This is a genomic window from Amycolatopsis sp. PSD-21, assembly GCF_055561455.1.
Genome location: NZ_CM145712.1, coordinates 2,364,933 through 2,422,603, shown reverse-complemented (window position 1 = coordinate 2,422,603; position 57,671 = coordinate 2,364,933). Strand labels below are relative to the sequence as shown.

The 57,671-nt window shown below is 69.8% G+C and carries 49 protein-coding genes (2 of these 49 cut by a window edge); 17 read left to right on the top strand and 32 right to left on the bottom strand.

Annotated features, from left to right (window positions below; all coding sequences use genetic code 11):
- From ACZ1DY_RS11745 to nadD, 7 genes are all read right to left on the bottom strand, one after another.
- Positions 1-1,808 carry the 5' portion of a ComEC/Rec2 family competence protein gene (locus ACZ1DY_RS11745; protein ID WP_465484344.1) on the bottom strand. It extends 598 nt beyond the left edge of the window, so 1,808 of the gene's 2,406 nt are visible here — the first part of the coding sequence; the start codon lies at positions 1,806-1,808; its stop codon lies off the left edge, out of view.
- A complete protein-coding gene (locus tag ACZ1DY_RS11740) occupies positions 1,805-2,527 on the bottom strand; it encodes a ComEA family DNA-binding protein (RefSeq protein WP_465484343.1) in 723 nt (240 codons plus the stop codon). The genes ACZ1DY_RS11745 and ACZ1DY_RS11740 overlap by 4 nt, the downstream gene beginning before the upstream one ends.
- Before the next feature lie 145 nt (positions 2,528-2,672).
- Positions 2,673-3,518, bottom strand: coding sequence for a DegV family protein (locus tag ACZ1DY_RS11735; RefSeq protein WP_192745832.1), 846 nt, complete (start codon positions 3,516-3,518; stop codon positions 2,673-2,675).
- A 10-nt stretch (positions 3,519-3,528) separates the two neighbouring features.
- Positions 3,529-4,254, bottom strand: a complete 726-nt coding sequence (gene octT / locus ACZ1DY_RS11730; RefSeq protein ID WP_465484342.1) for a diglucosylglycerate octanoyltransferase — start codon at positions 4,252-4,254, stop codon at positions 3,529-3,531.
- Positions 4,255-4,256: 2 nt separating this feature from the next.
- Positions 4,257-4,871, bottom strand: coding sequence for a histidine phosphatase family protein (locus tag ACZ1DY_RS11725; RefSeq protein ID WP_465484341.1), 615 nt, complete (start codon positions 4,869-4,871; stop codon positions 4,257-4,259).
- Positions 4,868-5,272 carry a ribosome silencing factor gene (gene rsfS, locus ACZ1DY_RS11720; RefSeq protein ID WP_016332398.1) on the bottom strand — a complete coding sequence of 135 codons (405 nt, stop codon included), beginning with the start codon at positions 5,270-5,272 and terminating at the stop codon, positions 4,868-4,870. Before rsfS ends, ACZ1DY_RS11725 begins: the two co-directional genes overlap by 4 nt.
- A 54-nt stretch (positions 5,273-5,326) precedes the next feature.
- Positions 5,327-5,926, bottom strand: coding sequence for a nicotinate-nucleotide adenylyltransferase (gene nadD / locus ACZ1DY_RS11715; RefSeq protein WP_091597568.1), 600 nt, complete (start codon positions 5,924-5,926; stop codon positions 5,327-5,329).
- 161 nt (positions 5,927-6,087) lie between these two features.
- Between nadD and ACZ1DY_RS11710 the strand changes: the two genes are divergently transcribed.
- From ACZ1DY_RS11710 to argS, 3 genes are all read left to right on the top strand, one after another.
- Positions 6,088-8,193, top strand: a complete 2,106-nt coding sequence (locus ACZ1DY_RS11710) for a RecQ family ATP-dependent DNA helicase (protein ID WP_465484340.1) — start codon at positions 6,088-6,090, stop codon at positions 8,191-8,193.
- Positions 8,194-8,284: 91 nt separating this feature from the next.
- Positions 8,285-9,571, top strand: coding sequence for an MFS transporter (locus ACZ1DY_RS11705; RefSeq protein ID WP_465484339.1), 1,287 nt, complete (start codon positions 8,285-8,287; stop codon positions 9,569-9,571).
- 72 nt (positions 9,572-9,643) lie between these two features.
- Positions 9,644-11,368, top strand: coding sequence for an arginine--tRNA ligase (argS, locus tag ACZ1DY_RS11700; RefSeq protein WP_465484338.1), 1,725 nt, complete (start codon positions 9,644-9,646; stop codon positions 11,366-11,368).
- Here the strand turns inward: argS and ACZ1DY_RS11695 are convergent.
- Entirely contained in the window at positions 11,363-12,637 is a 1,275-nt protein-coding gene (locus tag ACZ1DY_RS11695) for an FAD-dependent oxidoreductase (protein WP_465484337.1), read from the bottom strand. The two genes, argS and ACZ1DY_RS11695, sit on opposite strands and share 6 nt — an antisense overlap.
- Before the next feature lie 92 nt (positions 12,638-12,729).
- Between ACZ1DY_RS11695 and ACZ1DY_RS11690 the strand changes: the two genes are divergently transcribed.
- Positions 12,730-13,365 (top strand): TetR/AcrR family transcriptional regulator, encoded by a 636-nt coding sequence (locus ACZ1DY_RS11690; protein ID WP_465484336.1) that lies wholly within the window; start codon positions 12,730-12,732, stop codon positions 13,363-13,365.
- A 200-nt stretch (positions 13,366-13,565) separates the two neighbouring features.
- Here the strand turns inward: ACZ1DY_RS11690 and proB are convergent, their stop codons facing one another.
- The 5 genes from proB to ACZ1DY_RS11665 all read right to left on the bottom strand — a co-directional run bounded on the left by proB (position 13,566) and on the right by ACZ1DY_RS11665 (position 20,113).
- Entirely contained in the window at positions 13,566-14,675 is a 1,110-nt protein-coding gene (proB, locus tag ACZ1DY_RS11685; RefSeq protein ID WP_340685496.1) for a glutamate 5-kinase, read from the bottom strand.
- On the bottom strand, positions 14,672-16,135 hold the full coding sequence (gene obgE, locus ACZ1DY_RS11680; protein ID WP_465484335.1) for a GTPase ObgE: 1,464 nt from the start codon (positions 16,133-16,135) through the stop codon (positions 14,672-14,674). The genes proB and obgE overlap by 4 nt, the downstream gene beginning before the upstream one ends.
- 111 nt (positions 16,136-16,246) lie before the next feature.
- Positions 16,247-16,504 (bottom strand): 50S ribosomal protein L27, encoded by a 258-nt coding sequence (gene rpmA, locus ACZ1DY_RS11675; RefSeq protein WP_007034782.1) that lies wholly within the window; start codon positions 16,502-16,504, stop codon positions 16,247-16,249.
- 38 nt (positions 16,505-16,542) lie between these two features.
- Positions 16,543-16,857: a 50S ribosomal protein L21 gene (gene rplU / locus ACZ1DY_RS11670; RefSeq protein ID WP_005158538.1), complete on the bottom strand. Its 315-nt coding sequence runs from the start codon at positions 16,855-16,857 to the stop codon at positions 16,543-16,545.
- 166 nt (positions 16,858-17,023) lie between these two features.
- Positions 17,024-20,113, bottom strand: coding sequence for a translation initiation factor IF-2 N-terminal domain-containing protein (locus ACZ1DY_RS11665; RefSeq protein ID WP_465484334.1), 3,090 nt, complete (start codon positions 20,111-20,113; stop codon positions 17,024-17,026).
- A gap of 525 nt (positions 20,114-20,638) precedes the next feature.
- Between ACZ1DY_RS11665 and ACZ1DY_RS11660 the strand changes: the two genes are divergently transcribed.
- Positions 20,639-22,069 (top strand): S8 family peptidase, encoded by a 1,431-nt coding sequence (locus tag ACZ1DY_RS11660; RefSeq protein ID WP_465484333.1) that lies wholly within the window; start codon positions 20,639-20,641, stop codon positions 22,067-22,069.
- Positions 22,070-22,073: 4 nt separating this feature from the next.
- On the opposite strand, the gene ACZ1DY_RS11655 is transcribed toward ACZ1DY_RS11660, so the two are convergent.
- Genes ACZ1DY_RS11655 through ACZ1DY_RS11645 form a run of 3 tightly spaced genes read right to left on the bottom strand, consistent with a single transcriptional unit; the run spans position 22,074 to position 24,632 of the window.
- Positions 22,074-22,901 (bottom strand): ABC transporter permease, encoded by an 828-nt coding sequence (locus ACZ1DY_RS11655; protein WP_465484332.1) that lies wholly within the window; start codon positions 22,899-22,901, stop codon positions 22,074-22,076.
- A gap of 1 nt (position 22,902) precedes the next feature.
- Complete coding sequence (locus tag ACZ1DY_RS11650; RefSeq protein ID WP_465484331.1) at positions 22,903-23,718, bottom strand: ABC transporter permease; 816 nt, start codon at positions 23,716-23,718, stop codon at positions 22,903-22,905.
- Entirely contained in the window at positions 23,718-24,632 is a 915-nt protein-coding gene (locus tag ACZ1DY_RS11645) for an ABC transporter ATP-binding protein (protein WP_046199923.1), read from the bottom strand. The genes ACZ1DY_RS11650 and ACZ1DY_RS11645 overlap by 1 nt, the downstream gene beginning before the upstream one ends.
- A gap of 118 nt (positions 24,633-24,750) precedes the next feature.
- Between ACZ1DY_RS11645 and ACZ1DY_RS11640 the strand changes: the two genes are divergently transcribed.
- Positions 24,751-25,761, top strand: coding sequence for a M14 family zinc carboxypeptidase (locus tag ACZ1DY_RS11640; protein WP_257488304.1), 1,011 nt, complete (start codon positions 24,751-24,753; stop codon positions 25,759-25,761).
- Positions 25,762-25,943: 182 nt separating this feature from the next.
- On the opposite strand, the gene ACZ1DY_RS11635 is transcribed toward ACZ1DY_RS11640, so the two are convergent.
- From ACZ1DY_RS11635 to ACZ1DY_RS11620, 4 genes are all read right to left on the bottom strand, one after another.
- Entirely contained in the window at positions 25,944-29,288 is a 3,345-nt protein-coding gene (locus ACZ1DY_RS11635) for a phosphodiester glycosidase family protein (protein WP_465485642.1), read from the bottom strand.
- A 127-nt stretch (positions 29,289-29,415) separates the two neighbouring features.
- Positions 29,416-30,159: a maleylpyruvate isomerase family mycothiol-dependent enzyme gene (locus ACZ1DY_RS11630; RefSeq protein ID WP_465484330.1), complete on the bottom strand. Its 744-nt coding sequence runs from the start codon at positions 30,157-30,159 to the stop codon at positions 29,416-29,418.
- Between the two features lie 55 nt (positions 30,160-30,214).
- A complete protein-coding gene (gene ndk / locus ACZ1DY_RS11625; RefSeq protein WP_005158515.1) occupies positions 30,215-30,625 on the bottom strand; it encodes a nucleoside-diphosphate kinase in 411 nt (136 codons plus the stop codon).
- A gap of 64 nt (positions 30,626-30,689) precedes the next feature.
- Entirely contained in the window at positions 30,690-31,037 is a 348-nt protein-coding gene (locus tag ACZ1DY_RS11620) for a winged helix-turn-helix transcriptional regulator (protein WP_257488306.1), read from the bottom strand.
- 112 nt (positions 31,038-31,149) lie between these two features.
- Here ACZ1DY_RS11620 and ACZ1DY_RS11615 point away from each other — a divergent pair, with 112 nt between their 5' ends.
- Positions 31,150-32,043, top strand: coding sequence for an NAD(P)-dependent oxidoreductase (locus ACZ1DY_RS11615; protein ID WP_465484329.1), 894 nt, complete (start codon positions 31,150-31,152; stop codon positions 32,041-32,043).
- Here ACZ1DY_RS11615 and ACZ1DY_RS11610 read toward each other — a convergent pair.
- Positions 31,997-33,547 (bottom strand): alkaline phosphatase D family protein, encoded by a 1,551-nt coding sequence (locus ACZ1DY_RS11610; RefSeq protein WP_465484328.1) that lies wholly within the window; start codon positions 33,545-33,547, stop codon positions 31,997-31,999. The genes ACZ1DY_RS11615 and ACZ1DY_RS11610 overlap by 47 nt on opposite strands.
- 158 nt (positions 33,548-33,705) lie before the next feature.
- Here ACZ1DY_RS11610 and ACZ1DY_RS11605 point away from each other — a divergent pair, with 158 nt between their 5' ends.
- Entirely contained in the window at positions 33,706-36,090 is a 2,385-nt protein-coding gene (locus ACZ1DY_RS11605) for a penicillin acylase family protein (protein ID WP_465484327.1), read from the top strand.
- Positions 36,091-36,295: 205 nt separating this feature from the next.
- Here ACZ1DY_RS11605 and ACZ1DY_RS11600 read toward each other — a convergent pair whose 3' ends face one another.
- Together ACZ1DY_RS11600 and folC are read right to left on the bottom strand one after the other, a co-directional pair.
- Positions 36,296-36,694: a DUF4233 domain-containing protein gene (locus tag ACZ1DY_RS11600; protein ID WP_125694671.1), complete on the bottom strand. Its 399-nt coding sequence runs from the start codon at positions 36,692-36,694 to the stop codon at positions 36,296-36,298.
- Positions 36,691-38,367 (bottom strand): bifunctional tetrahydrofolate synthase/dihydrofolate synthase, encoded by a 1,677-nt coding sequence (gene folC / locus ACZ1DY_RS11595; protein ID WP_126729740.1) that lies wholly within the window; start codon positions 38,365-38,367, stop codon positions 36,691-36,693. Before folC ends, ACZ1DY_RS11600 begins: the two co-directional genes overlap by 4 nt.
- Positions 38,368-38,437: 70 nt before the next feature.
- Here folC and ACZ1DY_RS11590 point away from each other — a divergent pair, with 70 nt between their 5' ends.
- Together ACZ1DY_RS11590 and ACZ1DY_RS11585 are read left to right on the top strand one after the other, a co-directional pair.
- Positions 38,438-39,067, top strand: coding sequence for a class I SAM-dependent methyltransferase (locus ACZ1DY_RS11590; RefSeq protein WP_465484326.1), 630 nt, complete (start codon positions 38,438-38,440; stop codon positions 39,065-39,067).
- Between the two features lie 107 nt (positions 39,068-39,174).
- Entirely contained in the window at positions 39,175-40,050 is an 876-nt protein-coding gene (locus tag ACZ1DY_RS11585; protein ID WP_465484325.1) for an SGNH/GDSL hydrolase family protein, read from the top strand.
- 51 nt (positions 40,051-40,101) lie between these two features.
- Here the strand turns inward: ACZ1DY_RS11585 and ACZ1DY_RS11580 are convergent, their stop codons facing one another.
- Entirely contained in the window at positions 40,102-42,735 is a 2,634-nt protein-coding gene (locus ACZ1DY_RS11580) for a valine--tRNA ligase (RefSeq protein WP_465484324.1), read from the bottom strand.
- A 107-nt stretch (positions 42,736-42,842) separates the two neighbouring features.
- Here ACZ1DY_RS11580 and ACZ1DY_RS11575 point away from each other — a divergent pair, with 107 nt between their 5' ends.
- The 4 genes from ACZ1DY_RS11575 to ACZ1DY_RS11560 all read left to right on the top strand — a co-directional run bounded on the left by ACZ1DY_RS11575 (position 42,843) and on the right by ACZ1DY_RS11560 (position 47,497).
- Positions 42,843-43,820 carry a hypothetical protein gene (locus ACZ1DY_RS11575; protein WP_465484323.1) on the top strand — a complete coding sequence of 326 codons (978 nt, stop codon included), beginning with the start codon at positions 42,843-42,845 and terminating at the stop codon, positions 43,818-43,820.
- A 31-nt stretch (positions 43,821-43,851) separates the two neighbouring features.
- Positions 43,852-44,175: a hypothetical protein gene (locus tag ACZ1DY_RS11570; protein WP_465484322.1), complete on the top strand. Its 324-nt coding sequence runs from the start codon at positions 43,852-43,854 to the stop codon at positions 44,173-44,175.
- Between the two features lie 44 nt (positions 44,176-44,219).
- Positions 44,220-46,532 (top strand): FdhF/YdeP family oxidoreductase, encoded by a 2,313-nt coding sequence (locus tag ACZ1DY_RS11565; protein WP_465484321.1) that lies wholly within the window; start codon positions 44,220-44,222, stop codon positions 46,530-46,532.
- An 80-nt stretch (positions 46,533-46,612) separates the two neighbouring features.
- Positions 46,613-47,497, top strand: a complete 885-nt coding sequence (locus ACZ1DY_RS11560) for a hypothetical protein (RefSeq protein WP_465484320.1) — start codon at positions 46,613-46,615, stop codon at positions 47,495-47,497.
- A 3-nt stretch (positions 47,498-47,500) separates the two neighbouring features.
- Here ACZ1DY_RS11560 and ACZ1DY_RS11555 read toward each other — a convergent pair whose 3' ends face one another.
- Genes ACZ1DY_RS11555 through ACZ1DY_RS11540 form a run of 4 tightly spaced genes read right to left on the bottom strand, consistent with a single transcriptional unit; the run spans position 47,501 to position 51,193 of the window.
- Positions 47,501-48,901 (bottom strand): LCP family protein, encoded by a 1,401-nt coding sequence (locus ACZ1DY_RS11555; protein WP_257488317.1) that lies wholly within the window; start codon positions 48,899-48,901, stop codon positions 47,501-47,503.
- Positions 48,902-48,949: 48 nt separating this feature from the next.
- Positions 48,950-49,693, bottom strand: a complete 744-nt coding sequence (locus ACZ1DY_RS11550) for an SDR family NAD(P)-dependent oxidoreductase (protein WP_465484319.1) — start codon at positions 49,691-49,693, stop codon at positions 48,950-48,952.
- Positions 49,694-49,706: 13 nt separating this feature from the next.
- On the bottom strand, positions 49,707-49,835 hold the full coding sequence (locus tag ACZ1DY_RS11545) for an MFS transporter small subunit (protein WP_321182988.1): 129 nt from the start codon (positions 49,833-49,835) through the stop codon (positions 49,707-49,709).
- Positions 49,832-51,193 (bottom strand): L-lactate MFS transporter, encoded by a 1,362-nt coding sequence (locus ACZ1DY_RS11540; RefSeq protein WP_465484318.1) that lies wholly within the window; start codon positions 51,191-51,193, stop codon positions 49,832-49,834. Before ACZ1DY_RS11540 ends, ACZ1DY_RS11545 begins: the two co-directional genes overlap by 4 nt.
- Before the next feature lie 101 nt (positions 51,194-51,294).
- On the opposite strand from ACZ1DY_RS11540, the gene fdhD reads away from it, so the two are divergent.
- Positions 51,295-52,128: a formate dehydrogenase accessory sulfurtransferase FdhD gene (gene fdhD, locus ACZ1DY_RS11535; protein WP_465484317.1), complete on the top strand. Its 834-nt coding sequence runs from the start codon at positions 51,295-51,297 to the stop codon at positions 52,126-52,128.
- Between the two features lie 386 nt (positions 52,129-52,514).
- Here fdhD and ACZ1DY_RS11530 read toward each other — a convergent pair whose 3' ends face one another.
- Positions 52,515-53,948, bottom strand: coding sequence for a carotenoid oxygenase family protein (locus tag ACZ1DY_RS11530; protein WP_465484316.1), 1,434 nt, complete (start codon positions 53,946-53,948; stop codon positions 52,515-52,517).
- 72 nt (positions 53,949-54,020) lie between these two features.
- Here ACZ1DY_RS11530 and ACZ1DY_RS11525 point away from each other — a divergent pair, with 72 nt between their 5' ends.
- Together ACZ1DY_RS11525 and ACZ1DY_RS11520 are read left to right on the top strand one after the other, a co-directional pair.
- Positions 54,021-54,719 carry a TetR/AcrR family transcriptional regulator gene (locus tag ACZ1DY_RS11525; RefSeq protein WP_465484315.1) on the top strand — a complete coding sequence of 233 codons (699 nt, stop codon included), beginning with the start codon at positions 54,021-54,023 and terminating at the stop codon, positions 54,717-54,719.
- Positions 54,720-54,845: 126 nt separating this feature from the next.
- Complete coding sequence (locus ACZ1DY_RS11520) at positions 54,846-55,787, top strand: alpha/beta hydrolase-fold protein (RefSeq protein ID WP_126729764.1); 942 nt, start codon at positions 54,846-54,848, stop codon at positions 55,785-55,787.
- Positions 55,788-55,789: 2 nt separating this feature from the next.
- Here the strand turns inward: ACZ1DY_RS11520 and ACZ1DY_RS11515 are convergent, their stop codons facing one another.
- The 3 genes from ACZ1DY_RS11515 to clpX form a co-directional block, all read right to left on the bottom strand.
- On the bottom strand, positions 55,790-56,710 hold the full coding sequence (locus tag ACZ1DY_RS11515) for an anti-sigma factor RsbA family regulatory protein (RefSeq protein WP_465484314.1): 921 nt from the start codon (positions 56,708-56,710) through the stop codon (positions 55,790-55,792).
- A 75-nt stretch (positions 56,711-56,785) separates the two neighbouring features.
- Positions 56,786-57,166 carry a hypothetical protein gene (locus ACZ1DY_RS11510; protein WP_465484313.1) on the bottom strand — a complete coding sequence of 127 codons (381 nt, stop codon included), beginning with the start codon at positions 57,164-57,166 and terminating at the stop codon, positions 56,786-56,788.
- 104 nt (positions 57,167-57,270) lie between these two features.
- On the bottom strand, positions 57,271-57,671 hold the 3' end of the coding sequence (clpX, locus tag ACZ1DY_RS11505) for an ATP-dependent Clp protease ATP-binding subunit ClpX (protein WP_257488325.1). The gene runs 895 nt beyond the window's last position; 401 of the gene's 1,296 nt are visible here — the last part of the coding sequence; the start codon falls outside the window, past its right edge; its stop codon occupies positions 57,271-57,273.

Below are 57,671 nucleotides of genomic sequence, written 5' to 3'. Positions count from 1 at the left end.
GATTCGAGACCGCCGATGTGGTCGGCGTGCAGATGACTCAGCACGATCAACGGCACCCGGTCGACGCCGAGCCTGCTCAGGCATTCGTCGACCGGCCCCGGCTCCGGCCCGGTGTCGACCAGGACCGCCCGCCCTTGCTCACCTGTGGCGAGGGCGACGGCATCACCCTGCCCGACGTCGCAGGCGACGGCACTCCACGACGCCGGCGGCCATGCCGGAGCAAGCACTCGCACCGGCACGAAGACGAGCAGTCCGACGGCCAACGCGACCGCCAGGAGGATCCTGGCGTGCCGCAGCCGGATGGCGACGAGCAGGACGATGAGCAATCCGGCCGCCAGTAACCCGCCCCACCAGCCATCCGGCCAGTCCAGGACCGCTCCCGGCGCACGGGCGCCGTGGCGGGCCACGGTGATGAGCCAGCTCGCCTCGGGTTCGGTCAGGCGGACCAGCAGAGTTCCCGCCGACGGCCACCACGGGCCGACGACGGTGGCGAGCACACCGAACACGGTGGCCGGGGCGACCACCGGCGCGGCGAGCACGTTGGTCACCACCGAGACGAGACTGACCGATCCCGCCATACCCGCGATGACCGGCGTCGTCACCACGAACGCGGCCAGCGGGATGGTCAGCCCCTCGGCGTAGCCTGCCGGAACACCGCGTCCGACCAGCCATTCCGCCCACCTCGGCGCCAGCAGTACCAGCCCGGCCGTGGCCAGCACCGAAAGCGCGAACCCGAAGTCGGCGGCCATCGCGGGGTCGGCCACGACGAGCCCCGCCACCGCGAACGCCAGCGCGGGCAGCGCCGAACCCCGGCGCCCCAGTGCCAGCGCCAGCAGCCCGACCGCCCCCATCACCCCGGCGCGAAGCACGCTGGGCGCGGGCCCGGCGAGGACCACGAACCCGGCGAGCCCCGCGGCGGCCGCGGCGGCGGAAGTCCGCGGCCCGACCCGGAGCACCCTCAGCAGGAGGAGGATCGAGCCGCAGACGATCGCCACGTTCCCACCGCTCACGGCCATCAGGTGGGACATGCCGGAGTCCGTGAACTCGCGTTCGACCCTCGGGGACAGTGTGCTCGTGTCCCCCACGACCAGCCCGGGCACGAGACCGGCCTGCTCCTCCGGGAGGACGGCGCACAGCTCCCGGAGCCCGGCGCGCAGCGATTCCGCGGCTCGCTGCCACCAAGGCTCCGGCCCGAGGGCGGACGGCGGGCCTCGCACCGAGAGGACCGCGACCGTCAGTTCGGCCCCCTTCGACGGCGCGAGCCGCCCCGAGGCGGTGACCTGCTGCCCGGGCAACAGGCCGGTCCACCCCTCGGCGGGAGCGAGCAGGAGGATCCGGCCGGCCGAATCCACCACCCGTTCACCCGTCACCGCGGTGTCCACCGTCGCGGCGATGACCACCAGGCGGGTGCCTGCCCGGCGATCGGCGTATCCGGCACCGCGGACCGGACGTGGCCGCTCGGTGACCACCACCCTCGTGGTGACGTCACTCCCCCGTGCGGCGGCGGCACGGAGGTCGTCGTACTCGGCGGCCCGGATCCGCAGCGCCACCGGACCGGCGGTGAGCACGCCGAGGACGGCCAGGGCACCCAGGCCCGCCACCCACCGGGACGCCGTCCGGCGGGCGCGGACACCGGCGGCGATCGCGAGCACCACGGCGGCCGCACCGCAGAGCATCGTGATCCACCAGCCGCCCAACAACCCGGAAAGAGTGCCGAGCCAGGCAGTCATCGCGGCCGGTATCAGCCGCAGGTCCTGCCCTCGCCACGACGCGGTGTCCACTTCGGACGGATCGGCGGACGGGTTCATCCGACGGACACCAATTCCCGGACCTTCTTGAACTTGCTTTCGCCGATCCCTTCTACGTCACGGAGTTGCTCGACGCTGGTGAACCCGCCGTGCCCGGACCGCCAGTCGACGATGCGTTTCGCCATCACTTCGCCGACCCCGGGCAGGGTGTCGAGTTGCTCGGCCGTGGCCGAATTCAGGTCGAGCTTCCCCGGCGGTGCCGCCGTTCCCGCCGCGGCGGGAACGGGGACGCCGACGGCCACCTGCTCGCCGTCGGTGAGCCGCCGGGCCAGATTCACTCCGGTCAGATCCGTTCCGGGCTGTGCCCCACCGGCCGCCGTGAGGGCATCGGCGACCCGTGCGCCCGGAGGGACCGTGACCAGGCCGGGTTTGAGGACCCGGCCGACGACGCTGATCACCAGAGGCGCCTTGCCCGCCGCGGCGGGGACGTCTCCGGCGGCCTTCGCCGACGGCAGGGGCGGCGGGGTCTCCGCCCCCGGCCGGTGTCCGAACAAGGCGATCGCGCCGGTCACGATCACGGCCACCGCGATCAGCACGGCCGCCACGACGAACCACCGCCGGTTCACCGGGATCCCGTCCGCCGTGAACCGGGCGGGCACCCAGCGGCGGACGAGCCTGCCCGCGGGCGGGCCCTGGGTGGGCGACGACAGCTGCGCTGCCAGCCACGCCAGCCTGGCGTTGACGGAGGGTCCCGATGTACGGGCGGTTTGGTCGAACACGTGAACGACGCTACGGAGCGGGAGTGGCGGGCGGCAGTGGTGATTCCCGAGGCTGTGGACAAGTGGGGTGTTGTGGACAACTCGGCCGCGGCCGCGCCCTGTTCACCGGTTTCCGTCGGGGAGGCGTGGGAGGCTTGCCGGTTTTCTAACCGGCTCGCTGGATCACGACGCCGAGCACACCGGGGCCGGTGTGGGCCCCGATGACGGCGCCGATCTCCGAGACCACGCACCCGTCCGGGCAGTTGATGGATTCCTCGAGCCGGTTGGCCAGTTCGACGGCGCGCTCGGGGGAAGCCAGGTGGTGGACGGCGATGTCGGCGAGCCCGCCTTCGGCCGCTTTCACGGCGAGTTCGACCAGGCGCGCCACCGCGCGATTCATCGTCCGCACCTTCTCCAACGGCTGGATCCGGCCTTCGGACATGTGGAGCACGGGTTTCACCGCGAGCGCCGTGCCGAGCAGGGCGGCCGCCGGGCCGATCCGCCCGCCGCGGCGCAGGTATTCGAGGGTTTCGACGGCGAACAAGGTCTCCGAGCGGCTCACCGCGTCGACCGCGGCGGCCTCCACCTCAGCGGGTTCCGCCCCGTCAGCGGCGGCACTCGCCGCGCGCAGAGCGGCGAAGCCGAGTCCCATCGCGGTGCTGCGCGAATCGACCACGCGCACCTTGTCCGGCCCGACCTCCTGGGCCGCGAGCACCGCGGCCTCCCAGGTGCCGGACAACTCCCGGGACAGATGCACCGACACGACGGCGTCCGCGCCCTCGGCCAGCGCGGCCCGGAACTCCTTGACGAATTCGGCGGGCGTCGGCCGGGACGTCGTCACGAGTCTGCGTTTGCCGAGCGCCTCGGCCAGGGCGGCGGGGCCCATTTCGAGGCCGTCGAGGAAAACGACGCCGTCCACGAGGACGTGCAGCGGGACCACCCGGATCCCGTTCCGTTCGGCGAAGCCTTCCGGCAGGTGGGCGGTGGAATCCGTGACTACGGCGACCGACACGGCAGTCAGCCTACGTTGCCGCGGGGCGGAGCACCGGGGCCATCAGGCGGGCCATTTCCGCGCCGACGGCGGCATGTCCCTCCCACCCCCAGTGCATTCCGTCCGGATTGCCCCGCCCGCTCAGCACGTGGTCGCCGACGACGGCTTCGAGATCCAGCAGCGGGACGTCCGCGCGACGGCCCCAGTCGGCGAGGGCGGCGGCGGCACCGGCGCGGGCGGTGTGGACGCGGCCGTACGAGTCGGATCGATGCACGGAGGGCAGCATGCCGAAGATCGGCAGCTCCGGTCGCAGCGTGCGCAAAGCCCCCACAGCGGTGTCGAGATACTGGACGGTGAGCTTCGACGGCAGGACCACCGGGCGCCCCCGGAGGGCGATCGCGAGCCGCGGTTGAGCGGCTAGATACGCCTTGCGCACCACGCGCCGCAGCGGGTCGGGCCGCAGATAGCGGAGACCGGTGCGCAGGTAGGTGGGCAGCGGCGAGGGCAGGGTGTCCATGCTGCCGACGGCCAGCACGACGGCGTCGACGTGATGCAGATCGGCCCAGACCCGCGGATCACCGATCAACGACCACCAGGCGTCGCGGGCGGTCCAGCCGAACCCCGCGACGAGGTCCGCGACGCCACCGAGCGCTTCGGCGGCGATGTTGGGCCACAGACGCGCGTCGTCGGCGGCGTGCGGGCCATCCGGGCCGTGGAAGCTGAGGGAATCGCCGAACACCAGCAGGCGCGGGGCCATGGTCAGCCGGTGATGCCCGCGTTGTAGGCGGCCAGCCGCCAGTTGCCGTCTCGCCTGGTCAGCTCGACCCAGTGACAGTTCGCGATCCCGCCCAGCGAAGGCCAGGACGGGACCGGCAGGCCGAGCAGTTTCGCGGTCAGCGCGATGATCAGGCCGCCGTGCGTGGCCAGCAGTACCGCGTCGCCGGCGTCGGAATTGGGCCGGTCGAGGTCCGCGACGACCTCCATCGCGCGTTCGGCGACCTCGACCCGCGACTCGCCGCCGGGCGGTGCCCAGGTCGCGTCGACGCGCCAGCGCGCGCGTTCCCCTGGGTACGCCTCGTCGACCTGCTGGCCGGTGAAGCCCTGCCATTCACCCAGATGGGTTTCCCGGAGGCGCTTGTCGATCCGCAGCGGGACGCCGATGGCCTCGGTGAGCACGGTGGCCGTGTCGGTGGCGCGGCGCAGATCCGAGGCGATCACCAGATCCGGCGAGAACCGGGCGAGCGCGGGCACGGCGAACCTGGCCTGGTTCCAGCCGACCGGTGTCAACGCGGAGTCCAGATGCCCCTGCATCCGGCCTGCCGCGTTGTAGTCGGTCTCGCCGTGGCGCCAGAGCACCAGCCGCCGCGGGCTCACGAGGCGCCTTGCGCGTCGGCGGGGTCCTCCTCGGCGGGTGTCTCCAGACCGGCGACCTCGATCCGCGGGCAGTCCTTCCAGAGCCGCTCGAGACCGTAGAAGGAGCGTTCCTCCTGGTGCTGGACGTGGATGACGACGTCGACGTAGTCCAGCAGGACCCAGCGGCCCTCACGGGCGCCTTCACGGCGGACGGGCTTGTGCCCGCCGAGCCGGAGCTGCTCCTCGACGTTGTCGACGATGGCGCCGACCTGGCGCTCGTTGGGCGCGGACGCGATGACGAAGGCGTCGGTGATGACCAGCTGGTCGGACACGTCCAGCACGACCACGTCGCTCGCCTTCTTGTCCGCCGCCGCATGGGCGGCCGCTACGGCCAGCTCTCGTGCCTCGGACGTGGCTGTCACAGTTCTCCTCAAACAGATGGCTTACTCGCGGGTTCGCCCGACGAGGGTACCCGGTCAGGCACCCCGGTCTTTCCGATAGAGGTCCTTTTTGGCGATGTAGCGCACCACACCGTCGGGGACGAGGTACCAGACGGGCTCCCCGCCTTCGACGCGTTCGCGGCACGCGGTGGACGAGATCGCCATCGCGGTCACCTCGACCAGGCTCACCTTCCCGCTCGGCAGATGCTGCGAATTGAGGCGGTAGCCGGGCCTGGTGACGCCGATGAAATGGGCGAGGTCGAACAGCTCGTCGGCGTTGCGCCAGGTGAGGATCTGTTCGAGCGCGTCCGCGCCGGTGATGAAGAACAGCTGGTCGTCCGGGTACTCGGCACGCAGGTCGCGCAGGGTGTCGACGGTGTAGGTCTGCCCGACGCGGTCGATGTCGACGCGGCTGACCGAGAAGACGGGGTTGGACGCCGTCGCGATCACAGTCATCAGATAGCGATCCTCGGCACGGGTGACCACCCTGTCGGACTTCTGCCACGGCTGACCGGTGGGCACGAAGATGACCTCGTCGAGCGCGAATCGCGCCTGGACCTCACTGGCCGCGACGAGGTGCCCGTGGTGAATGGGGTCGAACGTGCCGCCCATGACCCCGATCCTGCGTGGTGACATGGGTCGTGAGCCTATACAGCGCACGAGGCTCCACGCTCGGGTCGCCGGACCCACCGACCGGTGGTGATCTGGATCACATTACAGTCCGTTCCATGGATGAACGGTCCGTTCACGACATGCCGATCGCGACTTCGTCGGTGGCATGGGGTAGAGGTGGGGACGTGGACACATCGACTCTCCGGGATCGCGCCGAGACCCTCCTCCAGTCGTTGGCGGGCGAGGGCGCCCGCCTGCGTGACGACCAGTGGACGGCCATCGAGGCGCTGGTCGCCCACCGCCGTCGCGCGCTCGTCGTGCAGCGCACCGGCTGGGGGAAGTCCGCGGTGTACTTCCTGGCCACCGCGTTGCTGCGGGAACGGGGCAACGGCCCGACGGTGATCATCTCGCCGTTGCTCGCGCTGATGCGCAACCAGATCTCCGCCGCGGCGAGGGCCGGTATCCACGCGGCGACGATGAACTCCGCGAACCCGCAGGAGTGGGATCAGGTCCAGGCGGCGATCGCGGCGGGCGAGGTCGACGTCCTCCTGGTCAGCCCGGAGCGGCTCAACAACCCGGATTTCCGCGACACCGTCCTGCCGAAGCTGACCGCGACCGCCGGCCTGCTCGTGGTCGACGAGGCGCACTGCATCTCGGACTGGGGCCACGACTTCCGTCCGGACTACCGGCGGCTGCGGACCCTGTTGAAGGACCTGCCCGACGGTGTCCCGGTGCTCGCCACCACCGCGACCGCGAACGACCGCGTGGCCACCGACGTCGCCGAGCAGCTCGGCATCGGCAACGGGGGCGACACCCTCGTCCTGCGCGGCAGCCTGGACCGCGAAAGTCTCCATCTGTCGGTGGCCAAGCTGCCGACGTCGCAGGCCCGGCTCGCCTGGCTGGCCGAGCACCTGGCGGAGCTGCCGGGTTCCGGCATCATCTACACACTCACCGTCGCCGCAGCGCACGACGTCGCGGGGTTGCTGACCGAGCGCGGCTACCCGGTCGCCGCCTACACCGGGAAGACCGACCCGGCGGACCGGCAAGCGGCCGAAGACGACCTGCTGAACAACAACGTCAAGGCGCTGGTGGCCACTTCGGCACTGGGCATGGGCTTCGACAAGCCGGACCTGGGCTTCGTGGTCCATCTCGGTGCACCGTCCTCCCCGATCGCCTACTACCAGCAGGTCGGCCGTGCCGGGCGTGGCGTCGACCGCGCCGAAGTGATCCTGTTGCCGGGCCACGAGGACAAGGACATCTGGGCGTACTTCGGCTCACTGGCCTTCCCGGACGAGCTTCGGGTGACGCAGGTGTTGAACGCCCTGGCGTATGCGGACCGTCCACTGTCGACACCGGCGCTCGAACCGTTCGTCGAGCTTTCCCGGTCCCGGCTGGAGATGGTCCTGAAGGTGCTGGACGTCGACGGCGCCGTCCGCCGGGTGAAGGGCGGCTGGGAGGGCACCGGCGAGGAGTGGCGCTACGACAAGGAGCGCTACGCACGAGTGAGCGCGGCGCGGACCAACGAACAGAACGCCATGCTGGCTTACCTGGAGACCACCGGCTGCCGGATGGAGTTCCTGCGCAAGCAGCTCGACGATCCCGAAGCCACTCCCTGCGGACGATGTGACAACTGCACCGGAAGGCATTGGGACACCACGATTTCCGACGACGTCGTCGACGCCACCCGGCAACGGCTGCGCCGCCCGGGGGTCGAGGTCGCGCCGCGGAAGATGTGGCCGACCGGGATGGCCGGGCTGGAGGTCCCGCTCTCCGGGCGGCTGCCGGCGGGCGAGCAGGCCGAGACCGGCCAGGTCGTCGGCCGGGTGACCGACGTCGGCTGGGGCACGCGGCTGCGCGAACTCGTCGGCCCGGCCGCGGCGGACACCGAACTCCCCGAACCGGTCTTCCAGGCCTGTATCGAGGTACTCAAGGGCTGGCAGTGGACGGAACGCCCCGTGGCGGTGGTGGAAGTACCTTCCGCCACGCGACCTCAGCTGGTCCACAGCCTGGCGACGAAGCTGGCCTCGATCGGACGCCTGGAGTACCTGGGCGCCATCGCCTCGGCGGGGCCGCCGCCGCGTCAGGCGAACAGCGCGCAACGGCTGGCCGATCTGTGGAAACGCCTCAGCCTCCCCGAAGACCTGTCGGCGCGAGTGGCCGCGGCCGACGGCCCGATCCTGCTGGTCGACGACCTCATCGACACCGGGTGGACGATGACGCTGTCCGCACGGCTGCTCCGCCAGGCCGGAGCCCGTGCGGTGCTGCCGTTCGCTCTCGCCAGCACCTCGTAACCGAAGAGCCCGATCCCGACATTCGACAGGTTCTTTCCCGCGCGAGGACTTTCTGGCAAGGTTCCGTCCACGCGCGAGTACGGAGGTGCCGATGGCGGACTCAACGACGGAACGGCTGGGACATCGGCTCCCGGTGAAGAAGTTGTTCGCCGCCAGTGTCGGCAACGCGCTGGAATGGTTCGACTGGACCATCTACGCGACGTTCAGCATCTACTTCGCCAGTGAGTTCTTCCCGAAGGGCAACGAAGCCCTGGCGTTGATCAACACCTTCGCCACCTACGCGCTGGCGTTCTTCTTCCGCCCGCTCGGCGGGATGCTGCTCGGCCGGTTCGCCGACGTCAGGGGCCGGAAGCCGGCGATGATCCTGACCATCGTGCTGATGGCGGGCGGATCGGTGGCCATCGGCCTCCTGCCGACGTTCGACCAGGTCGGCTGGTTTGCCCCGATCCTGTTGCTGCTGGCCAGGGTGGCACAGGGACTGTCGCTCGGCGGTGAGGTCTCCAACGCTTCGGCCTACCTCGGTGAGATCGCCCCGCCCGCCCGTCGCGGCCGGTACTCCGCCTTCTTCTACATCTCGACCGGTTCCGCCGTCCTGCTCGCCTCGATCCTCGGGTTCGTGCTCGCGCGGACGATGTCCAAGGCGGACCTGACCGCGTACGGCTGGCGGATCCCGTTCCTGCTCGGCGGTATTCTCGGCATCGTCGGCCTGTGGCTCCGGCGCAGTCTCGCCGAGACCGAGATCTTCGAGGAGAAGAAGTCGACGGCGCGCCGGGTCGAACGTCCGCTGCGCACCACCCTCCGCGAGCACCCGCGGGCCGTCGTGCAGCTCGTGGGCTTCTCGATGCTGTCGACCCTTTGCTACTACACGTTCTTCAGCGCCCTGACCTCCTTCGCGGTCAAGACCCGCAAGGCCGACGACGTCGACGTGTTCCTCGCGTTGTCGATCGCGACGGCGTTGTTCGTCGCGCTCCAATACCCGATGGGCGCCTTGTCGGACCGCTTCGGACGCAAACCACAGCTGCTCGTCTGGGCGGCGGCGACCGCGATCCTCATCGTCCCACTGTCCACTTTGGTCAGGCCGGGGCTGCCGGGGCTGATGATCGTGTTCTGCGTCGGGCTCTGCCTGTACACAGCGATGACGTCGATCGCGCCCGCGATCATGAGCGAGCTGTTCCCCACCGAACTGCGCGGGCTGGGCATCGGCGCCTGGTACAACCTGACCGTCGCGTTGTTCGGCGGGACCGCTCCCCTGGTGCTCACCGCACTGTCCGACGCGGGATTGTCGACGCTGTTCTTCTGGTACGTGGCCGCCGGAGCGGTGATCGCGTTCTTCGTCATCCGCACCCTGCCGGAGACCAAGGGCAGCGACCTGCGCTGAAAACTCCGTCGCCGATGACGTGACGAGGCGGCTACCCTCGCGCTCCTACGACGAGCGCGAAGGAGGGACACCGTGTTGTTCGGCGATGTAAGCGAGGAACTGGCGCGACGCGTGGTGGAAGCCCTTCGCCACGTCACCGATATCGAGCCTCCCTCCGCGCTGGTGCGGGTCTCCGCGCAAGACGGCGTCGACTACCAGTGCGATCTCGCGATGAGCCTGAGCAAGCGGCTCGGCAAGCCGCCCAGGGAGATCGCCGCCGCCATCGCGGCGCGGCTCGACGTCTCGGACCTCGCCGAACCACCCGTGGTCGCGGGGCCTGGCTTCCTGAACTTCACGCTGCGCTCGTCCTGGCTGGAAGAGCGGACGACGGCGCTCAACGGTGACCCACGCCTGGGTGTCGCGGTGACGCCGCGACCGCGGCGGATCGCCATCGACTACAGCAGCCCGAACGTGGCGAAGGAAATGCACGCCGGACACCTCCGGTCGACTGTCATCGGTGACGCGATCACGCGATTGGCGCGGTTCGCCGGACATGAGGTCATCCCGCACAACCACCTCGGCGACTGGGGTACACCGTTCGGCATGCTGATCGAGCATCTGCTCGACGAGCGTCCCTCGGATCCGTACACGATCGGAGATCTCAACGGCTTCTACCGGGCCGCCCGGTCGAAGTTCGAAAGCGACGACGACTTCGCGACCCGGTCGCGGAACCGGGTGGTGCTCCTGCAAAGCGGTGACGATGAGACCTTGTCGCTGTGGCGGCGCCTGGTCGACGAATCGACACGGCATTTCACTCAGGTTTACGAACTCCTCGGCATCGACCTGACCGGTCAGGACATCTACGGCGAGAGCTTCTACAACCCCTTTCTCGCCGCGGTCGTGGACGACCTGACCGCCGCCGGGTTGACCGAGGTCAGCGACGGCGCGGTCTGCGTCTTTCCCGACGGCTTCCGCAACCGGGAAGGCGATCCGCTGCCGCTCATCGTTCGGAAGCGGGACGGTGGGTACGGCTACGCGGCCACCGATCTCGCGACCCTGCGGTATTGGACGGAACAACGTGGGGTGACCGACCTGCTCTACGTCGTCGGTGCGCCGCAAGCGCAGCACTTCGCGATGGTGTTCGCCGTTTGCCGGGCCGCCGGTTGGCTCCGCGAGGAGCATCGGGCCGAGCACGTCGCGTTCGGCTCGGTGCTCGGTGAAGACGGCCGTGCCATGAAGACCCGGGCAGGCGAGTCGGTCCGCCTTTCCGACCTGCTCGCCGAGGCGGTCTCCCACGCCGCCGAAGTGATCGACGGCCGGGGCGACCTCTCCCCCGACGTGAGGGAAGAGGTCGCCGAGGCGATCGGGATCGGCGCGCTCAAGTACGCCGATCTTTCCGGCGATCGCGAGCGTGATTACGTCTTTTCCTGGGACCGGATGCTCTCCACGAACGGGAACACATCGGTCTACCTGCAGTACGCCAACGCGCGGATCCGATCCGTGCTGGCGAAGGCGGGTCAGGACCTCACCGGCGCGCGGATCCTGCTCGGCCATCCCGCGGAACGGGCGCTGGCACTCGCGCTGACCCGCTTCCCCGAGGCGGTCGGTGCGGCGACGACCGGGTGTCTCCCCCACAAGTTGTGCACCTACCTGTACGAAACCGCGGTCGTGTTCACGCGGTTCTACGAACAGTGCCCGCTGCTGAACGCGGAAGGTGCCGGCGTCCGCGACTCACGACTGCTGCTGGCCGAGCTCACCTCGAAGACGCTGACGCTGGGTTTATCCCTGCTCGGCATCTCCACCCCCGCCCGGCTATGAGTCGCCGTGGTCGCTGAAGACCTTGCGCTTCAACGGAGGGACCGCCTGGAAGAAGCGGAACATCCCTCGCGCCATCGTGCGGCCCGCGCGGTTCTCCGACACGAACTGGCGGGCACTGCGTTCCGAGTCGCGCACCGCCGCGAAACCGTAGTCCCGCATCCGCTGCTCATAGTCGGCGACCGCGGAGCGCACCGCGCCGGTTTTCCGTGCTTCGACGAGGTTGCGGCACAGCAGTTGCGCGTCCCGGAGCGCGGTGTTCGCGCCGATACCGCGAAACGGGGTCATGCTGTGGATCGCGTCACCGAGCAGGGTGATATTGCTCGTCGGCCAGGGAGCGACGGGCTTCGACGTGAAGATCGGCAGCCGGGACACCGACCCCTCGGGTGAGCCGGCGACCAGTTCCTTGAACGCGGGGGCCCAGCCGTCGATCAGGTCCAGCACCAGGGCTCGCAGCGCGGCACCGTCCAATGAGGACAGGTTGTCCGGGTAGCGCCGGTCGTCCGCCGCGAACGCCCACATGATGTAGCTCGAGGTGTTGTCGAACAGGACGGGGTCGTATTCGGCGGTCTCGTCGTTGACCGACGAGACCCCGCTCAGCTCGTGCGGCGCGCTGAACAGCCCCGCGCCGGTGCGCGGCATCACCATGCTCGGACCATCGGTGAGCCGAGCGGGCAAACGCTTGCGGGTCTCCTCGGTCAGCGGATGTTTGCCCGCGATCGCGACGATCCCGGTGTCCACCCGCTCGGCTTCGGGAAGGAACTGTTTGCGCACCCGGGAATTGGCCCCGTCGGCGCCGATGACCAAGTCGGCCTCGACGGTGCTGCCGTCGGCGAACTCGCAGACGACCACCTCGCCCTCACGGCGGTAGCCGACGAACTCCTTGCCGTGGTGCAGAACTCCGTCGAGCCCGTCGGACAGCACCTGATGGAGGCTGATCCGGCTGACCGAGTGGTGATCGGACGCGGGATCCGGGCTCGACGTGAGCTCGCTGTCGATCACCATCAGGTCCTGCAGTTGCTCGGTGACGAAGCTGAACGGCCCGCTCGCGCTGCCCGTGGTCTCCAGGAAGCGTCGCCAGAGCTCGGGCGGCAGGCATTCGTGCAGCGCGGCCGAGCCGTGCGGGTTGATGTGCACGCGATAGCCCTGCAGACGTTCGGTCCGGGTGCGGCTGCGTTCGTGAACGGACACGTCGATTTCCGCCTTGCGCAGTCCTTGCGCCAGGCAGAGCCCGCCCGTGCCGCCGCCGATGATCGCGATTCTCGTGGTCATGGGTCTCTCCTTCGCTTCGCCGACAACTATCAACCATACGGATGATACAGTCAACTACATGTTTGAAAGAGTCAGCGGCTAAGCTGAACCGCATGTCCGAAGCCGTCCCGCGCAGCCCTCGCCGCGCCCCCGTCGAACGCCAGCGCGATCCCGAGCGCACGAAGGCGCAGCTCCTGGAAGCGGCGAAGGCCGAGTTCGGCGCGAAGGGGTACGCCGCGGCACGCGTCAGCGAGATCGCCGCGAAGGCGGGCGTGAACAAGCAGCTGATCTCGTACTACTTCGGCGGCAAGGAAGGGCTGTACAACGCGCTGACCGCGACGATGTACGACGACTACGCCGCGGTCGCCGACCACGAGAAGCCGTTCGCGGAGGTCGTCCGGTTCTTCGCCCAGTCGGGAGCCCGGGACCACGACCTCGCCAAGCTGTTCCTCTGGGAGAACCTGACCGACGGCGCACCCGACGCGGTCGGCGTCGAGGGCCAGCGCGGATTCCTCCAGCGGCAGGTGGAGTACGTGCGGGCCCGGCAGGCCGCGGGCGACTTCCCCGCCGACCTCGACCCCGAGTTCCTGCTGGTGATCTTCATGGCCGCTTCCAGTGCCGCGCTGGCGCTGCCTCGCGTCGTACGCGCCGTCTCCGGCCAGGACCCCGCCTCGGCCGAGTTCGCCGCGGCCTACGGCGAACAGTTGGCGCGTCTCGTCGGCCACCTCGCCGATCCGGGGAAGCGGTAGCAAAGGTCCCCCGCTACCGCTTGGACCCTTCGGGCCATCGCCGGACCAGGGAGGGCAAGAGGAAGACCGGCGGCCGACGTTCGGCATGTGCGACGACTGGTGCGGCGCCGAGGGCCTGATGCGGCGGCCTATCGAACCGGGACGGCGATCGCGGAGACGACGCCCAGGTCCGCGGAACGTCCTGCCCCGGGCCTGGTGCGCTAGCGGCGCAGCGGGACGAGGTCGTCCGCGTGGACGACCTCACGGCGTTGTTCGGCCGGGAGGTCGTGACTGGAGCGGCCGATGAGGTCGGGAAGCTCGCCCGCGTCGAAGGCCACGACTCCACGCGCCACGGTCCGCTGCCGGAGATCGACCAGGTCGACGACGTCGCCCGCCTGGAAGTCACCGTCGACGCCGGTGATCCCGGCGGCCAGCAACGAGCGGCGGCGGCGGACGACGGCCGCGACCGCGCCGTCGTCGAGGTGCAGTTTCCCGGACGCGCCCGCGGCATAGCCCAGCCAGAACCGGCGGGCCGACAGCCGGGAGTCGGCGGCGGCGAAGGCCGTGCCGACCTCGGCGGTGGTCAGGGCGCGCGCGGCCTCGGAAGCGGCGGCGAGCAGGACCGGGATCCCGGCGCCGGCGGCGGTGCGGGCGGCGGCGAGCTTCGAGACCATCCCGCCGGTGCCCAGCCCGGAGCTCGACATGCCGACGGTGATCCCGTCCACATCGGACTCCCCGGCGACCTCCGCGATCTTGCGGGTCGCGCCGTCGCGGGGATCCCCGTCGTACAGACCGTCCACATCGGACAACAGGATGAGCGCGTCGGCGCCGATGAGGTGGGCCACCAGCGCGGCCAGCCGGTCGTTGTCGCCGAAGCGGATCTCTTCGGTGGCCACGGTGTCGTTCTCGTTGACCACCGGCACCGCGCCGAGGGCCAGCAGCCGGGTGAACGTGTTCTGCGCGTTGCGGTAGTGCGCGCGGCGCACGACGTCGTCCGACGTCAGCAGAACCTGGCCCACCGTCAGGGAGAACCGGCCGAACGACTCGGCGTAGGCGTGCGCCAGCGCGAGCTGGCCGACACTGGCCGCGGCCTGCTGGGTGGCGAGGTCACGCGGCCGTTTGCCGAGCGAGAGCGGCGCGAGCCCCGCGCCGATCGCACCCGAGGAAACCAGCACGATCTGCGTGCCGCGGGAGACCCGGTCGGCGATCGCGTCCACCAGCGCGTCCAGCCTGGTCACGTCGAGACCGTCGCCGGCGGTGGTCAGCGCGGAGGAACCGACCTTGACGACCACCCGCTTCGCGTCGGCGATCGCCACCCGGGTTGAGCTCACTCGTCGTCCATCTCGTCTTCGTCTTCGATGCCGTCCGGACCGTCACGACGGATCCGGCGGGCTTCCTTGCGCTCGGCGGCACCGATCCGGCTGGTGTTCTCCAGCCGCACGTCCGTGCCCCGGCCCGACAGGTGCACCGCGACCCCGGCCGGGGTCGACGGCTCCCACTCGAACTGCACGTCGCCGATGGTGACGGGGCTGCCGGGTACGGCGCCCTTGCGTGCGAGTACTTCCTCGACGCCCAGCCGGTTGAGCCGGTCCGCGAGGTAACCCACGGCTTCGTCGTTGCCGAAGTTGGTCTGGCGGATCCACCGCTCCGGACGGGAGCCGCGGATGATGAACGCGCCTTCCTCCTCCGGGTCGTGCTCGACGGTGAAGCCCGCGTCGTCGACGGCCATCGGCCGGAGCACGACCTTGGCCGGCTCGGGGGCGGGCTGGTCGGCGCGGTACTTCTCGACGACGGCGGCGAGCGCGTAGGTCAGTTCCTTCAGCCCCTGCCGCGACGCCGCGGAGATCTCGAACACGCTGAGCCCGCGGGCTTCCAGCTCCGGGCGCACGAACTCGGCGAGTTCGGCGGCGTCCGGGATGTCGATCTTGTTCAGCACCACCACGCGCGGCCGGTCGGCGAGGTCGCCGCCGAGGCTCGGGGTGTAGCGAGCGAGCTCTTCCTCGAGGGCGTCGATGTCGGACAGCGGGTCGCGCCCTGGCTCGAAGGTGGCGCAGTCGACGACGTGCACCAGCACCGCGCAGCGCTCGATGTGGCGCAGGAAGTCGAGGCCGAGGCCTTTGCCCTCGCTCGCGCCGGGGATCAGCCCCGGGACGTCGGCCATGGTGAACACGGTCGAGCCGGCGGTGATCACGCCCAGGTTCGGCACCAGCGTGGTGAACGGGTAGTCGGCGATCTTCGGCTTGGCCGCGGACAGCACCGAGATCAGCGACGACTTGCCGGCCGACGGGAAGCCGAGGAGACCGACGTCGGCGACCGAGCGCAGCTCCAGGACGAGGTCGCGGGTCTCCCCCGGCTCGCCCAGCAGCGCGAATCCGGGCGCCCGGCGGGCCTTGGAGGCCAGCGCCGCGTTGCCGAGGCCGCCGCGGCCGCCCTGCGCGGCGACGAAGGTGGTGCCGTGGCCGACCAGGTCGGCCAGGATCTCGCCGTCCTCGGTCATCACGACGGTGCCGGACGGGACGCGCATCTCCAGCGTCTCTCCCGCCGCACCGGCGCGGTTGCCGCCCTGGCCCATCTTGCCGTTGCCGGCGCGGGCGTGCGGGCGGAAGTGGAAGTCGAGCAGCGTGTGGACGCCTCCGTCGACGACCAGCAGCACGTCGCCGCCGTTGCCGCCGTTGCCGCCGTCCGGGCCGCCGAGGGGCTTGAACTTCTCGCGGTGCACCGAGGCGCAGCCGTTCCCACCGTCACCGGCGGCCAGATGGATCACCGCTCGGTCCACGAACCGGGACGCCATGACTTGCCTCTATTCACTCGCGAAAAAAAGGGGATACACAAAACAAACGAGGGGTGGGCCCGGATATTCCGGCCCCACCCCTCGTCAGAGGTTCTAACTCGAAGCCGGAACTCAGGCTTCGGTCGGCACGATGTTGACCGTCTTGCGGCCACGCTTCTCGCCGAACTGGACCGCACCGGCGGCCAGCGCGAACAGCGTGTCGTCGCCGCCACGGCCGACGTTCACACCGGGGTGGAACTTGGTGCCACGCTGGCGGATCAGGATCTCGCCCGCGTTGACTTCCTGGCCGCCGTAGCGCTTGACGCCCAGTCGCTGCGCGTTCGAATCGCGACCGTTGCGGGAGCTGGACGCACCCTTCTTGTGAGCCATGGCTCAATCCTCTTTCTGACGAAGATCCGGAGAAAGTCCTACTTGGAGATGCCGGTGACCTCGACGCGGGTCAGCTTCTGCCGGTGACCCTGGCGCTTGTGGTAGCCGGTCTTGTTCTTGAACTTGTGGATCCGGATCTTCGGACCCTTGGTCTGCTCGACGACCTTGCCGGTGACCGAGACCTTCGCCAGCGCGTCGGCGTCCGTGGTGACGTCGCCACCGTCCACGAAAAGGACTGCGGGGAAGGTGTGCTCGGTTCCCGGCTCGCCTTCGAGCTTCTCGACCTCGACGACGTCGCCGACGGCCACCTTGTACTGCTTGCCGCCAGTCTTGACGATCGCGTACGCCGACACGGAAGTCTCCTGCTTACTCGACAACGGGTGGGGGCTTGCGTGATCGGCCCACCCAAGTTTCGGTGGTCCGGATGCTGCGCAAGGTGCCCGCTCTAGGTGGCGGGCCGTTCTACAGGTTACGTGGGGCTCCCCGGTGCGATCACACCGGGGTGCCCCTAGGTGTTCACTAGCTCTTTTCCGACGCCTTGACCGGCGGACCGGCCGGCCGCGAGGCCGCCCGTCGCGGACGACGGCGGGTGGTGGAGCGCACGGCCGGGGCCGGGACGTCCACCTCGGGTTCGGTCTCGTCCTGGGCCGCCGGGGCCTCGGGCGCGGAAACCTCTTCCGTCACAACAGTCTCAGCAGTCACCGGAACCTCGGGTGCTTCGGGTTCGGGGCCCGATTCCGCGACCACGGCGATCTCTTCCTCGCGCACGGCCGGAGCCTCGTCGTCCGAAGTCGTCACGGGCTCACCGGCGAGTTCGGTCGCGGGCGCCTCGGCGACCGCCTCCGGAACCGGCTCAGCGGCCGCCTCGGCCGCCTGTTCGACGGTCGCGTCGGCAACGGGCTCCGAGACCGGTTCAGCGGGCTGCTCGGCCGCCTGAGGGGCGTGGCCGTTGAGCGCGCCGCCCTCGGCGTTCTCAGCGTTCTCGGTGGCCTCGTGCGAGTGCTCGCCCTTGGCCGCCAAGGTGGCGTTGGCCACGGCCTGGACCGCCGACACCACCGACTCGCGCTGAGCGGGTGCCGGAGGCACCTCGGCCTTGGCCGCGGCGGGCTCGTTCTGGCCCTGGTCCTCGCCCTTGCCCCGGCCGCGGGACCGGCGGGAGCCCTGCTCCTTGCCGCCACCACCGCCGGTGCCGCCGTGGTTGTGGCCGTTGCCGCCGCCACCGGTGCGCTGCGGCTCGGTCGAGACGACCACGCCGCGGCCCTTGCAGTGCTCACACGGCGTCGAGAACGCCTCGAGCAGCCCGGTGCCGATCTTCTTGCGGGTCATCTGCACCAGGCCGAGCGAGGTGACCTCGGCGACCTGGTGACGCGTGCGGTCGCGGCCGAGGCATTCGGTCAGCCGTCGCAGCACGAGCTCGCGGTTGGATTCGAGCACCATGTCGATGAAGTCGATGACGATGATGCCGCCGATGTCCCGGAGCCGGAGCTGGCGGACGATCTCCTCCGCCGACTCCAGGTTGTTCCTGGTCACCGTCTCTTCGAGGTTGCCACCCGATCCGGTGAACTTGCCGGTGTTGACGTCGATGACCGTCATCGCTTCGGTGCGGTCGATGACGAGGTAACCGCCCGAGGGCAGCCAGACCTTGCGGTCCAGCGCCTTGGTGATCTGTTCGTCGATCCGGTGGTCGGCGAAGGCCGAACCGGTGCCCGTGTACCGCTTGACGCGATCCGCCAGGTCCGGCGCCACGTGCTGGACGTAGTTGTAGATGGTGTCCCAGGCCTTGTCGCCCTGGATCTCCAGCTTGGCGAAGTCCTCGGTGAACAGGTCGCGCACGACCTTGACCAGCAGGTCCGGCTCTTCGTAGAGCATGACCGGGACGCTGTTCTTCTTGCCGCCGTTGCCGGCTTCGGCCTTCTCCTTGATGACGTCCCACTGCGCCTTGAGGCGGCGGACGTCGCGGTCCAGCTCCTCCTCGCTGATGCCCTCGGACGCGGTGCGGATGATCACACCGGCGTCCTCGGGGACGATGCGCTTGAGGATGTCCTTTAGGCGGCGGCGCTCGTTCTCCGGGAGCTTCCGGGAGATGCCGGTGGCGCCGCCGGCGGGCACGTAGACCAGGAAGCGGCCCGGCAGCGAGATCTGCGTGGTCAGCCGGGCGCCCTTGTGCCCGACCGGGTCCTTGGTGACCTGCACCAGCACGGAGTCGCCGGTGGAGAGCGCCTGCTCGATCTTGCGGGCCTTGCCCTCGAGACCGGCAGCGTCCCAGTCGACCTCACCGGCGTAGAGCACGGCGTTGCGGCCGCGGCCGATGTCGATGAAGGCGGCCTCCATCGACGGCAGCACGTTCTGCACGCGGCCGAGGTACACGTTGCCGACGATGGAGCCGGTGCCGGACGAGGTCACGAAGTGCTCGCACAGGACGCCGTCCTCGAGCACGCCGATCTGCGTGGAGTCGCCCTTCTCGGCGACGACCATGGTGCGCTCGACCGACTCGCGGCGGGCGAGGAACTCGGCCTCGGACAGGATCGGCGCACGGCGACGGCCGGCCTCGCGGCCGTCCCGGCGGCGCTGGCGCTTGGCCTCGAGCCGGGTCGAGCCGCGCACGCTGCGGACCTCGTCCCGCGCGGGACGCTCGGTCTCGGCGGCCTTGGCCTGGCGCACGTGGACGACCGTGTTGGGCGGGTCGTCGCTGGTGGCCTCGGCGTTGTCGTCGTCCCCGCCCTTGCGACGGCGGCGGCGACGGCGGCGCTTGCTGCCGCCGTCCGAATCGCCTTCGTTGTCCGAATCGGCCTCGGCGGACGCCTCTTCGGCGGACTCTGCCGCGGCCTCTTCGGTCTCGGCGTCCTTGTCCTTCGCGCGCTGCTGACGATTGCGAGGGGCTCGCGACTCTTCGGGCTGCTCGTCTTCGTTCTCGGAGTCGGCCGAGCCCTCGTCGCCGCCCTTGCCCCGGCCGCGACCACGGCGTCCACGACGACGGCGGCGACGGCTGTTGGCGTCGTCACCGTCCTCGTCGGTGCCGTGGCCTTCGGCCTGCTCGGTCTGCGTCTCGTCTTCGTCGGAGGCGGCTTCCTCGGTCGGGGTGAAGGCGGGCTCCGGCTTGCGGGCGGGCTTCGCCGCGACGGGCTCCGGCGGCAGGAACACCGGCGACGGCGCGGCGAACACCGGGACGTGCACGGAGGCCTTCGCGGGCTTGGTCGTCGCCTGCGGCGGCTCCGGCGTCACCGGAGCGGCGAGCGCGGGCGGAACACGCCGCGAAGGGGCCTCCGCCTGCGGAGCGGCCTCCGGCTCGGCTTCGGGCTTCGGCTCGGGAGCCGCCGGGGTCTCGGCGACGGGTGCTTCGGCGGCAGGGGCGGCCTCGGCGGTCTCGGGCTCGTCGCCTCCGGCGAGGGCTTCGGCGAGCTTGTGCGCCACCTCACGGGTGACGCTGGACTGCGCGCTCCGGACGGTTTCGCCGAGCTCACCGAGCTTGGCCATCAGTTCACGGCTGTTGGATCCCAGCAGCTTCGCCAGCGCGTGCACCCGGATCCGGGGAGGCAGTTCGCCCAGCTGGCTTGCGATGGGTGTGGCGGTATTCCCGCCGGTGACGGCGGGTGTGTCCGCGTTCGACATATATCTCCTCCGCCCCCGGGCGCGTCGGCTGGCTCACACCGGCTCGACGCGGCCGCGCAGGGGCCCCTTTCTGTTCGTTCCGCCGTGGTGGTCACCAGCAGCGGGAATCCTTGCCCGGCACCGCGACGGCGCCGGGGTTGTCCGGGCGCCGCGTACGGCTGAAGGTCTGCTCGGCGGAGCGCTGGCCACGTTCGCGACATCGGGCCGCCCGCCACGTCGTCGAGCCGCATGCAGCGGCGACGCGTGTGGAGGATGTGCAGCACACCACCGGGCCACGAGACCGCGAGCGCCACCTCTCACGTGGGCCCGTCGGCCAGCGGCCACCGCGAGTATCCCACACACCGGCCCCACTCCGGTGTACTCGGTGCCACAGAGCTGGCTCCCGGGCGCGCCGCGGCCACCGGCCGAGCGAACTTCGCGGAAGAGCTTGTCGACCCGGCCGAGGGTGGCTAGCGTGCCGCTCGGGGGTACTGAAGCGTAGGCCTCGGCGCCCTCGTCGTCCGATGTTCTCCGGTGGGAGGTCCGGTGTCCCTGCTGGGGCGGTCCCTGCGAGCGGCCGTGTGCGCCTTCGTGGTGCTCTGCGGTTCGGTCGCCGCCGTGACGACGGCCGAGGCGGCGCCCTCGTGTCATCCCCAGGGACGGGCCCTGCGTTACGTCGTCGCCTTCGAGAAGGGCACCTCCGAGGCCGAGGCCAAGACCGCCATCTCGGACGGCTGCGGCAGCACGACGACCTACTATCCGCAGATCGCGGTGGCCGTGGCGACCTCGGCCGACCCCGCCTTCGCCGAACTGGTCCGGCCCGCCGCCGCGTTCAGCGCGCAGGCGGAACGGCTGGCGGTGCAGCGGGCCAACGGCACGTCACCGGCCAGGTCCGCGCCCGCTCGCGCCGAAGTCCAGCCGACGGACCCGGCGAAGGTCCCCTCCGCCGACCGCACCGGCGAGCAATGGGACATGCGCGCGATCGGTGCCGACAAGGCCCACGCGATCGAACCGGGCAGCCGGGACGTCGTCGTCGGCGTGCTCGACTCCGGTGTCGACCCCGCTCATCCCGAACTGGCGAGCGCTCTCGACCCCGAGAAGTCCGCGGGCTGCCTGACCGGCGTGCCCGACCGCAACTGGGCCGCGACGACCTCGGTGCACGGCACCCATGTCGCGGGGATCATCGCCGCGGCCGACGACGGCAAAGGCGTCACCGGGGTGGCGCCCGGGGTCCGGATCGCCTCGGTGAAGGTGATCGACGATCGTGGGTACGCCGACCCCGAAGCCGCCGTCTGTGGGCTGATGTGGGCCGCCTCACAGGGCATGACGGTGACGAACAGCAGCTACTTCGTCGACCCGTGGTCGCTTTCGTGCGCCCACAACGACGAACGGGGCGTGGTGAACGAGGTCATGGCCCGCGCCGTCGAGTACGCGACCTCGGCGGGCACCCTCACCGTCGCGGCGGCGACCAACGAGGCCGCCGAGCTGGTGCCGTCGCCGCGCTCGGGCGCCAAGTCCGGCTCCGAAGGTTGCCAGGCGCTGCCCGCGGGTCTGCGTGACGTCGTCGCCGTGTCGTCCGTGAGCGAGGAGCGGGTCAAGGCCGGCTACAGCTCGTACGGGCTTGGCGTGATCGACGTGACCGCTCCCGGCGGCGAGGCCGGGCGATGCGTGCTCTCGACCGTCCCCGGCGGATACGCGCCGCTGTGCGGGACGTCGATGGCGGCGCCGCACGTCGCCGGTGTCGCCGCGTTGCTCGCTTCGAAGCACCCCGGCTACAGCGCCCGCCAGCTGAGGCGGACGCTGGACGCCCAGGCCACCCCGATCGCGTGCCCCGCCGACTACGACCTGACCGGTGACGGCTCGCAGGACGCGTACTGCACCGGGTACGCGGGGTTCAACGGCTTCTACGGACATGGCCTGGTCGACGCGCTGGCCGCGGTGGCGCCGCGGCGCACGGGCGCGAACCCGGCCCGCTGACCGGTCAGCGCAGAAGCAGCTTGCCGAACCGCTTCGAGGACGCGTAGATCCCGACCGCCGCCAGCACCACCAGGTACGCGACGTTGCCGACCATGCCCCACGACAGGACGCCCGCCGAGAGCCCGCGCATCAGCTCGATGCCGTGGTACAGCGGGAAGACCTGCACGATCCACTGGATCCCTGCCGGGTACACCGAAAGCGGGTAGAACGTCGTGGAGAACAGGAACAGCGGCATCAGCACGAGGTTGATGTAGTCGAACTGCGACACCGACCGCAGGAAGGTCACCAGCACGATGCCGATGGCCGAGAACGCCATCGCGATCAGCAGCGCCGCCGGGATCATCAGCAGGGCCCACCACGAGCCGGGCAGCCCCATCACGGTCATCACGCCGAGGAAGGTCGCCGAGTAGATCCCGCCGCGCAGCACCGACCAGCCGACCTCGCCGAGCGCGATGTCCAGCGGCCCGATCGGGGTGGCGAGCATGGCGTCGTACAGCTTGGCGTACTTCAGCTTGAAGAACAGGTTGTACGTCGAGTCGAGGATCGCGCCGTTCATCGCCGACGCCGCGAGCAGGCCGGGCGCGACGAAGGCGACGTAACTCATCGCCTGCCCGCCGGGCCCGACGACCTCGCCCACGAGCTTGCCGAAGCCGAGCTGGAAGGCCATCAGATAGAACAGCGGCTCGAAGACGCCGGACACGAACAGCATCCAGGCGTGCGAGTACGTCAGGAAGGTGCGCTCCAGCACCGCCGTCGACCGGCCGCTGTACAGCGCGGACGGCAGGATGCGCAGCAGCACCCCGCGGCGCGGGGCTTCGGTGAGCACCGCCATTTCAGACCACCAGCCGTCGGTAGAAGTACTTGTGCGCCAGCGCCCAGCCCGCCCCGGCCAGCACGACCAGGAAGGCGAGGTGGCCCAGCGTGGCGAGCGGGCCGACGGTGCCGAGGCTGACCGCCCTCGCCGCCTCGTTGCCGTGCCACAGCGGGGAGATCCAGGCGATCCACATCAGCGGGGCGGGCAGCTCGGTGATCGGGAAGAACGTGCCGGAGAACAACGTCATCGGGATCAGGACGAACCGGAACACCAGGCCGAACCGGGTGCCCTCGTCGTAGGTGGTCGCGGCGAGCGCCATCACCGGGGTGCCGCACGCGATCCCGGTGAGCGTCCCGATCAGGATGACGGCCGGCACGCCGAAACTCGTCCAGGATCCGAAGAGCGCCGCGATGACGGCGTAGATCACGCCCGCCAGGGTCAGCCGCAGGCTCACCCACATGATCTGGCTGCCGAGCACCTGACCCGGCGTGATCGGCGTGGCGGTGACGGCGATGTAATCCTGCTGCCATTTGAACCCGGACAGCACCGGGTAACTCGACTCCCCCACCGCCAGCTGCGCGGCACCCGCCACGAGCAGCGCGGGAGCGACGTACTCCAGGTACGAGAACCCGCCCGTGGCCGCACCGGCCTGGACCTGCGAACCGAACCCGAGCCCCATCGCGGCAAGGAAGAGCACCGGCTGCAGGCCCGTCGAGTACAAAGTGGACACCCAGTACCGGCGGTACCACATCCAATGGCCCTCGACCCGCAGCCAGGCTCCCGCCCAGCGCGAGACCACGCGGCCCGTCGACGCCTTCGTCCGCGCAGTGGTCATCAGTCCACCAGCGTCCGGCCGGTGAGGCGGAGGAAGACGTCCTCCAGCGAACTGCGGCGGACCAGGCTCGACAGAGGTCGCAGGCCGCGCGCGTGCGCTTGTTCGAGGGTGGCCTCGCCGGTCATCGTGTAGAGCAGGACGCGGTCCGGCAGGACCTCGACGCGTTCGGCGAGGCCCTCGATCCGCTTCGCGGCCGCCTCCTGCTCGCCGTTCGGGAAGCGCAGCTCCACGACCTCTCGGGTGGAGTACCGGCTGATCAGATCCGCGGGCGAGCCTTCGGCGGCGATCCGGCCGTTGTCCATCACGACCAGCCTGTCGCAGAGCTGTTCCGCCTCGTCCATGTAGTGCGTGGTGATGATGAGCGTGGTCCCACCGGCCTTGAGCCGGAACAGCCTGTCCCACAACAGGTGACGGGCCTGCGGATCGAGCCCCGTGGTCGGCTCGTCGAGCAGGAGCAGCTCCGGGTCGTTGACCAGGGACCGCGCGATGGTCAGCCGCCGCTTCATCCCGCCGGAGAGCGAATCGACCTCCGCGTTCGCCCGGTCGGTGAGCTGGGCGAACTCCATCAGCTCCTCGGCCTTGCTCCGCACGTGCGACCGGGAGAGCCCGAAGTAGCGGCCGTAGATCTGCAGGTTCTGCCGGACGGTGAGCTCGGTGTCCAGGTTGTCCTGCTGCGGCACCACCCCGAGCCGGGCGCGGATCTTCGGCCCTTCGACGTCCGGATCCATGCCGAGGACCCGCAGGTCGCCGTCGGTGCGCGGGGAGACGCTCGCGATCATGCGCATGGTGGAGGACTTGCCCGCGCCGTTGGGCCCGAGGAAGCCGAACGCCTCCCCCGGGCGGACCTCGACGTCGATCCCGCGGACGGCCTCGAAATCGCCGAACCGCTTGACCAACGCCTTCGCCTGCACCATCGCCGGTTCGTGCTCTGAGTCACCCACGGTAGGCACCCTAGGACCTGCCACCGACAAAATTCGACCGGTTTATCCGGCCCCTTGTCGGCCGTTGCCCGCTCGTCGATACTCACCGTCCATGAGTCTCAAGCCCAGAATCGCCCTGTTGTCCGTTTTTGTCAGCGCCGGGCTCCTGGTGGCGCCTGCCGCCCAGGCGGCGGAGACCGGTGCGGCCACTGTGGACCCGCGGCCGTCCACCGCCAAGCTGGCCTTCGAACTGCACAAGCTGGCGGCGCTCAGCCACGGCAAGATCAGGGTGGACAAGATCGGCCGCAGCAACGAAGGCCGTCCGGTGTGGGCGGCCAGGGTCGGCCACGGCAAGACGCGGATCCAGTACGTCACCCAGCAGCATGGCGACGAGCCGCTCGGCACCCCCGCCGCGCTCGAGTTCCTGCGCAAGGTCGGGGTCGGGCACAGCCCGTGGGCGCAGAAGCTGCTCGCGAAGGTGACCGTCGACATCGTCGTGCGCGCCAACCCGGACGGGCACGAGCGCGACTGGCGCTACAACTACGACCCGGACGCCACTCCCGAATACGGTGAGAAGGGCAAGGGGTACGACATCAACCGCTACCACGACCCGGCAGTGGCGCCGAAGGACAACCCGGCCACCGAGGCGGGCCTGATCCAGCGGCGGAACGCGTCGTTCAAGCCGGACATCATGGTCGACTACCACATGCAGGGCCGTTACCGGGACGCGAACGGTAAGGAGATCACGGCTTCGACGATGTGGCCGACGCATCCGGGCGTCAAACCGTCCGATGTGGACTTCGCGAAGCAGATCGCGGTCGTGGTGCAGCGGTCGATCGACGGCAACGGCGGCTATGTCTCGCAGTATCCCGGCGGTGACTACCAGGGCATCGCGCGCAACGGGTACGGGCTGCTCGGCAACGGCAGCGTGCTGATCGAGCTGAGCCTCATCCCGGAGCGGGAACAGCAGCAGATCCAGGACGCGCTGGCGTCGATGCTCGCGATCGCGCAGTCCGCTGCCGACGGTTCTGTGCGGAAGGTGGATCCGGCCGACGCCGAAGCGATCCCGCCGCGGGGTCCGGCGCTGCCGGGGTCGGTCGAGGAGGAGCACGAAGCCGCCTGACCTCGTGGGCGCGCTCGGGTGGTGTCGCGAAAGCCACTTTCGGGACATCAGACGTCGCGAAAGTGGCTTTCGCGACAGGGGCGCCGGGCGGTCATGAGCTCGGCCGCGGCCGAAGGTTGCGAAAGCGGCCTCTCGTGAGTGGTAAGGACGGTTCTAACCGTCCTTACCACTCACGAGGTCGTTCAGCGGACGGTGACCGAGAGGCTCTTCGTCACCCCGTTGACGGTGACCGAAAGGTTCGCCGTCCCCGGCCGCAGCGCGGTCAGCACCCCGGTCGCCGGGTCGAACGAAGCGACGTCCCACGGCATCGCGGGCAGGAATCCGCCGGCGATGTGCGTGCCCCAGCCGCCCTTCCAGTCCGCGCTGACCGGGTACGACACCGGCACCTGACGCGCTCCCTGCGTCACCACGGCCCGGACGTCCGCCTTCTCCCCGCGTGCCAGCGACGAGGGCCCGGACACCGTCAGCGTGTCGACGTTCGGCCGCGTCTCGAACCGCACCGGCTGCGCCTTGTCCCCCGGCTCGAACCGGACCATCGTCCAGCCGACGAACCCGCCGTCACCCGGCGCCGCCGCGGGCGACTTCCCAGAGTTCCCGTTCACCAGATACGGCACGCCATCGACCCGCGAGAGATTGAAAACGCCCGCGTGCGAGGCGATCGCGGCCGCCTGCTTGCCAGACTCGCGTTCGAAGGCGGTCAGCCAGCCGGTCAGCATGGCGGCCTCCTTGCGGTCGGCCAGCTGCGAATTCCCGGTCGGGCTGGGGTCCTTCACCGGATGATGCATCGCGACGACCACGCCGCGGATCCGCCTGTCCGCCTTCGCGCCGTCGAGCGCCTCGCGCAGCATCCGGATCTGGTCGAACCCGCCCGCGCGCAGCGAACCGCGCGAGGAATCCATCAGCACCAGCCGGATCCCGGCGATATCGGCGACGCGATGGGTCTCCCCGAACGCCGCCTGGAACTCCGCGAGCCCGTGCCCGCCGTCGGCTTCGTGGTTGCCCGGCACGTAGTACCACGGCGCCTTGCCGACGAGTTCCTCATCGATGATCGAGCGAGCCAGCACGAAATCGGCCGCCGTACCGCGGTCGACGAAGTCGCCGTTGATCAGCACGAGATCCGGTTTCGCCGCCACCGCCTCGCGCAGCGCGCGACGGGCTTGAGCGACCAGCGGCCCGTCAGGCTGGTCCGCGGTGAACTGCGCGTCGCTGACCACGGCGATCCGCAGGCCGCCGGTCGCGGCGCCGTCGGTGATCAACGCCGGGTCGCGCGGTGCCGGGTCGGCGGGAACGGCGGCCGCGGGCGCGACCTCGAAGGTGAGGTCGTCGAAGACCAGCCGTCCTTCGTACTGCTGGGCCGGGACGTTCTCGACGGCATAGAACTTCGTCAGCCGCTGCCCGTCGGGGAGCCCGGCGGGGATGGCCGCGCGCACGTACCGCCAGCCCGTCCAGTCGACGCTCAGCGAAAGATCCACGACGGACGGGACATTGGCGGCGTCACGGAGTTCCGCTCGAAGCCAAGCGCCCTTCGCGTCGCCGTTGACCCACAGGCCGACACGCTGGGTGCCGGGCGGCAGCGCGATCGGTGCCGCCGAGTTCACGTACGCCGCACGCGTGGCGTTGGTCCCGTTCAGCCGGTAGTCCAGCGCGAGACCGCGTCCACCGTCCCGGCCGGGTGCCTCGGAAAGCGCGGCACCGACGACGGCCGGGAAGACGCTGGCGGACCAGCCCGCCGGGCCGTCCAGTGGGGACGCCACGCGGGATTCCGTGCCGACGGAAGCCGCCAGATGCGTCACCTTCCCGCCTGCGGTGGCGGTGATCGCCGAAGCGCCCGACGCCTTGAGCGCCGTGACCGCGAACCCGTCACCGGACGGTTCGATCTTCACCACCGTGGGGTCGTAATCGAGTTTGACGTCGTCGGGCTCGATCCACGTGCCGTAACCGTCGGCGTCGTAGCCGAACACCTTGAACGTGCTCTTCGCGCCTTCACCGGACAGCGCGACCTGTTCGGTGCTCGTGCCCAGACTGACCGGCGAACCGAGGACGTTCAGCGTGGCCTTGCCCATGACACCGCCGCGCTTCGCCAGGACGTCGACGTTCGCGGGCGCGTCCGGCCGGAGCCGGTCGGCGTGCGCGGTGAACACGCCGCCGGTCACGGTGCCGCGCAACGGATTCGTGCTGAGCCACTGGACGTGGGAGTCGACGGCGGCGCCGGTCTCGTCGTGGCCCCCGGCGGCGAGTTTCCGCGTCAGCCCGGAAAGCACGCGCGTCGCGTCGGCGGTGTCCTGCACTGGACGGGGCGCGAATCCGGTCAGGCGCCCGCTTCCCGGCGTGGTCGCGACGCCGATCCCGTTGGGCACCAAGCGTTCCCCGCCGTCCGACGGCGAGTTGCGGACCAATGGCGCCTTCTCCCCTTCTTCACGGGCGAGCATGGTCGACGAGCCGCCACCGTCGAGGTTGAGGGCGTCGTCCGCGCCGAGCGACTTCATGTGCCGGGCGAGTTCCAGTTCCGTCATGCCGCGGCTGTCGGCTTGGCGGCCGTCGACCGTCGCCAGCCACATCTTCGTGCCGTCGGCCGAGAACCCGACCGCGGTCCGCGGGTGCATCGCGACGTTGTCGACCGGCTGCACCGCGCCGTCCCGCAGCAGGACCTTGTTGCCGCCGATCGAGACGGAGAGCTTGCCCGCGTCACTCTTCGGCGCGTACGTGACACCCACCCGGTCGCCGGTCTTCAAGCCGGACAACGTCTCCACGCCACCGTCACGGGCGAGCAGGACCGTCGCACCGGCCGCGATCGGGCCGTCCGCGGGCTGCGGCCGCACCTGTGTGACGACGCCGTCTGAGACCTCGATCTCGACGACACGCCGCGCGCCCGCGACCGAGGTCCGCCGCGAGGACGCGCCCCACAGCGGCGTGTAGACGCCGATCGCGTCACCGCTCAGCACGGGGCTGTTGAAGTTCGACGCGGGCACGACCCGGCCGTCGGGCAGGGTGACCGACGCGTCGAGGAAGACCTCCGCGAGCCGCGCCTTGCCTTCTTCGGTGATCGACGCGGTCAGGTTGTGGCCGCGCGCGGGCGCCGTCTGGAGGTTCCCGGCGTCGATGCCGACGCCGATCGGCGCTCCGCTGGCGTTGATGTCGAAGAAGTCCCCGTTCACGCCGGCGACCGCGCCGGCCCTGGACACCTGCTGCGAAAGCGGTGTCCGCGCGGAAACCGTGCCAGGGCTGAGGTAGGTCGGCTTGAGCGTCTTGCTGGTGAGGTCGACGGCGAGGGTGTCGCCGCGGATCCAGCCCGCCGGGTCGTACCGGTCGAACTCGGTCAGGCTCAGGCCCGGCGCCACGCGCGAAGTCGCGCTGGTGGTGACGAGACCGTCGTCGGGCGCCGCCACGGCGTACGCGGAGGGGCCCTCCTTCGCCGAGGACGCCGCGGGGGCGGCTTCGACGGGCGCCGGACCGAGCGGAGCGGCCAAGGGATCGGCGTGCGCCGGTGGGGCGACGAACAATCCGGGCAGCAGGGCAGCGAGCAGCAACAGGCGTGAATTTCTCACGAATTACCCCACGATCGAGTGATAGGCAGCATCGCTCAGCACAGCGGACGCGAGCCGCCAGGAGAAGACCCCGAGGTGAACGTGAACCGAACGGCGTAGGGCGCGAAGGTCAGGGCGTCATGGGCCCGGCGAGGAAGGTCTCGGCCGCCTCGACGTCACCGGTGATCTTGATACCCGAAGCGGCGAGCTCGATCCGTTGCCACAGCAGCAGATCCAGCTCCTCCGCGGGCCCTTCGACGACGGCGCCGGCCGCTTCGGCGGGGTCCGCCTGCCGCGAGCCGGGGACGTCGGTCTCACCCGGCGGTGTGATCAACCAGGCGTGTCCGGTGTCGGATGTCTTCAGCAGCAACGGAACGGTGACCGCCGGCGGGGTGTGCCAGCGCTTCACCTTCGGCAGCATGCCGAGAAGGACCTCGTCCACGCCGTCGGCGGCGAGGGCCGGGTCCAGGGTGTATTCGGTCCCTGCCGCGCGGTGCGCGTCGAGCAGGTGCACCGCGGTCTCGTGGACCTGGCGGCGGAACCAGAAGGACTTGGTCTTGGCGGCGGCGGTGAAGTTCCAGGCGCCGTCCTGAGGAGCTGCCTCGCTCAGCGCCTCGATGAGCTCGTCCGCGCTTTCGCGGTACCAGGGGGCGAGATCCCCGCCCGGTTCGGCGTCGAGATCCTGCGAGGCGGGCTCGCCGGTGCGCACGATCCCGGCCGCCCAGCGGTGGACGTTGCCGAGGTGGACGACCAGGTCACGCAGGCGCCACTCGCCGCAGCACGGCACGGGCGCGGCGTGGTCCCCGGTGCTCGCGACCCGGGCGAAACCGGTGGTGAGCTCCCGCAAGCGCTCCAGGTACTCGTCCGGTGTCATCGTGGCTCCCCAGGTTCGTGGACGGCGCGGCGCTCCCGCGCCGTCCACGATTCTGTCAGACCTCGGGGAACCAGAGCTTGAGCTCGCGCTCGGCCGACTCCGGCGAGTCCGAACCGTGCACCAGGTTGTACTGGGTCTCCAGCGCGAAGTCGCCGCGCAGCGTGCCCGGGGTGGCCTTCTCGACCGGGTCGGTGCCGCCGGCGAGCTGACGGAACGCGGCGATGGCGCGCGGGCCCTCGACGGCGATCGCGACCAGCGGGCCCGAGGTGATGAACTCGAGGAGGTCGCCGAAGAACGGGCGCTCCTTGTGCTCGGCGTAGTGCTCCTCGGCGACCGAGCGCTCGACGGTGCGCAGTTCGAGGGCGGCGAGCTTCAGGCCCTTGCGCTCGATGCGAGCGATGACCTCGCCGACGAGGCCGCGCGCGACGCCATCGGGCTTGACGAGGACCAGCGTGCGTTCAGTCACGGCGGTATTACTCCTTGGGTGGGATTCGTGCTATTCGCCCGGAGCCTACTGGGTGCTTCGCCGCTCACTTCACTTCGGACCAGGGAATGGCCTCGATCCGTTCGAGGTGCTCCTCGCCCCACTCCCCGAGCGCGGCCATCGCGGTGTTGAGGGAATCCCCGAACTCCGTCAGCGAATACTCCACCTTCGGCGGAACCTGGTGGTACACCTCGCGATGCAGCAGTCCGGTGGTCTCCATCTCGCGCAGTTGCAGGATCAGCACCCGCTCGCTGATCCCGGGCACCGCGCGCCGCAGCTCCCCGAAACGCAGCGGCCCGTCCTGGAGCGCGAACAGGATGAGCCCTTTCCATTTGCCGCCCACGACGGCTATCGCGGCGTCGAGGCCGCAGGTGAACGTGCGGTTCTTGGTCATCGCTTCACATACCTTTATGTCAGTACCTGGCGAAATAGTAGGTACTTGATCGAATGTACGCGACCGCCCAGCATGGAGTCATCCCGAAGATTTCCTTGGACTGGAGCGAAAAATGCCGAAGACGCCGGTGACCGTCGTGGGCCTCGGTTCGATGGGTTCGGCCCTGGCGGACGCCTTCCTGGCGGCCGGGCATCCGACAACCGTGTGGAACAGGACGGCCTCGAAGGCCGAGCCGCTGGTCGCGCGGGGAGCGATCCTGGCCGCGACGGCCGGGGACGCGGTGCGGGCGAGCCCGTTGACCATCGCCTGCCTGACCACCTACGAAAGCACGCGCGCGGCCTTGGAACCCGTTTCCCTGGCCGGACGCGCTTTGGTGACCTTGAACAGCGGCTCACCGGCGGAGGCGCGCCGGATGGCCGAATGGGCGAAAGAGCACGGCGCGCGATACCTCGACGGGGCGATCAAGAACGTGCCGTCGGCTGTGGGAGCGCCGGACACGCTGCTGTACTACGGCGGCGACAAGACCGTTTTCGACGAGCACCTGGAGACGTTGCGGGTCCTCGGCGGCGACACCGTCCACCTCGGCGAGGACACCGATCTGGCGGCGCTGTACGAAACGGCTGTCGGCGGCACCCTGTTGCCCGCGCTGGTCGGGTTCTTCCAGGGTGCCGCCGCGCTGCGGTCGCGCGGGCTCGTGGCCGAGACGCTCCTGCCCTACGCCACCAAGTGGTTCGAGATGATCATCTCGGTGCTTCCGGTGTTCACCAAGGAAATCGACAGCGGCGACTACTCGGATCCCGCGTCCTCGGTGGACATCTTCCACGCCGGCGCCGCCGCCGACCTCGGGCTGGCCGAGGAAGGCGTCGACGTCGCGTGGCAGCTGCCGATGCACGACCTCGTCCGGCGGGCCGTCGAGGCCGGGTACGGCGATCGCAGCATCTCGGTGCTGACCGAACTGCTCAGCGTTGGGGCCGCAGGGTCTTCGACCACAGCGAAGCGCCCGTAGCGTCCCTCAGGTCGACCGTGAGCACGCCGCTCCGGCCGTCGATGTTCACCTCGCCGAAGTGCTGGAAACCGTCGGCGGGCGAGGTGTTCGCGGCGGGCGGGGCGTGCACGAACACCGCTTCCGGCCCGAAGGTCGGGTCGAGGGTGTTCGGGCCGAACGCGCCGGCGTTGAGCGGGCCGGAGACGAACTCCCAGAACGGGTCGAAATCGGTGAACGACGCGCGATCCGGCGAGTAGTGGTGCGCCGCGGTGTAGTGCACGTCGGCGGTCAGCCAGACGACGTTGCGCACCCGGCGCCGCGAGATCTCCCGCAGTACCCAGGCGAGTTCGGTCTCGCGGCCGCCGGGCGCGCCGGGCAGGCCGTTGGCGACACCCTCGATGGCCTTGCCGTCCGGGACGGTGAGCCCGATCGGGAGGTCGGCCTGGACGATCTTCCAGGTGGCCGTGCTGCGGTCGAGCGCGTCGACGAGCCAGCGGGCCTGACGGTCGCCGAGGACGTTGCCCGGTTTGGTCTGGTCCGAGGTGTTGGCGTCCTTGTAGGTCCGCATGTCCAGCACGAAGATCTCGGCGCGGGAACCGTGCCGGAAGTTGCGGTACACGCGGCCGTCGACGGCCTGGCGGCGGTCGATCGGGTGCCATTCGTGGAACGCCTGGAACGCGCGGGCGGCGAGCACGTCGACGCGCTTTTCGGTGTATTCGGGGCGGTCGTTGAGGATCTCACCGGGGTACCAGTTGTTCACGACTTCGTGGTCGTCCCACTGAACGTAGGCGGGAACGTTCGCGGTGAAGCGCTTGAGGTTTTCGTCGAGCAGGTTGTAGGCGAACTGGCCGCGGTACTCGTCGAGCGTCTCGGCGACCTTCGCCTTCTCCGGGGTGACGATGTTGCGCCACACGCGCCCGCCGGGCAGCGCGACGGTCTCGGTGAGCGGCCCGTCGGCGTAGACCGTGTCTCCACAATGGAGGAACAGATCGGGACGGCGGTCGGCCATCGCGCGGTAGATGGTCATGCCGCCGCGTTCGGGGTTGATGCCCCAGTTCTGCCCGGCGACGTCGCCGGACCACAGCAGCCGGACGTCCGAGCGGCCGACCGGGGCGGTGGCGAAGCGGCCGGTGACGGCCTCGCTGCGGGTGCGGCCGTCGAGGTCTTCGGCGGTGACGCGGTAGTGGACCTCGGTCCCCGGCATGAGACCGGCCACGCGGACCTTGCCGGTGCCGCCGGTCTCCGGGCTCATCACCGGGCCACGCACGACGCGCGTGTGCCTGAACGACGGATCCCGGGAAACCTCCACGATCAGCCGCGACGTCCGGTCGGCGCGCGACCAGACGATGCCGGAACCGGTGGTGACGTCGCCGGACTGGACACCGTGGGTGAGCACCGGGCGGTCGCGGCGGAGGAGCGGGACGGCGTTCGCGGCCCCTGGCAAGAGCAAGCCGCCCGCGACGGCTCCGGCTCCGGTGAGGCCGGCTTTGAGCAGCGTGCGGCGGTTGTGGTGGGTTGCGGTCATGGCGCGGTTCTATCCCGTGGTCACGGCCGGTGGGCCAACGGCGGTTGACCTGGTGATGAACGAACGGGCGGTAGCCGGCTCAACCGTTCGGTCGATGCCTCCCCGTGTCGGCGCCGGTACTTTCGATCACGGGGATGGTCGATCCGGATGGGGGAACGATGCGAAGATTCCAGCGCGGTCTCGTGCTGCTCACGGCGGCCTTGGCCGTGTCGAGTGTTACGACGGGGGTCTCGTCGGCGGACGAGCTCGGCCGGTCGCGGGCGGTGATCCGGTACACCGAGTACGGCATCCCGCATATCGCGGCGAAGGACTTCGACGGGCTCGGCTACGGCTACGGGTTCGCCGCGGCCAAGGACAACATCTGCGAACTCGCGAACACCTATCTGACGGTGTCCGCGCGGCGGTCCGCGTACCTCGGTGCGGGCGGCCAGGGCAACCCGGCGATGAGCGAGGCGGAGAACAACCTCGACAGCGATCTGCACTTCCAGCGGATCAACGACTCGGGCGTGGTCGAGCGGCTGCTCGCCCGGCCCGCGCCTCACGGCCCGCGGACAGAGGTGCGGGAGCTGGCGGCCGGCTACGTCGCGGGTTACAACGCGTACCTGAAACAGACCGGCATCCAGGGCATCACCGATCCGGTCTGCCGCGGCGCGGACTGGGTCCGGCCCATCACCGAACTCGATTTCTACCGGCACTTCTACGCCGTAACGTCGGTCGCCGGGCAGGGCTTGCTCGCCTCCGACCTCATCCGGACCCAGCTTCCGTCCACAAAGGACGTCCCCGCCGCGGGGCCGGAGTCGGCGCCGAAAATCGCCGACGGGCTCCGGAAGACCATGAAGACCGGCGAACTCGGCAGCAACGGCATCGCCGTCGGCGGGGACGGGACGAAGTCCGGCGGCGGCCTGCTGCTCGGGAACCCGCACTATCCGTGGCAGGGCGGGCGCCGGTTCTGGCAGGCGCAGCTGACCATTCCCGGCCGGTTCGACGTCGCGGGCGGAAGCCTGCTGGGGCTCCCGATCCCGCAGATCGGCCACAACGCCGACGTCGCCTGGACGCATACGGTGTCGACGGCGATCACGTTCGGCCTCTTCGAAGTACCGCTGGCACCCGGCGACCCGACGACGTACCTGGTCGACGGGAAACCGGAGAAGATGACCGCACAGGAGGTGAAGGTCGAGGTCCGCGAGCCGAACGGCGAGCGACGGCAGGTCGCCCGCACCTTCTACGGGACACGGTACGGCCAGGTCCTCGGTTCGGCGTTCGGCGTGCCCACGCCGTGGACGGCGAAGTCGGCGCACGCGCTGCGAGACGGGAACGCCGGCAACCTGCGCGGCCTCAACACCTGGTTCGAACTGGCCGGAGCACGCGGCACCACGGACGTCGCCAACGCGCTCGCGCGCACCCAAGGCGTCCCGTGGGTCAACACCATCGCCACGGACAGGGCCGGGAACGCGCTGTACAGCGACATCCAGGTCGTCCCGCACGTCACCGACGAGCGGGCGGCCGACTGCGGGACCGCGCTGGGCCGGGCACTCTTCCCCGGCACCGGACTCTCCATTTTGGACGGTTCGAAGTCGTCGTGCGACTGGGGTTCCGACCCGGGTTCCCTGGAGCCCGGCCTGTTCGCGCCGTCCCGGCTGCCACTGCAGCAGCGACGCGACTACGAACTCAACGCCAACGACAGCGCCTGGCTTTCCAACGCCCGCGCACCGATCGCGCCACTCCCCCGGATCGTCGGCTCGACCGGCACCCAGCGGTCGGACCGGACGCGGGAAGCGCTGATCGCCACCGAAGAGGGCTTGGCGGGCAAGGGATTCACGCCGTCGTCGATGAAGGACATGCTGTACCGCGACCGAAGCCGCACGGCCGAGCTCGCGGCCGCCGACACGGCGAAGATGTGCGCGGCCTTCCCCGGCGGCCAGGCTCCGTCCTCGTCGGGGCCGGTGCCCGTCGGCAACGCCTGCGCGACACTGGCCTCCTGGGACCGCACGTTCCGGCTCGACAGCCGCGGCGCGCTGTTCTTCGAGCGGTTCGTGGACCGAATCGGCGGGCTGCGGGGCATCTGGCAGGTCCCGTTCGACCCGAACCGGCCGGTCACCACGCCGAACACCCTCGCGACCGGGAACCCCGACGTGCGGAAGGCCTTCGGTGACACGCTCGCGGAGTTCCGCGCCAACGGCATCCCGGTCGACGGCAGGCTCGGCGACCATCAGACGGTGACCAGGGCCGGGCAGAGGATCCCGATCCACGGCGGGCCGGGCGACTTGGGCGTGCTCAACGTGATCACCGCACAGTGGGACCCGGCCAAGGGCAATCACGAGGTCGGGCACGGATCCAGCTACGTGCAGGTGGTCGGGTTCAGTGGCAAGGCCGCCTGCCCGGACGTCTCGACGATCATGACCTACTCGCAGTCGACCGACGTCACGTCACCGCATTTCGCCGACCAAACGCGGCTGTACTCGCGGGGCGGCTGGGTGCGGGGACGCTTCTGCGCCGCGGACATCGCGAGGTCACCGGAGCTACGGGTGGTGAGGCTGCGCTAGGCACGTGATCACGCGCGGAACTCGCGTGATCGGAGACGTAACTCGCGTGCTTGAAGACGTAACTCGCGTGCTTGGAGGCGTAACTCGCGTGATCGGACCCCGCACACCCGAGTGCGGTCTCCAGACACGTGAGTTACGCCTCTGATCACGTGAGATACGCCGTTGATCACGCGAGATACGCCGTTGACCTGGGGGCCCGGAGAACCTACTGAGGTTGCTGTTGCTGGCTGGGCAGTGTCCCGGCCGCCATCCGCCGCGCCACATCGCGGCGCAGCCACAGGAGCCACAGCCAGATCCCGAGGAAGATCACCCCGAGGATCGCGACGGCGGGCAGCGCGACGAAGAAGGCGATCAGCGCGACCTGCAACACCAGCACCGCGGGCACCGCCCACGGCTTCTTCAGGAAACCGCACAGCACGATCAGCGCGACCGCGATGACGATCACCGACCAGCCGGTGAACGAGCCGACACCGCCGCCGAGTTTCGCCACCACCGGCAGCGCGAGCGCGACGGTGATGCCCTCCATGATCAGCGAGCCCGCCATCACACCGCGGAAGGACTTCATCGGGTCCTTGGCGGGCGGCTTCGGGGTTTCGTCGGTCACGCCGGCTCCTTACCGAACAGGGTCCTCGCCTCACCCGCGGTGACGACCGAGCCGGTGACCAGCACACCGCCGCCCGCCAGCGGCTCTTCGGGGTCGTCGCTCTGCTCGACGAGGCCGATGGCGGTCTCGATCGCGGCGTCCAGGCTGGGCTCGGCCACGACCCGGTCTTCACCGAAGATCGAGATGGCGATGTCGTTGAGCTCGTCGAGCGGCATCGCGCGCGGAGACGAGTTCTTGGTGACGACGATCTCGGACACCACCGGTTCGAGCGCGTCCAGGATGCCGCGGGCGTCCTTCTCCGCCATCACGCCGACCACGGCGACGAGACGGCGGAAGGCGAACTCCTCGGCGACGGTGGTCGCGAGCGCCTTGGCGCCGTGCGGGTTGTGGGCGGCGTCGAGCAGCACGGTCGGTGCGGCGCGCACGCGCTCCAGCCTTCCCGGGGTTTCGACCTCGGCGAAGGCCTCGCGGACGGCCTCGATGACCAGTTGCTTGTCCTTGCCCGCACCGAAGAACGCTTCGACGGCGGCCAGCGCGAGCGCGGCGTTGGCGGCCTGGTGCGCACCGTGCAGCGGCAGGAAGATCTCGTCGTACACCCCGCCGAGGCCCTGCAGCTTCAGCATCTGCCCGCCGACGGCGACCTCGCGCTCCAGCACGCCGAACTCGCTGCCGGCGCGGGCGACGCTCGCGTCGACCTCGACGGCGCGTTCCAGCAGGATCTTCTGCACTTCGGGCTCTTGCTCGGCGATGACCGCGACGCTGCCGGGCTTGATGATCCCGGCCTTCTCCACCGCGGCCTTGGCCGGAGAGCCGCCGAAGTACTCGACGTGGTCGACGCCGATCGGGGTGATGACGGCGACTTCACCGTCGACGACGTTGGTGGCGTCCCAGGAGCCGCCGAGCCCGGTCTCGATGACCGCGGCTTCGACGGGCGCGTCGGCGAAGGCCGCGAACGCCATCCCGGTGAGCACCTCGAACTTGCTCATCGGTACCGCGTCGGGCCCGCCCGCGTTGTCCACCATGGTCACGTACGGCGCGACGTCGCGATACAGATCGACGTACGCGGCGGCGGAGATGGGGGCGCCGTCGAGCGCGATCCGTTCGGTGACCAGCTGCAGGTGCGGGCTCGTGTACCGGCCGACGCGCAGGCCCATCCGGGTCAGCAGCGCGTCGATCATCCGGGTGGTCGAGCCCTTGCCGTTGGTCCCCGCGACGTGCAGCACCGGGTAGCCGCGGTGCGGTTCACCCATGAGGTTGACCAGGGCCGCGATCCGGGCGAGGGACGGCTCGATCTTGGTCTCGGGCCAGCGCTGGTTCAGCTCGGCCTCGACGGCGAGCAGTTCGCGGCGCGCCTGCTGCCCGTTCGGGTCGGCCGGGGCGAACTCGTCGCCCTGGTCGTCCAGTTCGTGCAGCTCCACGTCCTCGGGGGCGACGAGGTCCGGCACGGGGCCGAGCGCGAGGTTGTCCCCCAGCTGCCCGATCCCGCCGATACCGCCCCGTGAACCGCCGCCCGCCTGGTACGCGGCGTCGGGTGCGTCCAGATCCGGGTCGGTGTCGTCGGACGGATCGTGGGCGCGGGCCCCCAATTCGTCGACACCGGCGAAACTGTCCAGATCTGCCAGGTCCGGGGATTCCCTGAAATCTTCGGAATCCCGGCCGTCACCTCGCGGCACGAACTCTCCTCTTAGCCTTGCTACCTGTCGGACCGAGTCTACGTGCGGCTTTTCCTGGCACTCTCGACGCATGGGGTTCAACCACAACGACCACTACCACCCGCTCCTGCTCGACCAGCTTCCTCCCGGCCCCGGCGTGGCGCTGGACGTGGGCTGCGGCGGCGGGCGGTTCGCGCGGCGGCTCGCGGCGACCGGGATGCACGTCGAGGCGATCGACCGGTCCGGCCCGATGATCGAGCTCGCCCGCGCCGCCGGTTCGCCGGGGCCGGGCACGATCTCGTACCGGCAGGCCGACGTGGTCGCCGAGAAGCTGCCGGAGGAGGCGTACGACTTCATCTCCTGCCTCGCGTCGCTCCACCACGTGCCGTTCGACACGGTCACGAAGCTGCGTGACGCGCTGGTCCCGGGCGGTGTGCTGGCCGTGCTCGGCCTCGGCAGGCCCAGCACGTTCGCCGACTACGCGCGAGCGCTCGTGGCGTCCCCGGTCAACGCGCTGGCCAGGGTGGTCGTGTACGCGGGCGAGCGGCTCAACGGCGGGGTCGATCCGCTGCCGACGGCGCCGATCGTGGAGACCTACCCGCCGATGAACCGGATCCGGCGCGACGCGGACCGCCTGCTGCCGGGGAGCAAGGTCCGGAACCTGCTCTTCTTCCGCTATCTCCTCGTCTACCGGCGGCCGGGAGACGATCACCCGATGTGACACCCCAAGCGGGTGAAACCGGCGCCCGACCACCCGATCGGCGGCGCCGACGGGAGCGGATCCGGTTCATTTTTGAGAGGCCATCCAGTCCGGAGATCGGGGTCCTCATGCGCTACAGACGTGTCCTGTTCGCGGCCGTCTCGACCGTCGTCCTGCTGATCGCCTCCGCCACGGCGGCCACCGCCGCCACGCGGTCCTACCGGAATTACGTCGCGCTGGGTGATTCCTACACCTCCGGACCGCTCATCCCGCTCCCCCGCCTCGACCCGCTCTTCTGCGGCAAGTCGACGCAGAACTATCCGTCGATCCTCGCCGCGGCGCTGCGGGTCCGTTCCTTCACCGACATCAGCTGCGGCGGCGCCGACACCACCAACATGACGCAGCGGCAGAGCGTCACCCTCGGCAGCAACCCGCCCCAGTTCAGCGCCCTGCGCGCGAACACCGACCTGGTCACGGTCGGGATCGGCGGCAACGACTACGGCGTCTTCGGCACGCTGGTCGGCACCTGCCCGTCACTGCGCGCGAGCGACCCCACCGGGAACCCGTGCCAGGACCGGTTCACCGTCGGCGGCGTCGACACCATCAAGGCCAAGATCGCCGACACCGGCAAGAACGTCGAGAAGGTGCTGGCCGGGATCCACGCCCGCTCGCCGCGCGCCGACGTGCTCGTCGTCGGCTACCCGCGGATCGCGCCGGAACGCGGCTACTGCCCGAAGATCCTGCCGTTCGCCGAGGGCGACTACGCATGGCTCAACGATGTCGAGAAGGCGTTGAATTCGGCGATCGAGAAGGCCGTCGCGGCCGACGGCAAGGCGACCTTCGTGGACACCTTCGGTCCGTCGGCCGGGCACGACGCCTGCGCGAAGAACGGCGCCGCCTGGATCAACGGGCAGCACACGAAACTGCTCGCCGCGGCGGCCTACCACCCGTATCGCACCGGGATGGCGGGCGTGGCCGGGGTGATCCTCCGACACCTTCGCTGAAAGCCTCGTGAGTGGTAAGGACGGTTAGAACCGTCCTTACCACTCACGAGATCAGGAGGCGGGCAGCGTCGCCAACCGGGCGTTGATGCGCTCGATATCGGCGACCGCGGTCTCCTTGCGGGCCCGGATCTTGCCGATCACCGGCTCCGGCGCCTTATCGATGAAGGCCTGGTTGCCGAGCTTGGCCTCGGCCTGCGCCAGTTCCTTCTCCGCCGCGCCGAGGTCCTTCTGCAGGCGCTTGCGCTCGGCGGCGACGTCGATCGTGCCGGACAGGTCCAGCTCGACGGTCACCACACCGGCCGACAGGCCGACCTCGAGCGACGCGCTCGGCGCGAAGCCGTCCTCGGGCTGGGTGAGCCGGACCAGCGAACGGATCGGCTCGTCGTGCCCGGTGAGCTCGGCGAAACCGTCGCCGGACAGCCGCGCGGCCACCTTCTGGCTGGGCTTGAGGCCCTGGTCCGCGCGGAACCGGCGGACCTCGGTGACCAGCTTCTGCACGTCCGCGATCCGCTTGTCCGCCACGGGGTCGGCGTACGAGGCGTCGGCCACCGGCCACGGGGCGACCACCAGCGACTCACGGCCGGTCAGCGCCGTCCACAGCTTCTCGGTGATGAACGGGATGAACGGGTGCAGCAGCTTCAGCACCGTGTCGAACACGTGCCCCAGCACCGCGCGCGTCGCCGTCACGCGGGCCTCGTCACCCTGGAAGACCTGGACCTTCGACAGCTCCAGGTACCAGTCGCACAGCTCGGTCCAGGTGAACTGGTAGAGCGTGTCGGTGGCCTTCGCGAACTGGTAGTCCGCCAGGTAACCGGTGACCTCGTCGACGACGTTGCCGAGCCTGCCGAGGATCCAGCGGTCGGCCTCGGTGAGCTCGGCGGCCGGGGGCAGCGGGGCGTTCGCGTCCGCGCCGTTCATCATCGCGAACTTGGTGGCGTTCCAGAGCTTCGTGGTGAAGTTCCGGGAGCCCGCGACCCACTCTTCGCCGATCGGCACGTCGGTGCCCGGGTTCGCTCCCCGCGTGAGGGTGAACCGCAGCGCGTCGGTGCCGTAGGAGTCCATCCACTCGATGGGGTCGACGCCGTTGCCCGCGGTCTTCGACATCTTCTTGCCGAACTGGTCGCGGACCATGCCGTGCAGCGCGATGGTCTTGAACGGCGCCTCGCCGGTGGCGTAGAGCCCGAACATCATCATCCGCACGACCCAGAAGAACAGGATGTCGTAGCCGGTGACCAGCACCGACGTCGGATAGAACTTGTTCAGGTCCGGGGTCTTCTCCGGCCAGCCGAGGGTGGAGAACGGCCACAGGCCCGACGAGAACCAGGTGTCGAGGACGTCCGGGTCCTGGGTCCAGCCCTCGCCCGAAGGCGGCTCCTCGTCCGGTCCGACGCAGACGACCTCGTCGTTCGGGCCGTACCAGACCGGGATGCGGTGGCCCCACCACAGCTGACGCGAGATGCACCAGTCGTGCAGGTTGTCGACCCAGTCGAAGTAGCGCTTCTCCATCTCCGCCGGGTGGACGTTCACGCGTCCGTCGCGCACCGCGTCTCCGGCGGCCTTCGCGAGCGGGCCGACCTTGACGAACCACTGCAGCGAAAGCCGCGGCTCGATCGGCTCCTTGGACCGCTCGGAGTGCCCGACGCTGTGCAGGTACGGGCGCTTCTCGGCGACGATGCGGCCCTGCTCGCGCAGCTTCTCCCGCACCGCGACACGGGCCTCGAAGCGGTCCATGCCGTCGAACTCGGTGCCGGTGCCGTCGATCCGGCCCTGCTCGTCCATGATCGTGATCATCGGCAGGTCGTGCCGCTGGCCGATCTCGAAGTCGTTCGGGTCGTGGGCGGGCGTCACCTTGACCGCACCGGTGCCGAACTCCGGGTCGACGTGCTTGTCCGCGACGATCGGGATCTTGCGCCCGGTCAGCGGAAGCTCGACCTCGGTACCGATGAGGTGCGTGTAGCGCTCGTCGTCCGGGTGGACCGCGACGGCGGTGTCGCCGAGCATCGTCTCCATCCGGGTGGTCGCCACGACGATCGCGTTCTCGCCGTCGCCGTAGCGCATCGAGACGAGCTCGCCCTCGACCTCTTCGTGCTTCACCTCGGCGTCGGACAGCACCGACCGCAGCTCCGGCGACCAGTTGACCAGCCGCTCGGCGCGGTAGATCAGACCGTCGTCGTAGAGCTTCTTGAAGATCGTGTTGACGGCCTTGGACAGGCCGTCGTCCATGGTGAACCGCTCACGGGTCCAGTCGACGCCCTCGCCGAGGCGCTTCATCTGGGCGAGGATCTTGCCGCCGTGCTCGTTCTTCCACTGCCAGACGCGCTCCACGAAAGCCTCGCGGCCGAGCTCGCGGCGGCTGGTGCCCTCGGCGCGGAGCTGCTTCTCGACCAGCGCGTGGACCGCGATGCTCGCGTGGTCCATGCCCGGCAGGTACAGCGTCTCGTCGCCGAGCATGCGGTGGTAGCGGGTGATGGCGTCGATCAGGGTGTGCTCGAACGCGTGCCCGATGTGCAGCGAACCGGTCACGTTCGGGGGCGGGATGACTACCGTGAACGGCGGCTTGTCCGACGTGGGGTCGGCCGTGAAGTAGCCGGCGTCTACCCAACGCTGGTAGAGCGAGGCTTCTTCGTCGGCCGGGTTCCAGGTACCCGGAAGGTCGGTCTGCTGCGGCTGGGCGTTCTCGGTCACAGTTGACAAGTCTACGAACCCTCTCCATCGAGTTCCTCACCGGCCGTAACGCCCGGCGTTCCCAGCCGATGAGGGGTTGTCGTGACGCACTGGGGAGGGGCGGGCTCTTGGAAGACCGGCGGTTGGAGACGCATCCGGATCTGATGGATCCGGACTGGCGCGAGCACGCGGAAGTGGACGCCTGGCTCGGCGCGAAGAAAGACCTCAAGAAGCGGCGGAAGCAGGCGTCGCGCCGCGGTTTCCGGGTGTCCGGCGGTCCCGTCCTCGTCCTGGCGCTGATCGCGCTCGTGGTCGCGGCGGTCGTCGTGCACCGGGTACAGGGACGCGGCGTCAACGACGTCCCCGGCTTCGGGCAGCCACCGAAGGCCGCGCCGGTGTCCGGCGGGGTCGACCTGAACCGGCCTTACGACCGCACCCCCGCCGCGTACTGGCGCGAAGGCATCGCGGGGATCGTCGTGCCGCCAGGGAATGCCGTCGGCGGCTTCACCGCCGAGGAGGTCGACGCGGCGTACCGGACCGTGACGGAGGCCATCGCTGCGGCCAGGCTGGGTTCCCGGGCACTGCAGAACGCGGACGGCTCGGAACTGCTCCGCCTGCTCACCCCGAACGAACGCGTCCGGCTCGAACCGGTGCTCACCAGCCGGCTTAAGGTCGAAAAAGGCAAGTACCTGACTCTCATCGGCCCGCACCGCCTGCTCCCGGTGAGCCCGCGCATGACCGGCTTCCTGACATCGAAAGCCGGCGAAAAGGGCGAACTGGTCGTTCACGCGAGTTACACGACCGCGTACGCCTTCGACGCGCATCCGGGCGAGGCCCGGTCGCCGTCGGACATCGTCCCGTTCGTCCGCGACGAACAGGACTACGTGATCCGCAAGGCGCCGCCCTTCGCCGAGGCCGACGCCGGGCTCAGCTTCGGCGAAGGAGCGGGCTACCACTCGCACATGGCGTGTGACGCGCTCAAGGCCGGCATCCTCGCGCCCCAGTACTCTGACAAGAGCAAACCCGTCGACGGAGCGCTCGCGGTCGACGAAGTGGACACCTACGACCCGACGAAACCTCTGCCGTCGACAGGCAACTGCGGTTAGCCGGCCAGAAACCCTGGGGAAGAGGACAGAGATGGACGAAGAAGACCGGCGGATCGAGACCCACCCGGACCTGGTCGACCCGAACTGGCAGAAGCACGCCGAACTGGACGCCTGGCTCGGCGCGAAGAAGGAGCTCAAGAAGAAGCGCCGCAGGCAGCGCAAGGCGGCGGCCTCCGGTGGCGGCTACCACGCGCCGGGGTCGAGCCGCTGGCCCGGCGTCGCCGCGATCGTCGCCCTGATCGTGCTGGTCGTGGCCGCGGTGACGGTGAACGCGGTGCAGGAACGCGGCGTCAACGAGACGCCCTGGTTCCCGCTCGACGAAAAGCAGATCGCCCGGATCGTCACCGACGCCTGACCCCCTCGGTCGCGCGCCGGAGCGGCAAGGCGCACGATGGGGTCATGACCCGCGAAGCACCCGCGAACGACGTTGACGAGACACAGCTCGAAGTCGGGAAACCGAAGAGCTGGGCGGCCGGGATCCCCGGGGTCGCCGTCTCCCTGATGCGCGGCATGGAACAGATGGGCGCCGCGCGCACGGTGAAGACGCTGCGCCTGCTGAACCAGCGCGACGGCTTCGACTGCCCCGGGTGCGCCTGGCCGGAGCCGCGCGAGGTCGACGGTGAGCACCGCAAGCTCGCGGAGTTCTGCGAGAACGGCGCGAAGGCCGTCGCCGAGGAGGCGACGAAGCGTCGCGTCGGCCGCGAGTTCTTCGCCGCGCACTCCATCCACGAGCTGGCGGACAAGACGGACTACTGGCTCGGCCAGCAGGGCCGCATCACCGAGCCGTTCGTGCTGCGCGAAGGGGCTTCGCACTACGAGCCGATCTCCTGGGACGACGCGTTCACGCTGGTCGCGGACGAACTGCGGGCACTGAGTGACCCGAACGAGGCGATCTTCTACACCTCCGGCCGCACCAGCAACGAGGCCGCGTTCCTCTACCAGCTGCTCGTGCGCTCCTTCGGCACCAACAACCTTCCCGACTGCTCCAACATGTGCCACGAGTCCTCCGGCGCGGCGCTCGCGGCCACGACCGGGATCGGCAAGGGGTCGGTGTCGCTCGCCGACATCCACAAGGCGGATCTGATCGTGGTGGTCGGCCAGAACCCGGGCACCAACCACCCGCGGATGCTGTCCGCGCTGGAGGAGGCCAAGGGCAACGGCGCGAAGATCATGGCGGTCAACCCGCTGCCCGAAGCCGGTCTGATGCGGTTCAAGAACCCGCAGAACGTCCGCGGTGTGGTCGGCAAGGGCACCCCGCTGGCCGACGAGTTCGCGCAGATCCGGCTCGGCGGCGACCTCGCGCTGTTCCAGGCGATCGGTCATCTGCTGCTGAAATGGGAGCAGGAGACTCCCGGCACGATCGTCGACCGCGCGTTCGTCGAGTCGTCCACCGAGGGGTTCGAGGACTACGCGAAGCATCTGCGCGAGATCGACTGGACCGAGGTCGGCGCCGCGACCGGCCTGCCGCGGGAGCAGATCGAGCGGCTCGCGCGGATGATCGCGACCTCGAAGCGGACCATCTACTGCTGGGCGATGGGCCTGACCCAGCACAAGCACGCCGTGCAGACGATCTCCGAGATCGCGAACCTGGCGCTGGTGCGCGGCATGATCGGCGAACCGGGCGCGGGTCTGTGCCCGGTTCGCGGGCACTCCAACGTCCAGGGCGACCGGACGATGGGCATCTGGGAGAAGATGCCGGAGTCCTTTATGGACAGTCTCGACGCCGAGTTCGGCATCAAGGTCCCGCGCGACCACGGTTACGACACCGTCGCCGCGATCCGCGCGATGCGGGACGGCGAGGGCAAGGTCTTCTTCGCCGTCGGCGGCAACTTCGCTTCCGCCACCCCGGACACGGAGCTGACCGAGAAGGCGCTCAAGTCCTGTTCGCTGACCGCGCACGTGTCGACGAAGCTCAACCGGTCGCACGTCGTCCCCGGCAAGACCGCGCTGATCCTGCCCACCCTCGGCCGCACGGAACGCGACGTCCAGGCGGGCGGCGAGCAGTTCGTCACCGTCGAGGACTCGATGTCGCAGGTGCACACCTCGCGCGGCAGGCTGGCGCCGGCCAGTGAGCACCTGCTGTCCGAGGTCGCCATCATCTGCCATCTCGCGGAGGCCCTGCTCGGCGCCGGGCACGCCGTGCCGTGGCGGGACTTCCACGCCGACTACGACCTCATCCGCGACCGGATCGCCCGCGTCGTCCCTGGCTGCCACGACTACAACGCCCGGGTGCGCGAGCCGGACGGGTTCGTCCTGCCGCACGCGCCGCGTGATTCGCGGCAGTTCAACGGGACCGCCAACGGCAAGGCGAACTTCACCGTCTCCGAGCTCGAGTATCCCGAGGTGCCCGAAGGCAGGCTGCTGCTGCAGACGATGCGCAGCCACGACCAGTACAACACCACCATCTACGGTCTTTCCGACCGTTACCGCGGGATCGAGGACGCGCGGCGCGTGGTGCTGGTGAACCCCGAGGACCTGGTTTCGCTCGGGCTCACCGACGGCGCGATGGTCGACCTGGTCTCGGAATGGCGGGACGGCGACCGCCGGGCCCCGCGGTTCCGCGTGGTCTCCTATCCGACGGCGAAGGGCTGCGCTGCGGCGTATTTCCCCGAGGCGAACGCGTTGGTGCCGCTGGATTCGGTGGCCGACAAGTCGAACACGCCGGTGTCGAAGGCGATCGTGGTGCGGTTGGAGCCGGTGACCGCACCTTAGGCCGCCCGGTCGGCGGTGTCGGGCGGGACGGGCCGGGTCCACCGTGAAGTGACCGACCCACTTCGCGGAAAGGCCTTGCCATGTCACGAAGATCGGCTCTGCGTTGCTTCGCCGCCCTGGCCTCGCTCCTGCTCGTCGCGGTACTGCCCGGCGCGGCCACCGCCGCTCCGGGCGCACCGCCGCCGCTGCCCTTCGTCTCCCAGCTCGACCTGTCCTGCTACCGGACCGAGGGCTACAAACCGCCGCCGGTGGAGCTCACCCTCACGCACCTCAACCCAGTCCTCGCGAAATTGCCGTCGGAGACGGTCAAGCTGGGCGAACGCCAGCAGCTTTGCGTACCGGTCGCGAAGAACGGCGCGATCCCGCCGCCGGGAATCCTCGACTACGTCCGCTGGGTGGATCTGTCCTGCTACCGGATCGAAGGCCGCGCGGCCGACTTCCCGCTGACGCTGAGCCAGCTGAACCCCGTCGTACAGAAGCTCGGTATCCAGGACGCACACGTCACGATGTTGTCGCCGGAGCAGTTGTGCGTCCCCGTCGCGAAGAACGGGACGCTGCCGCCGCCGGAGATCCTGTCGTTCGTGCGGCACATCGACCTCGAGTGCTACGCCCTGCGCGTCCTCGGTATCCCCACCATCCCGTTCCCGCTGACACTGGGCCATCTCAACCCGGTGCTGGCCGGCCGGCCGAAGACGGACGTCAAGGTCGGCAACGCGCGGCAGTTGTGCGTCCCGGTGGCCAAACGCGGTGACGAGATCCCGCCGGAGGTGCTCGGCACCGTCCAGTGGCTGGATCTGGCGAAGGCGGACGTCAGCACCGCGCCCAGCGTCGTCGGTCCGGTCACGCTGAAACTGACCCACCTGAACCCGGTGTTGGCGCGGCTTCCCAGTGAGGAGGTCGTCATCACCGAGCCGACCCAGCTCGGCCTTCCGGTGGCCAAGAACGGCAAGGTCCCGCCGGGCTGAGCATCAGTCGATGCAGCCCGCGGTGTCCGGGGTGATCGGCTGATCACCCTGGGCGGGCGCTCCCCCGCCCGCGGACACGCCCGGTCCTTTGTAGACCTGACCGAGAACGACCTCGACCTGGCCCGCGGCGACCGAATCTGCTTTCTGGACGTCCAGTCCGCCGAGCAGTTTCGCGATCTCCGCCGCGGGTCCGGCCGCGTCGCTGTACCGGACGACCGACGTCCGCCGCCCGGCCTCGGCCTTCGTGTCGCCCTTGCCGTAACCCTTCTCCGCCAAGAGATCCGAGACGCGGGCGGCGAGACCGTCCTTGCCGCTCGCGTTGACGACGTCGACCTTGGGGCCGGCCGGAGCCTGCGGGGTCGCGGGCTGCGCGCCGATCAGCGAAGCGGCGAAGGCGCGCACCTGGACGGGATCCACCTGCACGGCGGTCCAGGTCGGATGCCGGGGGTCGTAGCGGTAGTCGGGGTTGACCACCGGGATCGTCTCGAACGCGATACCGCCGCCGGACACCCCGCGCATCTGCCGGACGAAGTCGAGCAGGTCCCACGAACCGTCGAGCACCACCGAACGCTTCACCGCGTCGATCAGGTCGGACACGCGCGCCGGGTTGGCGAGGGTCCCGCCGGACAGCACCTTCTGCGCCAGTCCCGCGAGGAACACCTGCTGACGGCGGACGCGGTCGAGGTCGCTGCGGGGGAGGTTCTTGCGCTGGCGGACGAAGGCGAGCGCGTCGGCCCCCTGGATCGTCTGCCGCCCGGCCGGGAAGTCCGCGCCCGAATCGCGGTCCTTGGTGGCCTTGTTCAGGCAGACCTCGACCCCGCCGACCGCCTTGCTGATCTCGTAGAAGCTCAGCAGGTTGACCTCGGCGAAGTGGTCGATCTTGACGCCGCTGAGCTCCTCGACCGCCTTCAGGGTCGCCTTCCGCGCGGCGGTGATCGCCTGTTTGTTGATCTCGGCCTTGTCGGTCTTGCCCGCCGCGCGCTGCTCGTTCGCCGAGGCGAACTTGGTCCGGCCGAAGATCTCGTTGATCTTGCTCTTGTCCTTCGAGCCCGGCTGCGCGACCCATGAGTCCCGCGGGATCGAGAACGCCTTCACCGCCTGCTGCCCGTTGGGGATGCGGAGCACGATGAGCGTGTCGGTCAGGTCGTCGCCGTTCGCCCCGGCGCGCAGCTCGCGCAGGATCTCCGGCGGAAGCGGCCGGTCCTGGTTGTCGGTCCGCGCGTCGCGGCCGACCAGGAGGATGTCCAGCGAGCCGTCGGCGGGCTGCTCTCCCGGGTCCGGCGCCTCGATCACGTCTTCACGCGTGACGCCTTCGAGCGACTCCAGCGTCGTGTATCCGTACGCGGTCCCGCCGAACACCGCCACCGCCAGCGCGGCGACCAGGACCTTCCCCAGCTTGTGCACGTTCCATAGACGCGCGGAAAGCCTTCAGCGCTGCATTCGTGATCCAGTTCACATCCGCAGATACGAGGCGCCGTTCAGATCGAGGATCGCGCCGGACGCCCACGCGGCCTCGGCGGAAGCGAGGTAGAGCACCGCGGCCGCGACCTCCTCCGGCGTGCCGACCCGGCCGAACGGGCTCTCGCCGCGCGCCCCTTCGACCTTCGCCGCGACCCGGTCCGTGGCGGTGAAGCCGGGCGCGACGGTGGTCACTGCGATCCCGTGCGGGCCGAGGGCGACCGAGAGCGATTGCCCGAGCGAGTGCACCGCGGCCTTGCTCGCGCCGTACGCGGGGAACTCGGGCTCGCCCTTGAAGGCGCCCCGCGAGCCGATGTTGACCACGCGGCCGGGCACGCCGCGCTCGATCATGTGCCGGGCCACGCAGTAGGTCACGTTCGCGGTGCCGAGCACGTTGACGTCGAGCATCCGCCGCCAGGCCCGCTGCCAGTCCTCATAGGACACTTCGGCGACCGGATGGGCCGACGACGCGGACGGCGCGAAGGCGGCGTTGTTCACCAGGACGTCGACCCCGCCCACCAGCGCCTCGGCCTCGTCGGCGACCCGCCGCGCCACCTCGGGATCCGAGAGGTCGCCCTGGACCAGGCCGTGCCCGGAACCGGGCAGTTCGCCGAGGGTCCGCTCGGCGTCCTCCCGCTTCGAGGCGTAGTGGACGGCGACACGGTCGCCCTTTTCCGCGAAGGCTCGGGCGATCGCACGGCCGATGCCGCGCGACGCCCCGGTGACCAGAACTCCCACGAGCCGACCTTACTCAGCCGCCGAAAAGCTGGACCACCTTGCGGAACAGTTCGTAGACACCGTAGGCGAACGGGAGCGCGACCCACAGCCAGGCGAAGACCATCAGCCCGGTGCGGCGGCGTTCGGGAGCCTGATCGGTCATCGGGCCTCACTCCTCGCGGGCTCGCCGGACGGCGCCGGCTCGTGGAACTTCGGGTTGACGGGGCGCACCAGTTCGTTGGCGACGAAGCCGACCACCAGCAGGCCGATCATGATGATCAGCGACGTCGAGTAGAGGTCGGGGCCGACCTTGCCCGCCGCCTTCTGGCTGTCGGCGATGGCGTTGACGATGAGCGGCCCGAGCACACCGGCCATCGACCACGCGGTCAGCAGCCTGCCGTGGATCGCGCCCACCTGGTAGGTGCCGAAAAGGTCCTTCAGATACGCCGGCACGGTCGCGAAACCGCCGCCGTAGAACGACAGGATCAGCATGGCGCACAGGACGAACACGAGCTTCGACGCGTTGGTGGTCAGCGCGATCACTAGGTACAGCAGGGCGCCGACGCCGAGGTACAGCCGGTAGATGTTCTTGCGCCCCACCAGGTCCGAAGTGGACGACCAGACGAACCGGCCGAGCATGTTGGTCAGTGAGAGCAACGCGACGAACCCGGCCGCGGCGGCGGTGCCGACCGGGGTCGAGGTCTCGCGGAAGAAGTCCGCGATCATCGGCGACGCCTTCTCCAGGATGCCGATGCCCGCGGTCACGTTGAAGCACAGGACCACCCAGAGCAGCCAGAACTGCGGCGTCCTGATGGCGTTGCGCGCCGACACGTTCGCGGTGGTGATCATCGCGTTGCCGTGGTCGGTCTTGGGTTCCCAGCCCGCCGGCTTCCAGCCGTCGGCGGGAACGCGGACCAGCAGGATGCCGAGGGTCATGAAGACCGCGTAGACCAGGCCGTGCACGAGGAAGGCCGTCGCGACGGTCCCGATGGACCACGGCGCCGCGCCCAGCATCTGTGAAGACCACGGGGAGGCGATCAGCGCACCGCCGCCGAAGCCCATGATGGCGATCCCGGTGGCCATCCCCGGCCGGTCCGGGAACCATTTGATCAGCGTCGACACCGGCGAGATGTAGCCGATCCCGAGCCCGATGCCGCCGATCCCGCCCCAGCCGAGGACGACGAGCCAGTACTGCGACGTCGCCACGCCGAGCGCGGACAGCAGGAAACCCGAGCTGAAACAGACCATCGAGACGAACATCGCCCAGCGCGGCCCGTTGCGTTCGACCAGCGTCCCGCCGAACGCCGCCGACAGCCCTAGCATCACGATGCCGAGCTGGAACGGCAGCGCGCTCTCCGTGCCGCTGAGCCCGAGGGTCTTCTCCAGCGGCGGTTTGAAGACGCTCCACGCGTACGCCTGCCCGATCGACAGGTGGACGGCGAGCGCGGCGGGCGGCACCAGCCAGCGGCTCCAGCCCGGCGATGCGACGATGCGGGAACGGTCCAGGAAGCCGACAGCCATCCGGCGCCTCCGTACTCTGAGGATGTGCACTGGGAATGTATTACTTAATTCCCGACGTTGCAGTATCCGAGTGTCGAATAACCGGTCAGAAGGGTGGACAAGTGGGCAGGGTGACAGTGCGGCGTCCGGTGCGGAAGATCTCCGCGACCAAGGACGTGCGGCGGCCCGACGTGCTCGCGGCCGAAGAACCGCTGGAGATCCGTGTCGGCGGCAAGGCACTCGCGGTCACCATGCGGACGCCCGGCAACGACGTGGAGCTGGCGCACGGGTTCCTGCTGTCGGAGGGTGTGCTCACCTCGCGTGAGGACGTCGCGGTCGCGCGGTACTGCGACGGCGTCGACGACCAGGGCCGCAACACCTACAACGTCCTGGACATCGCGCTGGCCGAAGGGGTCGCTCCGCCGGAGACCGGTGTCGAGCGGAACTTCTACACCACGTCCTCGTGCGGTGTCTGCGGCAAGGCCGCGCTCGACGCGGTGAAGCTGAAAAGCCGGTTTTCGCCGGAGAAGTCCGAGTTCACGGTGAGCACCGACGTGCTGGCGAAGCTCCCGGACACGCTTCGCGCACACCAGAAGGTGTTCTCCAGCACGGGCGGGCTGCACGCGGCCGCCCTGTTCGACGGAGACGGGAACCTCGCCGTCGTCCGCGAGGACGTCGGCAGGCACAACGCCGTCGACAAGGTGCTCGGCTGGGCGCTGCAGGAGGGCCGGATCCCCGCGGCGGACGTCGGGCTCCTGGTGTCCGGCCGCGCCTCGTTCGAACTGGTGCAGAAGGCCGCCATGGCCGGGATCGGGCTGCTGGCGGCGGTCTCCGCGCCGTCGTCGCTGGCCGCGGAACTGGCCGACGAGAACGGCATGACCCTCATCGGTTTCCTGCGCGGCGACAGCATGAACCTCTACAGCGGGGAACAGCGGGTGCTCGGCCTCGGGGGCTGAAGGACGCTTTGGGACCAGCCGTGTGTTCGTACGGACGACACGCGTGATCGGACGGACGGCTCGCGGCCGTGGTCGTGTCGTCCGCCGGATCACGCGTGTCGTCCACCTGATCACGCGTGTCGTCCAAACGAGACCCGGCCCACTCGGTACCGGGGTTTCGTGTCCTGCTGGGTGCTGGACTTGGCCGGGGAGTTGCGAAAGCCACTTTCGCAACGTTGAAGGTTGCGAAAGTGGCTTTCGCAACGTCGGCCTTGGCCCGGTCCGGCGCCGCGCCGGCGACCGTGTCGCGAAAGCCACTTTGGCGACGTCTGATGTCCCGAAAGTGGCTTTCGCGACACCACCTCCACAACCTGGCTAGAACCGTCGTCGCCACTCACGAGAGCCCTCTACTCGGCGGCCACCCAGTTGCCGTGGAAGCCGTTCGGCACCCGGTCCGGCAGGTGCACGGCACCGACGGTCTCCAGCGTCCCCGCGTCCAAAATGGTCAGATCGCTCTTCTGCGTCGCGGCGTCGTAGACGAAACCCATCAGCACACCTTCGTCCTCCCCCGCGTCCACAGAGGACGGCACGAAGACGAATTCCCCCACCTGGCTGCCCGCGCCGAATTCCCGCGAAGCGACCGAACGGTTCCACAGGTCGTGTTTGAGCAGCGACCCCGAGGACGCCGATCCGTCCTTTGTGGACACCGAGTAGCCGAAGCGGTGCCGCCGCCCCACCAGACGCTCGTCGACGCGCGGGAACTCCTGCCCCTGGTCGTCGAGGCGTTCCTCGACGACCTTGCCGGCACTCAGGTCGATCGTCCAGCGGTCCAGGGTCGGCGGCCCCTCGGCGGGCCCGAGCAGTTCGGTGTCGAACATCTTCGGGTGGCGGACGACGTCCAGCACGATGTCGTCGCCGTCGTCGTAGGCGTTCATCGGGTGGAAGACGTAGCACGGCTCGATCTCGAACCAGCGGACGTCGCCGTTGCCGCCGTCGCGCGGCATGACCCCGATCCGCGCCGGGTACTTCGGGTTCCAGCGGTACGGCAGGCCCGCGTTGCCCGAGATCCGCTGACGCAGCTTCGCCCCGAAGGGATCCGGCACCTTCACCTTGCCCACCAGCGCGGACATCACGAGCCGCGCGGGCGTGCGCAGGACCGACGGGACGGAGGCCGCGACGGCCTGGTCGCTGTCGAAGGCGACCGGGAGGTCGTAGAACACGACGTGCTTCTCGGTCAGGGAGAAGTCGTGCATCATCGGCGAACCGGTGACCTCGACGTCGACCGTGCGGCGCGCCCGGCCATTGACGTCGATCACCGAGTACTGGACCTTGTTGCCCGAGCCGAAGAAGTACGACACGGCGTGCAGCTCACCGGTCTCCGGATCGCGCTTCGGGTGTGCGGTGTAACCGCCGGGAAGCGTGCCGTCGAAGTCGCAGGCGCCGACGGTGTCGAGTTCGTCGGTCAGCTCGAAGCTGGTGGCGCCGCCCTCGATCAGCGCGAGCGTTTTGCCCGCGTGGCCGATCACGTTCGTGTTGGCCCCCAGGCCGGCGGCCACCCCTCCTTCCCAGCGTTCGCCCAGCTCCGCGGACAACCGCGGGTTGCGCACCCAGCGGTTGCGGTACCACTCGGCGCGGCCGTCCCGCAGCCGGACGCCGTGCACCATGCCGTCGCCCATGAACCAGTGGTAGGTCGCCGGGTCCACTTCGGACAGCGGGTTCGGCCCGTTCCGGAGGTAGCGGCCGTCCAGGTACTCCGGGATGTGCCCGGTGACGCTCAGTTCGGTGATCGTGTGCTCACGGCTGACCGGGGCGAAGTTGCCCTCGAGGAACTTGTTGCCCATCACTGGCCCCCTACCGGCGGAATAACGATGTTATGCATTCATTTATAACAGGGTTATGGGATACTGGCAAGCATGGCATCGAAACCCTCCGCCGCCGAGGTCAAGGCCAAGCTGATCGAGGCGGCGATCCGGCTGCTCTCGGACGGCGGCCCGGAGGCGCTCCAGGCCCGCAAGCTGGCGGCCGAGATCGGTGCGTCGACCATGGCCGTGTACACCCACTTCGGCGGGATGGGCGCCTTGGTGAACGAGGTCGCGCGCGAGGGCTTCCGGCGGCTGTCGGCGAATCTGGGCGAGGTCGAGGAGACCAACGACCCGGTCGCCGACATCCTCACCCTGGCGCTGGCCTACCGGCGGACCGTGGTGGACAACCCACAGCTCTACGCGGTCACCTTCGGCCAGAGCCAGCCCAGTGGGCAGAAGGCGGCGCTGGGCGACATGACCAAGGAGGAGACCCGCCAGAACGCCAGCGAAGAGGGCATCGAGGCCTTCGGCTATCTCGTCCGCGCCGCGAAACGGGTGATCGACGCAGGACGGTTCCGTCCCACCCCCGAATTCGAGGTCGCCGCCCAGCTCTGGAGCGCCGTGCACGGCTACATCACGCTGGAGGTCGCCGGGCATTTCGGCGACGGCGAGAATGGTGTGGACCACATCCTGATTCCCCTGGCCACCGCGATCGGCGTGGGTCTCGGCGACACTTACGAGGCGGCGACGCGGTCCGCGCGGGTCTCGATCGAGGCGTGGCGCGCGAAAGAGGGAAACATCGGCACCTGATCCGGCGATACCCCGGTCACAGGTCGGTGAATCGTGCAACCTTCGAGCGGAAACGCGCGTCTGACCTGGTGGAAACCCTCGGCCGGAAAGAAACCGCGGGGGAATGGGGAGCGGGAACGGGGATCGGTGAACGAGGACGACCAGGGGCACACGACGCTGCCGGGGGTGGACGGCGCCCGCCGGTGGCTGAGCCGTCGGTCCGTGCTGATCGCGGGCGCCTCCGGTCTCGGAGTCGCCGGGCTCGCCGCCGGAACGGCCACCGGAGCCCTGCCGTTCAGCGAAGCGCTCCAGCGGGCGCTCGGTGTCGCGTCGCCGACGCCGGCCACGCAGCTGGGCAGCCCCCGCGTCGAACGCGTCTACTCCGAAGCCCGCGGCCGCGAGGTCGATCTCGTGCTCATGCTGCCGACCAAGGCCCCGCCCAAGGGCCTGCCGATGTCGCTGATGCTGCACGGCCTCCACGGCACCGCGCGCCACGCGGCCCCCACCGGGCTGCTCAAGCAGCTCGGCAGCGAGGTCGCCCGCAAGGCGGTGCCGCCGTTCGGGTTCGTCGCCGTCGACGGCGGTGACCACTACTGGCACGAGAACCAGCCCGGGGACAACCCGATGGCGATGCTGCTCGAAGAGGTCCCCCGCTGGCTGGCCGCCCGCGGCCTCGGCGGCCGGGACGGGCAGCCGTTCGCCGCCACGGGGCTTTCGATGGGCGGCTTCGGCGCGCTGCTGTACACCCGGCGCCGTCTGGAACGCCGTCGTCCGCCCGCCGCGGTCGCGGCGCTCGCGCCCGCGCTGATCACGTCGTGGGCCGAGATGAGCAAACGGCGCGCGTTCCGCGACGCCGCCGACTGGGGTTCGCTGGATCCGTTGCGCCACATCCATGTCACCAAGAGCGTGCCGACCGGTATCTGGTGCGGGACCGAAGACCCGTTCATCGGCGGGGTGCGGAAGTTCATCTCCGAAGCGCGGCCAACGGTCGCGCACACCGCGCGCGGCAAGCACGGCGACACGTTCAACCGCACGGTCGTGCCGAGCCTGATCGCGTTCCTCGGCAAGCACGTCCCGAAGCACGCTTGAGCTCAGACGCGGAAGTAGATCCTGGTCACGGTCGAACCCGGCCTGAGGTACTGCCGGACCAGATCGGCGACCTGGTTCACCAGTACCAGGCCGCGTCCGCCCAGCTGTCCCGGCGATGCGGGACGGCGGCCCGCCAGCGGATCGCTCAAGGTGCCTTCGTCGACGACCTCGCAGAGCACGTGGCCCTCTTCGCGCCAGACCCGCACGACACCGTGCCCGGAACCGTGCAGCACGCTGTTGGCGGACAGTTCCGCCACGGCGAGCACGAGATCCTCCACCCGTTCCCTGGCGAGCCCGCTCTCTTCGGCCCGGACCTGCGCGAACCGGCGCACCGCGGCGAGCGTGCCGAGGTCGAAGCGGAACGCGTCGGCCGACCGCGGCTCGGGCAGCGGCAGGTTGTACTTCTCGACGACCGCGTCGGGCGCGTAGCCCGGGCTCGGGCGATCCCCGTCGGCGCCGGAAAGGGTGGGGTGGGTCCGCTCCGCGTCGGCGAGGACGTCGTCTTCGAGCCGGGTGCGGTCGTACGGGCACAGGATGCTGAGGTCGCGGTCGCCGAAGGCGAAGTTGATCAGTGCCTCGTGCTGCGCGCACGCCGGGTACTCGACGGCCGAACGGCCCGCCCAGATCGGCTCGCCGATGATCCGGACCGGCCCCGGCCGGTTGTCCGCGAACGCGAGCAGCACACCGGGGAGGATGCGGCCCGGATTCCGGCCGGCTTCGCTCATGTCGATGAGCTCGACCTCGGCGGCGGACTCCCCCAGCGCCGCTTCGATCAGGGCCAGATTCCGGCCCGGCACGGCCACCGCCACGGGCTCGTCGTGCTTCAACCCCTCCAGGATGTACGGAATCGTACCGTCCAGGTACTCGGTGTCACCGGAGTAGAGCAGGCCCACGTGGGAGAAGGGCCCAGCGGTGACTGTCACGGACTCGTCTTACCCCGTCCAGGGGATTCTGAAACCCTGCTAACGGAGGGAAATCCGGAAATGTGTGCGGGGCGATCAGCCGAGCCAGCGTCCCGCCATCGAGATCAGCCAGAATCCGGCGAGCGTCGCACCGGTGAACAGCCCGGTCCAGGCGACGAGCGACTGGTTCGCCTCCGCGCTCCGCGCCCCCTTGATCCGGATGAGCGCGTACGCCGAAACGGCGAAGAACGGCAGCGGGATCAGCGGCAGTGGCGACAGGCGGACGACCCCGGCCACCAGGCAGGTGCCCACCAGCACGCCCAGCGCGATCGTCAGCGCGCGCGGGATCCACGGATGCCCGCGGTAGGCCCCGACGACGATGCGTTCGGTGAGCTCGACGAGTCCCCTGACCTCGCGTGGACTCGCGGCTGCCAGCTCGGGAGCCTCGTTCTCGTCCTTCGTGGGAGTCAGCGGCACCTTCTCATCCTATCCCGGTCCGGTCACCGGCCGGACCGGGCCGGAGAAACCGATGCCCCGGCCGGAGGGATCCGGCCGGGGCATCGATGGCAAAAGTGCGTTCGCTAGGCGGACTTCTCGCCGCGTTCGCTGCTGCGACGGCGTGACGGCTGACGTGCCACGATCGTCGGGTTCACGTTCTCGCGGACGGTCTGCTCGGTGATGACGACCTTCGCGACGTCGTCGCGGCTGGGGATGTCGTACATGACCGGCTGCAGGACCTCTTCCATGATCGCGCGCAGGCCGCGGGCGCCGGTGCCGCGGAGCACGGCCTGGTCGGCGATGGCCTCGAGCGCGGTCTTGGTGAACTCCAGCTCGACGTTGTCCATCTCGAAGAGCTTCTTGTACTGCTTCACCAGCGCGTTGCGCGGCGTGGTCAGGATGCTGACCAGCGACTCCTTGTCGAGGTGGGTCACCGTCGCGACGACCGGGAGACGGCCGATGAACTCCGGGATCAGCCCGAACT

Coding starts and splice junctions, on each gene's coding strand:
- ACZ1DY_RS11655 (WP_465484332.1), bottom strand. CDS start 22,901: ATGGCGGTGCTCACCGAAGCCCCGCGCCGCGGGGTGCTGCTGCGCATC.
- ACZ1DY_RS11560 (WP_465484320.1), top strand. CDS start 46,613: ATGTCACGAAGATCGGCTCTGCGTTGCTTCGCCGCCCTGGCCTCGCTC.
- ACZ1DY_RS11695 (WP_465484337.1), bottom strand. CDS start 12,637: ATGACCACGAGAATCGCGATCATCGGCGGCGGCACGGGCGGGCTCTGC.
- ACZ1DY_RS11620 (WP_257488306.1), bottom strand. CDS start 31,037: ATGACCAAGAACCGCACGTTCACCTGCGGCCTCGACGCCGCGATAGCC.
- ACZ1DY_RS11645 (WP_046199923.1), bottom strand. CDS start 24,632: ATGGTGCAGGCGAAGGCGTTGGTCAAGCGGTTCGGCGATTTCGAGGCC.
- ACZ1DY_RS11585 (WP_465484325.1), top strand. CDS start 39,175: ATGCGCTACAGACGTGTCCTGTTCGCGGCCGTCTCGACCGTCGTCCTG.
- ACZ1DY_RS11690 (WP_465484336.1), top strand. CDS start 12,730: ATGTCCGAAGCCGTCCCGCGCAGCCCTCGCCGCGCCCCCGTCGAACGC.
- ACZ1DY_RS11615 (WP_465484329.1), top strand. CDS start 31,150: ATGCCGAAGACGCCGGTGACCGTCGTGGGCCTCGGTTCGATGGGTTCG.
- ACZ1DY_RS11590 (WP_465484326.1), top strand. CDS start 38,438: ATGGGGTTCAACCACAACGACCACTACCACCCGCTCCTGCTCGACCAG.
- nadD (WP_091597568.1), bottom strand. CDS start 5,926: ATGTCACCACGCAGGATCGGGGTCATGGGCGGCACGTTCGACCCCATT.
- ACZ1DY_RS11705 (WP_465484339.1), top strand. CDS start 8,285: ATGGCGGACTCAACGACGGAACGGCTGGGACATCGGCTCCCGGTGAAG.
- ACZ1DY_RS11665 (WP_465484334.1), bottom strand. CDS start 20,113: ATGTCGAACGCGGACACACCCGCCGTCACCGGCGGGAATACCGCCACA.
- ACZ1DY_RS11630 (WP_465484330.1), bottom strand. CDS start 30,159: ATGACACCGGACGAGTACCTGGAGCGCTTGCGGGAGCTCACCACCGGT.
- ACZ1DY_RS11565 (WP_465484321.1), top strand. CDS start 44,220: ATGACCCGCGAAGCACCCGCGAACGACGTTGACGAGACACAGCTCGAA.
- rpmA (WP_007034782.1), bottom strand. CDS start 16,504: ATGGCTCACAAGAAGGGTGCGTCCAGCTCCCGCAACGGTCGCGATTCG.
- octT (WP_465484342.1), bottom strand. CDS start 4,254: ATGGCCCCGCGCCTGCTGGTGTTCGGCGATTCCCTCAGCTTCCACGGC.
- ACZ1DY_RS11570 (WP_465484322.1), top strand. CDS start 43,852: ATGGACGAAGAAGACCGGCGGATCGAGACCCACCCGGACCTGGTCGAC.
- ACZ1DY_RS11640 (WP_257488304.1), top strand. CDS start 24,751: ATGAGTCTCAAGCCCAGAATCGCCCTGTTGTCCGTTTTTGTCAGCGCC.
- ACZ1DY_RS11525 (WP_465484315.1), top strand. CDS start 54,021: ATGGCATCGAAACCCTCCGCCGCCGAGGTCAAGGCCAAGCTGATCGAG.
- obgE (WP_465484335.1), bottom strand. CDS start 16,135: ATGGCGTCCCGGTTCGTGGACCGAGCGGTGATCCATCTGGCCGCCGGT.
- ACZ1DY_RS11530 (WP_465484316.1), bottom strand. CDS start 53,948: ATGGGCAACAAGTTCCTCGAGGGCAACTTCGCCCCGGTCAGCCGTGAG.
- ACZ1DY_RS11540 (WP_465484318.1), bottom strand. CDS start 51,193: ATGGCTGTCGGCTTCCTGGACCGTTCCCGCATCGTCGCATCGCCGGGC.
- ACZ1DY_RS11605 (WP_465484327.1), top strand. CDS start 33,706: ATGCGAAGATTCCAGCGCGGTCTCGTGCTGCTCACGGCGGCCTTGGCC.
- ACZ1DY_RS11650 (WP_465484331.1), bottom strand. CDS start 23,718: ATGACCACTGCGCGGACGAAGGCGTCGACGGGCCGCGTGGTCTCGCGC.
- ACZ1DY_RS11610 (WP_465484328.1), bottom strand. CDS start 33,547: ATGACCGCAACCCACCACAACCGCCGCACGCTGCTCAAAGCCGGCCTC.
- ACZ1DY_RS11545 (WP_321182988.1), bottom strand. CDS start 49,835: ATGACCGATCAGGCTCCCGAACGCCGCCGCACCGGGCTGATGGTCTTC.